This window comes from Achromobacter sp. JCM 18799 (genome assembly GCF_055395645.1).
On the sequence record NZ_AP043866.1, the window covers coordinates 1,563,414 to 1,618,457 of the forward strand.

The 55,044-nt window shown below is 64.1% G+C and carries 56 protein-coding genes and 1 pseudogene (2 of these 57 running past the window's edge); 29 read left to right on the forward strand and 28 right to left on the reverse strand.

The genetic code is table 11. From position 1 onward, the window contains the following. Positions 1-454: the 5' portion of an SDR family NAD(P)-dependent oxidoreductase gene (locus ACZ5YA_RS07455; RefSeq protein ID WP_464092283.1), read on the reverse strand. Its footprint begins 347 nt before the window's first position; only the first 454 of its 801 coding nucleotides appear in the window; the start codon lies at positions 452-454; its stop codon lies off the left edge, out of view. A gap of 136 nt (positions 455-590) precedes the next feature. Here ACZ5YA_RS07455 and ACZ5YA_RS07460 point away from each other — a divergent pair, with 136 nt between their 5' ends. The 3 genes from ACZ5YA_RS07460 (at position 591) to ACZ5YA_RS07470 (ending at position 4,329) form a co-directional block, all read left to right on the forward strand. After that, entirely contained in the window at positions 591-1,544 is a 954-nt protein-coding gene (locus ACZ5YA_RS07460) for a GlxA family transcriptional regulator (protein WP_464092284.1), read from the forward strand. 89 nt (positions 1,545-1,633) lie between these two features. After that, complete coding sequence (locus tag ACZ5YA_RS07465) at positions 1,634-3,247, forward strand: NAD(P)/FAD-dependent oxidoreductase (RefSeq protein WP_059373186.1); 1,614 nt, start codon at positions 1,634-1,636, stop codon at positions 3,245-3,247. A 155-nt stretch (positions 3,248-3,402) separates the two neighbouring features. Continuing rightward, positions 3,403-4,329 carry a hypothetical protein gene (locus tag ACZ5YA_RS07470; protein ID WP_464092285.1) on the forward strand — a complete coding sequence of 309 codons (927 nt, stop codon included), beginning with the start codon at positions 3,403-3,405 and terminating at the stop codon, positions 4,327-4,329. A gap of 66 nt (positions 4,330-4,395) precedes the next feature. On the opposite strand, the gene ACZ5YA_RS07475 is transcribed toward ACZ5YA_RS07470, so the two are convergent. The 6 genes from ACZ5YA_RS07475 to ACZ5YA_RS07500 form a co-directional block, all read right to left on the reverse strand. Further along, entirely contained in the window at positions 4,396-4,632 is a 237-nt protein-coding gene (locus tag ACZ5YA_RS07475; protein WP_047351050.1) for a tautomerase family protein, read from the reverse strand. Positions 4,633-4,684: 52 nt separating this feature from the next. Next, positions 4,685-5,032 (reverse strand): hypothetical protein, encoded by a 348-nt coding sequence (locus tag ACZ5YA_RS07480; protein WP_052952275.1) that lies wholly within the window; start codon positions 5,030-5,032, stop codon positions 4,685-4,687. 84 nt (positions 5,033-5,116) lie between these two features. After that, positions 5,117-5,533, reverse strand: coding sequence for a VOC family protein (locus tag ACZ5YA_RS07485; protein ID WP_047351049.1), 417 nt, complete (start codon positions 5,531-5,533; stop codon positions 5,117-5,119). A gap of 85 nt (positions 5,534-5,618) precedes the next feature. Further along, on the reverse strand, positions 5,619-6,827 hold the full coding sequence (locus tag ACZ5YA_RS07490) for a hypothetical protein (protein ID WP_464092286.1): 1,209 nt from the start codon (positions 6,825-6,827) through the stop codon (positions 5,619-5,621). Between the two features lie 59 nt (positions 6,828-6,886). Continuing rightward, a complete protein-coding gene (locus ACZ5YA_RS07495; protein ID WP_464092287.1) occupies positions 6,887-7,894 on the reverse strand; it encodes a hypothetical protein in 1,008 nt (335 codons plus the stop codon). A gap of 23 nt (positions 7,895-7,917) precedes the next feature. Next, positions 7,918-8,529 (reverse strand): hypothetical protein, encoded by a 612-nt coding sequence (locus ACZ5YA_RS07500; RefSeq protein ID WP_464092288.1) that lies wholly within the window; start codon positions 8,527-8,529, stop codon positions 7,918-7,920. 136 nt (positions 8,530-8,665) lie between these two features. On the opposite strand from ACZ5YA_RS07500, the gene ACZ5YA_RS07505 reads away from it, so the two are divergent. Continuing rightward, a complete protein-coding gene (locus ACZ5YA_RS07505) occupies positions 8,666-9,463 on the forward strand; it encodes an aminoglycoside adenylyltransferase family protein (protein WP_118932193.1) in 798 nt (265 codons plus the stop codon). A gap of 60 nt (positions 9,464-9,523) precedes the next feature. Here the strand turns inward: ACZ5YA_RS07505 and ACZ5YA_RS07510 are convergent, their stop codons facing one another. The 5 genes from ACZ5YA_RS07510 to ACZ5YA_RS07530 are packed head-to-tail and all read right to left on the reverse strand — an operon-like array spanning position 9,524 to position 14,591. Continuing rightward, positions 9,524-10,243 carry a GntR family transcriptional regulator gene (locus ACZ5YA_RS07510; RefSeq protein WP_118932169.1) on the reverse strand — a complete coding sequence of 240 codons (720 nt, stop codon included), beginning with the start codon at positions 10,241-10,243 and terminating at the stop codon, positions 9,524-9,526. Next, a complete protein-coding gene (locus ACZ5YA_RS07515; RefSeq protein ID WP_464092289.1) occupies positions 10,240-11,907 on the reverse strand; it encodes a GMC family oxidoreductase in 1,668 nt (555 codons plus the stop codon). Before ACZ5YA_RS07515 ends, ACZ5YA_RS07510 begins: the two co-directional genes overlap by 4 nt. Then, a complete protein-coding gene (locus ACZ5YA_RS07520; RefSeq protein ID WP_464092290.1) occupies positions 11,904-12,902 on the reverse strand; it encodes an ABC transporter substrate-binding protein in 999 nt (332 codons plus the stop codon). Before ACZ5YA_RS07520 ends, ACZ5YA_RS07515 begins: the two co-directional genes overlap by 4 nt. Positions 12,903-12,936: 34 nt before the next feature. After that, the gene (locus tag ACZ5YA_RS07525; RefSeq protein WP_464092291.1) at positions 12,937-13,794 is read right to left on the reverse strand and encodes an ABC transporter ATP-binding protein; all 858 of its coding nucleotides are present in this window, start codon (positions 13,792-13,794) and stop codon (positions 12,937-12,939) included. Positions 13,795-13,823: 29 nt separating this feature from the next. Next, the gene (locus ACZ5YA_RS07530) at positions 13,824-14,591 is read right to left on the reverse strand and encodes an ABC transporter permease (RefSeq protein ID WP_059373204.1); all 768 of its coding nucleotides are present in this window, start codon (positions 14,589-14,591) and stop codon (positions 13,824-13,826) included. Positions 14,592-14,789: 198 nt separating this feature from the next. Between ACZ5YA_RS07530 and ACZ5YA_RS07535 the strand changes: the two genes are divergently transcribed. Next, positions 14,790-15,839 carry a mandelate racemase/muconate lactonizing enzyme family protein gene (locus tag ACZ5YA_RS07535; RefSeq protein WP_464092292.1) on the forward strand — a complete coding sequence of 350 codons (1,050 nt, stop codon included), beginning with the start codon at positions 14,790-14,792 and terminating at the stop codon, positions 15,837-15,839. A gap of 57 nt (positions 15,840-15,896) precedes the next feature. Here the strand turns inward: ACZ5YA_RS07535 and ACZ5YA_RS07540 are convergent, their stop codons facing one another. After that, complete coding sequence (locus ACZ5YA_RS07540) at positions 15,897-16,811, reverse strand: LysR family transcriptional regulator (RefSeq protein WP_118932191.1); 915 nt, start codon at positions 16,809-16,811, stop codon at positions 15,897-15,899. A 226-nt stretch (positions 16,812-17,037) separates the two neighbouring features. On the opposite strand from ACZ5YA_RS07540, the gene ACZ5YA_RS07545 reads away from it, so the two are divergent. Further along, the gene (locus ACZ5YA_RS07545; protein WP_464092293.1) at positions 17,038-18,252 is read left to right on the forward strand and encodes an MFS transporter; all 1,215 of its coding nucleotides are present in this window, start codon (positions 17,038-17,040) and stop codon (positions 18,250-18,252) included. 233 nt (positions 18,253-18,485) lie between these two features. On the opposite strand, the gene ACZ5YA_RS07550 is transcribed toward ACZ5YA_RS07545, so the two are convergent. Then, positions 18,486-20,771 carry an nSTAND3 domain-containing NTPase gene (locus ACZ5YA_RS07550; protein ID WP_464092294.1) on the reverse strand — a complete coding sequence of 762 codons (2,286 nt, stop codon included), beginning with the start codon at positions 20,769-20,771 and terminating at the stop codon, positions 18,486-18,488. After that, positions 20,768-23,020, reverse strand: coding sequence for an AAA family ATPase (locus ACZ5YA_RS07555; RefSeq protein WP_464092295.1), 2,253 nt, complete (start codon positions 23,018-23,020; stop codon positions 20,768-20,770). Before ACZ5YA_RS07555 ends, ACZ5YA_RS07550 begins: the two co-directional genes overlap by 4 nt. Positions 23,021-23,257: 237 nt before the next feature. Here ACZ5YA_RS07555 and ACZ5YA_RS07560 point away from each other — a divergent pair, with 237 nt between their 5' ends. Further along, a complete protein-coding gene (locus ACZ5YA_RS07560) occupies positions 23,258-23,464 on the forward strand; it encodes an aminoglycoside adenylyltransferase domain-containing protein (RefSeq protein ID WP_464092296.1) in 207 nt (68 codons plus the stop codon). A 3-nt stretch (positions 23,465-23,467) separates the two neighbouring features. Beyond that, on the forward strand, positions 23,468-23,620 hold the full coding sequence (locus ACZ5YA_RS07565; protein ID WP_464092297.1) for a hypothetical protein: 153 nt from the start codon (positions 23,468-23,470) through the stop codon (positions 23,618-23,620). 61 nt (positions 23,621-23,681) lie between these two features. On the opposite strand, the gene ACZ5YA_RS07570 is transcribed toward ACZ5YA_RS07565, so the two are convergent. From ACZ5YA_RS07570 to guaB, 5 genes are all read right to left on the reverse strand, one after another. Further along, the gene (locus ACZ5YA_RS07570; protein WP_119451347.1) at positions 23,682-24,230 is read right to left on the reverse strand and encodes an AAA family ATPase; all 549 of its coding nucleotides are present in this window, start codon (positions 24,228-24,230) and stop codon (positions 23,682-23,684) included. Between the two features lie 104 nt (positions 24,231-24,334). Beyond that, positions 24,335-25,273, reverse strand: coding sequence for a hypothetical protein (locus ACZ5YA_RS07575; RefSeq protein WP_464092298.1), 939 nt, complete (start codon positions 25,271-25,273; stop codon positions 24,335-24,337). Between the two features lie 9 nt (positions 25,274-25,282). Next, positions 25,283-26,362, reverse strand: a complete 1,080-nt coding sequence (locus tag ACZ5YA_RS07580) for an IS630 family transposase (RefSeq protein WP_005801445.1) — start codon at positions 26,360-26,362, stop codon at positions 25,283-25,285. A gap of 458 nt (positions 26,363-26,820) precedes the next feature. Further along, on the reverse strand, positions 26,821-28,413 hold the full coding sequence (gene guaA, locus ACZ5YA_RS07585) for a glutamine-hydrolyzing GMP synthase (protein ID WP_059373213.1): 1,593 nt from the start codon (positions 28,411-28,413) through the stop codon (positions 26,821-26,823). Positions 28,414-28,531: 118 nt separating this feature from the next. Then, the gene (gene guaB / locus ACZ5YA_RS07590; RefSeq protein ID WP_059373216.1) at positions 28,532-29,992 is read right to left on the reverse strand and encodes an IMP dehydrogenase; all 1,461 of its coding nucleotides are present in this window, start codon (positions 29,990-29,992) and stop codon (positions 28,532-28,534) included. 190 nt (positions 29,993-30,182) lie between these two features. Here guaB and ACZ5YA_RS07595 point away from each other — a divergent pair, with 190 nt between their 5' ends. Then, on the forward strand, positions 30,183-30,824 hold the full coding sequence (locus ACZ5YA_RS07595) for a DUF2239 family protein (RefSeq protein ID WP_464092299.1): 642 nt from the start codon (positions 30,183-30,185) through the stop codon (positions 30,822-30,824). Positions 30,825-30,918: 94 nt separating this feature from the next. On the opposite strand, the gene ACZ5YA_RS07600 is transcribed toward ACZ5YA_RS07595, so the two are convergent. After that, on the reverse strand, positions 30,919-31,512 hold the full coding sequence (locus ACZ5YA_RS07600) for a LysE family translocator (RefSeq protein WP_464092300.1): 594 nt from the start codon (positions 31,510-31,512) through the stop codon (positions 30,919-30,921). A gap of 118 nt (positions 31,513-31,630) precedes the next feature. Here ACZ5YA_RS07600 and ACZ5YA_RS07605 point away from each other — a divergent pair, with 118 nt between their 5' ends. Together ACZ5YA_RS07605 and ACZ5YA_RS07610 are read left to right on the forward strand one after the other, a co-directional pair. Further along, the gene (locus ACZ5YA_RS07605; protein ID WP_251879708.1) at positions 31,631-32,581 is read left to right on the forward strand and encodes a GlxA family transcriptional regulator; all 951 of its coding nucleotides are present in this window, start codon (positions 31,631-31,633) and stop codon (positions 32,579-32,581) included. 108 nt (positions 32,582-32,689) lie between these two features. Further along, positions 32,690-33,070, forward strand: coding sequence for a DCC1-like thiol-disulfide oxidoreductase family protein (locus ACZ5YA_RS07610; protein ID WP_118932162.1), 381 nt, complete (start codon positions 32,690-32,692; stop codon positions 33,068-33,070). Between the two features lie 58 nt (positions 33,071-33,128). On the opposite strand, the gene ACZ5YA_RS07615 is transcribed toward ACZ5YA_RS07610, so the two are convergent. Further along, positions 33,129-33,398: a hypothetical protein gene (locus tag ACZ5YA_RS07615; RefSeq protein ID WP_059373226.1), complete on the reverse strand. Its 270-nt coding sequence runs from the start codon at positions 33,396-33,398 to the stop codon at positions 33,129-33,131. Between the two features lie 122 nt (positions 33,399-33,520). Continuing rightward, a complete protein-coding gene (locus ACZ5YA_RS07620; protein ID WP_280016248.1) occupies positions 33,521-34,240 on the reverse strand; it encodes a carbonic anhydrase in 720 nt (239 codons plus the stop codon). A gap of 193 nt (positions 34,241-34,433) precedes the next feature. Here ACZ5YA_RS07620 and ACZ5YA_RS07625 point away from each other — a divergent pair, with 193 nt between their 5' ends. The 15 genes from ACZ5YA_RS07625 to ACZ5YA_RS07695 all read left to right on the forward strand — a co-directional run bounded on the left by ACZ5YA_RS07625 (position 34,434) and on the right by ACZ5YA_RS07695 (position 47,881). Beyond that, a complete protein-coding gene (locus ACZ5YA_RS07625; protein WP_059373231.1) occupies positions 34,434-34,619 on the forward strand; it encodes a hypothetical protein in 186 nt (61 codons plus the stop codon). Between the two features lie 155 nt (positions 34,620-34,774). After that, the gene (locus tag ACZ5YA_RS07630) at positions 34,775-35,275 is read left to right on the forward strand and encodes a hypothetical protein (RefSeq protein ID WP_280016250.1); all 501 of its coding nucleotides are present in this window, start codon (positions 34,775-34,777) and stop codon (positions 35,273-35,275) included. Positions 35,276-35,277: 2 nt separating this feature from the next. Next, positions 35,278-35,877, forward strand: coding sequence for an OmpA family protein (locus ACZ5YA_RS07635; RefSeq protein WP_464092301.1), 600 nt, complete (start codon positions 35,278-35,280; stop codon positions 35,875-35,877). A gap of 130 nt (positions 35,878-36,007) precedes the next feature. Continuing rightward, a complete protein-coding gene (locus tag ACZ5YA_RS07640) occupies positions 36,008-36,334 on the forward strand; it encodes a hypothetical protein (RefSeq protein ID WP_251879704.1) in 327 nt (108 codons plus the stop codon). Between the two features lie 306 nt (positions 36,335-36,640). After that, positions 36,641-36,871: a hypothetical protein gene (locus ACZ5YA_RS07645; protein WP_054456318.1), complete on the forward strand. Its 231-nt coding sequence runs from the start codon at positions 36,641-36,643 to the stop codon at positions 36,869-36,871. 75 nt (positions 36,872-36,946) lie between these two features. Next, positions 36,947-37,204, forward strand: coding sequence for a hypothetical protein (locus ACZ5YA_RS07650; RefSeq protein ID WP_059373237.1), 258 nt, complete (start codon positions 36,947-36,949; stop codon positions 37,202-37,204). A gap of 216 nt (positions 37,205-37,420) precedes the next feature. Further along, the gene (locus tag ACZ5YA_RS07655) at positions 37,421-38,398 is read left to right on the forward strand and encodes a LysR family transcriptional regulator (protein WP_059373239.1); all 978 of its coding nucleotides are present in this window, start codon (positions 37,421-37,423) and stop codon (positions 38,396-38,398) included. Next, positions 38,395-39,858 carry an NAD(P)-binding domain-containing protein gene (locus ACZ5YA_RS07660; protein WP_059373241.1) on the forward strand — a complete coding sequence of 488 codons (1,464 nt, stop codon included), beginning with the start codon at positions 38,395-38,397 and terminating at the stop codon, positions 39,856-39,858. The genes ACZ5YA_RS07655 and ACZ5YA_RS07660 overlap by 4 nt, the downstream gene beginning before the upstream one ends. Further along, entirely contained in the window at positions 39,855-40,829 is a 975-nt protein-coding gene (locus tag ACZ5YA_RS07665; RefSeq protein WP_054456315.1) for an ABC transporter permease, read from the forward strand. Before ACZ5YA_RS07660 ends, ACZ5YA_RS07665 begins: the two co-directional genes overlap by 4 nt. After that, a complete protein-coding gene (locus tag ACZ5YA_RS07670; protein WP_059373243.1) occupies positions 40,826-41,743 on the forward strand; it encodes an ABC transporter permease in 918 nt (305 codons plus the stop codon). Before ACZ5YA_RS07665 ends, ACZ5YA_RS07670 begins: the two co-directional genes overlap by 4 nt. Then, positions 41,740-42,747, forward strand: a complete 1,008-nt coding sequence (locus ACZ5YA_RS07675) for an ABC transporter ATP-binding protein (RefSeq protein ID WP_054456313.1) — start codon at positions 41,740-41,742, stop codon at positions 42,745-42,747. The genes ACZ5YA_RS07670 and ACZ5YA_RS07675 overlap by 4 nt, the downstream gene beginning before the upstream one ends. Next, a complete protein-coding gene (locus ACZ5YA_RS07680; protein ID WP_464092302.1) occupies positions 42,744-43,757 on the forward strand; it encodes an ABC transporter ATP-binding protein in 1,014 nt (337 codons plus the stop codon). Before ACZ5YA_RS07675 ends, ACZ5YA_RS07680 begins: the two co-directional genes overlap by 4 nt. A 65-nt stretch (positions 43,758-43,822) precedes the next feature. After that, complete coding sequence (locus tag ACZ5YA_RS07685) at positions 43,823-45,394, forward strand: ABC transporter substrate-binding protein (protein WP_175161502.1); 1,572 nt, start codon at positions 43,823-43,825, stop codon at positions 45,392-45,394. Between the two features lie 3 nt (positions 45,395-45,397). Beyond that, positions 45,398-46,693 (forward strand): acyl-CoA thioesterase/bile acid-CoA:amino acid N-acyltransferase family protein, encoded by a 1,296-nt coding sequence (locus ACZ5YA_RS07690; RefSeq protein WP_464092303.1) that lies wholly within the window; start codon positions 45,398-45,400, stop codon positions 46,691-46,693. 18 nt (positions 46,694-46,711) lie between these two features. Further along, the gene (locus ACZ5YA_RS07695; RefSeq protein WP_464092304.1) at positions 46,712-47,881 is read left to right on the forward strand and encodes a CMD domain protein; all 1,170 of its coding nucleotides are present in this window, start codon (positions 46,712-46,714) and stop codon (positions 47,879-47,881) included. A gap of 30 nt (positions 47,882-47,911) precedes the next feature. On the opposite strand, the gene ACZ5YA_RS07700 is transcribed toward ACZ5YA_RS07695, so the two are convergent. Then, positions 47,912-48,685: an autotransporter outer membrane beta-barrel domain-containing protein gene (locus ACZ5YA_RS07700; protein WP_464092305.1), complete on the reverse strand. Its 774-nt coding sequence runs from the start codon at positions 48,683-48,685 to the stop codon at positions 47,912-47,914. Between the two features lie 880 nt (positions 48,686-49,565). Beyond that, positions 49,566-50,570, reverse strand: a pseudogene (locus tag ACZ5YA_RS07705) (autotransporter-associated beta strand repeat-containing protein); the annotation flags it as partial. Between the two features lie 327 nt (positions 50,571-50,897). Between ACZ5YA_RS07705 and ACZ5YA_RS07710 the strand changes: the two are divergent. After that, the gene (locus ACZ5YA_RS07710; protein ID WP_464092306.1) at positions 50,898-51,578 is read left to right on the forward strand and encodes a hypothetical protein; all 681 of its coding nucleotides are present in this window, start codon (positions 50,898-50,900) and stop codon (positions 51,576-51,578) included. A gap of 860 nt (positions 51,579-52,438) precedes the next feature. On the opposite strand, the gene ACZ5YA_RS07715 is transcribed toward ACZ5YA_RS07710, so the two are convergent. The 3 genes from ACZ5YA_RS07715 to ACZ5YA_RS07725 are packed head-to-tail and all read right to left on the reverse strand — an operon-like array spanning position 52,439 to position 53,646. Further along, positions 52,439-52,561: a hypothetical protein gene (locus tag ACZ5YA_RS07715; RefSeq protein ID WP_464092307.1), complete on the reverse strand. Its 123-nt coding sequence runs from the start codon at positions 52,559-52,561 to the stop codon at positions 52,439-52,441. A gap of 14 nt (positions 52,562-52,575) precedes the next feature. After that, a complete protein-coding gene (locus tag ACZ5YA_RS07720) occupies positions 52,576-53,205 on the reverse strand; it encodes a LysE family translocator (protein WP_280016256.1) in 630 nt (209 codons plus the stop codon). A 36-nt stretch (positions 53,206-53,241) separates the two neighbouring features. Further along, positions 53,242-53,646, reverse strand: coding sequence for a VOC family protein (locus ACZ5YA_RS07725; RefSeq protein ID WP_464092308.1), 405 nt, complete (start codon positions 53,644-53,646; stop codon positions 53,242-53,244). A 220-nt stretch (positions 53,647-53,866) separates the two neighbouring features. Here ACZ5YA_RS07725 and ACZ5YA_RS07730 point away from each other — a divergent pair, with 220 nt between their 5' ends. Next, complete coding sequence (locus ACZ5YA_RS07730; protein ID WP_175208035.1) at positions 53,867-54,727, forward strand: class I SAM-dependent methyltransferase; 861 nt, start codon at positions 53,867-53,869, stop codon at positions 54,725-54,727. A 110-nt stretch (positions 54,728-54,837) separates the two neighbouring features. Beyond that, on the forward strand, positions 54,838-55,044 hold the 5' portion of the coding sequence (locus tag ACZ5YA_RS07735; protein ID WP_464092309.1) for a hypothetical protein. It continues 369 nt past the right edge of the window; 207 of the gene's 576 nt are visible here — the first part of the coding sequence; its start codon is at positions 54,838-54,840; its stop codon lies beyond the right edge, outside the window.

Here is a 55,044-nt window from a genome sequence, read left to right on the forward strand (position 1 = left end):
TCAGGACTTCGGGCGCAAGCGCCACGATGGAAGCGATATTGATGATGGCGCCCCGGCCTCGCGCGACGAAGCCCGGCACCGCCGCATAGGTCAGCCGCATCGGCGCGGTGACGTTCAGATCGACCATGCGCGTCATCTGCTCCACGTCGCTTTGCAGCAGCGGCGTATGCGTGCCGATGCCGGCGTTGTTCACCAGCAAGGCAATGCTGGCGTCCTGGCGCAGCTGGTCTTCGACGCGGGCCAGCGACGCGCGGTCGCCCAGGTCCGCCGCCAATACCTCCACCGCGCGGCCGCTGCGGGTGCTGATGTCGCTGGCCAGCGTGTTCAAACGCTCGCGGTTGCGGGCGACCAGGATCAGGTCGTAGCCCTGCTGCGCCAATTTTTCCGCGTACAGCGCGCCGATGCCGCTGGATGCGCCCGTGACGAGGGCGGTGCCGGGTTGGGTTTGTGCCATGTTGGGACTCACAAAGAGGGGTTGCGATGGGAGCCATGTTGCGGCTTGCAGCGCATGGCGTAAATGACGTATATAGTCGTAAATAAGGACATCAACGCTGGACATATGCGGGGCCAGAACCCGCCAGGACGCCCCCATGCACCGCATCGGTTACATACTTCCCGAAGGCTTCCAAATCATCGGCCTGGGCACGCAGGCCGTATTCGAACTCGCCAACGCGGTGGCGCGCGAGCCCTTCTACGCCGTGGAAAGCTACGCCCTGGACGGCGCGGTGCGCGCCTCGGCGGGCCTGACGGTGCAGGCCCGTCCGCTCACCGCCCGCAGCCAGGCCGACACCTGGCTGGTGGCCGGCGTGCTTTCGCCCCTGTCCAGGCCCGTCTCGCCCGAACTCCCCCGGCTGCTGGAGAAACTCGCGCCACGCTCGCGCCGCGTCGCCGGCCTGTGCACCGGCGCATTCTTGCTGGCCGAAGCGGGCTTGCTGGACGACCGGCGCGCCACCACGCACTGGTACTGGGCCGACGCCTTGCAGCAGCGCCACCCCCGCGCGCAGGTCGAGGCCGACCGCATCTACGTCGCCGACGGGGCGGTCTGGACCTCCGCCGGCATGACGGCGGAAATGGACCTGGCCTTGGCGCTGGTGGAGAAAGACCTGGGCGCGGAACTCGCGCGCGCGGTGGCGCACCGGCTGGTGATGCATCAGCGCCGCTCGGGCGGACAGTCGCAGCATTCGGAAATGCTCAGGCTCGCGCCCAAGTCCGACCGCATCCAGCAGGCGCTGGAACATGCCCGGCGCAACCTCGCCCAGCCGCTGAGCGTGGAGGATCTGGCCCAGGCCGCCAGCCTGAGCCCGCGCCAGTTCAGCCGTGTATTCACGGCCGAAACCGGCCAGTCGCCCGCCAAGGCCATCGAGGGGCTGCGACTGGAAGCCGCCCGGCTGATGATAGAAAGCAGCCGGCATCCGCTGGAAGTGGTGGCCAGGGAAACCGGTTTTCGCGACCGCCGCCACTTGCGCGAGGCTTTTCTGCGCGGCTTCGGCATGCCACCGCAGGCGGTGCGGCGCGATGCGCGCACCAGCCCTCCCGGCCCCTGATCGGCGCCGGATACGCCGCGGCCCCGGCCTGCGGTCCAGTACAATTCGCGTTTGGCGACGTTGTGCTCGCCCATTTATCTGGACCAAAGATGTTGCGACTGTCTGAAATCAAGCTGCCGTTGAATCACACGCCCGAAGAATTGCCTGCCGCGATTCTCAAGAAACTGGGTGTAGCGGCCAGCGATCTGCGCGGCTACACCGTTGCCTCCCGCAGCTATGACGCGCGCAAGAAGCACAACATCCTGCTGATCTACACGCTGGACGTCGACGTCGAAAACGAAGCGGCGCTGCTCAAGCGCTATCACGACGACCGCAACGTCAAGCCCACTCCCGACACCGAATACAAGTTCGTCGCCCAGGCGCCCGCCAACCTGAGCAAGCGCCCCATCGTCATCGGCACCGGCCCCTGTGGGCTGTTCGCCGGGCTGGTCCTGGCGCAGATGGGCTTCAAGCCCATCATCCTGGAACGCGGCAAGGCCGTGCGCGAACGGACCAAGGACACCTGGGGCCTGTGGCGCAAGCGCATCCTGAACCCCGATTCGAACGTGCAATTCGGCGAAGGCGGCGCCGGCACCTTCTCCGACGGCAAGCTGTACAGCCAGATCAAGGACCCCAAGCACTACGGCGAAAAAGTGCTCAAGGAATTCGTCCTGGCCGGCGCGCCCGAAGAAATCCTGTACGTGAGCAAGCCGCACATCGGCACGTTCCGTCTGGTCGGCATGGTGGAAGTCATGCGCGACACCATCACCAAGCTGGGCGGCGAAGTCCGCTTCTCCAGCAGGGTCGAAACGCTGCATCGGGAAAACGGCCGCGTCACCGGCGTGACCCTGGCCGGCGGCGAGCACATCGAGGCCGACCACGTCGTGCTGGCCATCGGCCACAGCGCGCGCGACACCTTCCAGATGCTGCACGACCAGGGCGTGTTCATGGAAGCCAAGCCCTTCTCGATCGGCTTCCGGATCGAACATCCGCAGTCGCTGATCGACCGCGCCCGCTTCGGCCCCAACGCCGGCCACCCCATCCTGGGCGCGGCGGATTACAAGCTGGTGCATCATGCCAGCAACGGACGCTCGGTCTACAGCTTCTGCATGTGCCCGGGTGGCACCGTGGTGGCTGCCACGTCCGAACCCGACCGTGTCGTCACCAACGGCATGAGCCAGTACTCGCGCAACGAGCGCAACGCCAACGCGGGCATCGTGGTCGGGATTTCGCCCGAGGTCGATTACCCCGAACATGTGCTGGCGGGCGTGGATTTCCAGCGCAAATGGGAATCCCAGGCGTTCGAGCTGGGCGGCCGCAATTACAGCGCACCAGGCCAACTGGTCGGCGATTTCATCGCCGGCCGGGCCTCGACCGAATTCGGCTCCGTGCAGCCCTCATATACGCCGGGCGTGCACCTGACCGACCTGGCCGCCGCGCTGCCCGAATTCGCGATCAGCGCCATCCGCGAAGCGCTCCCCGTCTTCGACAAGACCATCAAGGGTTTCGGCATGCACGACGCCGTGCTCACCGGCGTCGAAACCCGCACCTCGTCGCCCATCCGCATCAAGCGCGACAACGAGACCTTGCAAAGCCTCAATACCCAAGGCCTGTTCCCGGCTGGCGAAGGCGCGGGCTATGCCGGCGGCATCCTCTCGGCGGGCGTGGACGGCATCAAGATCGCCGAGGCGGTGGCCTTGAGCATCATGAGCCAGCAGGGGTAAGCGTGCCGGGCCCGGCACGGGCCCGCGAAATGCGCCTGCTGAACCCCGCCGCTTGACCTTCCCATCGTGTCAAGCTTGAAACTGACGCCATCGTATTGCCCCGACTGCCTCGTGTACCGCAGCGGGCCAGGCGCATTTTCGAAAAGGGTTCCGCCATGCAGCAAGCAACGCTCACGCCTCGCCAGGCACGCCTGTCGTATTTCTGCGCCTTCGCGTTCATCGCTGCAATGGTCGCGGCCGCCGCCGTCTGGAACGATCGCGAGATCGTGCTGCCCGAGATCGCCGCCATGGCAATCGCCTTGTGGGTCTACCGCGAGCCCGGTTGGATGCGCCATCCCGAGAAGATCTTTCTTTGGCCCACGGCAACGGCCTTGATGGGCTTCGGCATCAACCTGCTGGCCATACCCTATACCGCCAAACTGGCGCTCGTCCTGGCGGCGATGCTGCTGTTCTTCCTGCTGCTGCGCTACAGCTTGGCGCCTGCGCTGGCCACGGGCTTTTTGCCGGTGGTGACCAACGCCACCGAGCCGTCATTCATTGCCGCCATTGTGGTCAGCACCCTGCTACTGATGCTGGGCGTGATGCTGGGACGGCTGCGCGCCAGCACGGATCGCACCGCTTCCGTCCAGCCCAGGCTGATGGCCGCCTATGCCGCGATCATCCTGGCCGGAATCGGCCTCGCCGCGCTCGCCGGCAATACGCACCTGGCCGTACTGCCGCCAGTGGCCGTGGTGGTGTACGAGTCCCTGCACATGAAGATGTACTCGTGGCGCATGCTGTTCAAGCAGACTGCGGTGCTGACCCTGTCGGCCGCTGTCGGCGTGGCGCTGTATCTGATGGTCGAGGACTGGATGACGGTGGTCCTGCTGGACCTGGCGCTGATGTGGCTGCTGCTGCGCCTGTTCGAGATGCGCATGCCCGCCGTGTACGCGTTTCCGCTGTTGGCCTATGTCTTCCCGCGGGACGCGCTGCCGCAACTGCCCGCGGCGGCGCTGCTGGTTTCCTTGTTTTCCCTGACCTTGGTTATGGCCTATCGCAAGCTGCAAAAGCCGGCCATGGCGCTGGAGCGTCAGCCCCAATAGCGCCAAAGCCCTTGCGGCTCACAGGCCTGGGGCATGGCCCAGGCCTGGCACGGCGGGTAGTTGTCCCTAGCCGCCACTTTGCGGCTTGGCGCCCGGCGTCGGCACCCTGCCCGCCCGCATCTCGGTCGTCGTCACACCGCCGAAACCCCAGTTGTCCGTGTCGATTTCCTCGATCACGACGTGCGTCCACTCCGGCGGCTTGTGCAGCACGCGTTCGAGCGTCTCGGTGACTTCGCGGATGACTTGCGCTTTCTGCTCGGCGGTAACGCCATCGCGGGTAATGCGGATACTGACGAACGGCATGACTTTCTCCTGGTTGAAGTGCCTGTGCCCGTCGCCACGCCGGAGGTCGTTCTCAATCCAGCTTGGGATCAGGAAACGGCAGCTTATCCTGGGAAACGCTGGGCTGCGCTTTCCACTTGCCGTCCTGCTTGTAGAAATCCATCTGGTTCTCGCTGACCGCAGCCCCCAGGGTCACCGCGACCGTGCAGGCGACCTGGCCCGGATAGGTGGCGTCCACCGCAGGGATGCAGGTTCCCAGCTTGACCTTGGACGGCCGCGGCATGCCCGTGTCCGCCAGCATGTCGACGATCGCATCCGTGGCTTCGGGAATGGAAGGCAGGACCAGATCCTGGGCCCGGGCCATGCCGCCCATTCCCAACAATGCAACCATCGATGCCACGGAAATCAAGGGCTTGAACATGCGCCAGCTCCATCAGAATTGAGACTCGCGGAGCTTAAAGGAAGCGGCCCTTTGTCACCGTAACAGAGCGCTACGCGACTATTCCTAAGGCAGCATCTGAGGGTTGTAGACCACTTCCCACAAATGCCCGTCCGGATCCATGAAGTAGCCCGCGTAGCCGCCATAGAAGGTATCGCCTGCGGCTTTGACCACGGTGGCGCCCGCGCCATTAGCCTGCAGCATGACCGCGTCCACCTCGGTTTTGGAACGCACGTTGTGTCCCAAGGTGAATTCAAGAGAGCCGCCCGGCCGCAACGCAATGCCCGTGTCGGCAGCCATGCTCGCGCGCGGCCACACGGCCAGTTTCACGCCATTCTGCAAGTCGAAGAACGCGACCGCGCCGTGTTCGAACTCCTTGCCGATGATGCCCTCGGTCGACAGCCCCAGCCCATCGCGATAGAAAGCCACCGATTTTTCCAGATCATCGACGCCCAGCGTGATGACCGTGATTCTTGGTTCCATGAGCTGCTCCGAAAGTGAGTCCGACTGCCAGAATAGCGCGCGCGGGAATGCGCGGGCCGCAACGCCGGGCGGGAAGCAACGCCTCTCAGTAATCCCTCGCCTCGTCGAACCAGCGCTGCGCCTGCTCTTCGCTTACGCCCAACCGTTCGACCAGGGCAAGCTGGCTGAACTGCCACACCGCCTCGCCGATGTCTTCGCGCTCCATGGTCTCGATGCCCTTCATGCCATTGAAGTGGCTGGCGAAGGCAGAGATTGCGACTTGGACCTCGGCGGGATTGCCGGCGCTTTCCAGCGCCGCCTGCGCCTTGTCATAGGCGGTGTTCGCCGACTTCGCCATGCGGCTGCTCCAGCCCGAGAATGGCCGGCCGTATTCGCTCTGCCACCACTCCTGCTTGCGCAGCTTGGAGACGGAGCTGTAGCCGCCCCAAGCGCGGACCTTCGCCCTCGCCGTCATCTGTGCCTTCAATCGCTTGCCCGCCGCTTCGTCGACGTTGAAGGCGATGAACCTGTCCAGCAGAGGCCAGCTGGCCAGTTCCGGCAACCCGGCCAGATCGGGCATGTAGCGGATCTCCAGACTCGTCAGGCGCGACAACCGGGCCAGCGCCCCGCAGTCGCTGAAGCTGCCCCAAAGCGACAGGCTCTCCAACTGCGGAAAGCGCTCGATCCCTTGCAGTGATATGGCTTGTCCCAGCGGCGCGCCGTGCAACGTCAGCGCAGTCACGTTCTGCAGCGGGCCGAGGTCGGGCAAGGCATAGGGAGCTCCGACGGCCCGGCGTCCCAGCGCAGGCTGCAGCGACAGCATGTCGGGCAGCGGCCCCGCCACGGTAATGCGCGTCGGGTCGCCAAACAGCCCCAGGTTGCGGACCTGGGGCAGTCTGGCGGCTAGATGCCCTGACACCGCGTCCAGCCGGATATGCAGCGTCTGGATTCTTGCCTCGCCGGCGTCGATGGCGCGCCTGTCCGAAAATGCCGGCGCCCAGCTGAACTGCTCGATCTCGCGGCCTTGCGACCAGCCGAAGAAGCCGCTGTCGTTGCCGTAATAATCGATGTGGCGCGGCCATGCCGAGCCGGCAGGCGTGGAGAATGGATCGAACACCGCCCAGTTGATGGCGTCTTCGCCAGCCACGTGCAGATCGGCCTTCTCGCCCATGCAGGCCGGACCGATGATCAGGTTGCCGCGGCCTGCTTCCCTCGCGAAGACATGGCTGCCCGGCGCGATCAGACTCACCTGATACTGCCCTGCTTCGCTCACCGAGCCCGCCGGCTCGCCGGACACGTCTGTGGGTACGGACACGCTACTCTCCTTTTGCTCGGCGGGATCCGCTTGTCGCCATCCCGTCCATTCATTGACGTCTACGCAGGCTCGCCATCCACCCGGAAGAACAGCGCAGTCTGCCCGTTCAGGCCCGCATCCAGGAACTCGAACTCGACGCGCCTGCCGGGTTCGACCACGTCGCCCAGGTATTCGACCCGATACATCACGCCGCCGATGCGGTAATTGTGGACCAGCGAGACAATCGAGGAGTTGGGGCTGCGCAGCCGGTAGACCACGGCCTCTTCGACCACGCCCCGCACGCCGTGCTTGTAGAGTCCCCGCTGCAGCTTGCGGCTGCGCATGCCGAACAGCATCCCCAGGATCGCAAAGATCGCCGCGACGAACAGCAGCGGCGGCAAAAACAGCCCTCCCACCAGCGGCACAAGGGCAAAGATCAGCATGAACTTGCGCGCATCCAACTCTTCCCTGCGCACGGCCGCACGGTCGGCATCGCTGATTTCCTCGACAGCGACCAGGGACTCCGCGCTCATGGGGTACTCCGCCCGCAACAGCACGGGAGGCGAGTCTGGCTGCAGGGTCAGCAGGTGCAGGCGCACGGGCAGATCCGTCAGGCCCACGGCCGTCGCGGGCCCGTGTCCGCTGCGAGTGTCGCTGGCGATCTCGTTCCAGAACGGCAAGGCGGCCTCCACGCGCTGCTCGCCGAATCCGTAGCACACGCCCGGCGTCGAGGAGCCCGGACCAAACGACGTCAGCCGGCCTGAAACGATCTGCTTGGCCAGCCGTCCCTTCAACGCCCGGTCGAGGCTGCGCCAGCCTCGCGGAATGCGCAGCAGCTTGCGCCCGAAAAACACCGCCAGCGCTCCCATCACCGCAATGCCCGCCAGCAGTACCGCGCCTCCGCCGACATCCAGCGCGCGCCACTCGGACAGACCGAGCACGACAAAGGTCAACACGGAAAGCGCCAGCAGCAGCACCACGAAGACGCCGAACACCGCCATCAACCGTCTGCCGCGCGAGCATCTGCGCAGCAGCAGAATGTCGTCCTCGGTGAGCGGAGCATCTTCTATTTGCAGGGTCTGCTTCATGCGTTGATCGCCGCCTCCCGGACTCAATAGGTTCCGATGGGAACCTCTATCTTCAGCGGCGCGCCGCCCTTGGCCGGACGCAGACTATACGTGTACACGCCGCCATCGCCATCAGCGAGCGCCGAATCCTTACGCTCCACGGCATAGCGCTGCCCGTCGATCTCCAGCGTGCGGACGGCGACGGCGACGGCGTCGGCATGGTCAGGCACCAGCAGCCCGCCCACACCGTCTCCCGCATCGGCGAACTCGTAGTCGCGCAACTCCCCATCAACCCGCAGCAACTGCACCCGCGGCCGGTAAGGCGCCGCGTCCAGGTTCCAGCCATTGGTCAGGTCGGTGACCCAGGGGCCCGGAATGTCATAGACGCTGCCCAGTTGCTCTTCCGACACCTCGGACCCTACCACGACCAGGCAGCACACCACCTTCCCTGCGCGGGAGTCGTACACCGCCCAGTTGCTGCCGATGGCCGCGACGCCGGGCAGCATCGAAAAATGGAATTGCCGGTTGAACTGGCTGTCCGACACCTGGCGCCAGCCTCCAATATTGGGCGCTGGCGCAGGCGATTGCGCCTGGCTGGCCATTGCCATCAGGACGCCTGCGGCCAGGGCGCCGGCTCGGAGCAATAAACGTATCATCTCGGTGCCTGTCGTGGGCTTGTGGGGATCATCGGACTGGAGCCTTGCGCCGGCATAGTACCAGTGCCGGCGTTGCCGCCATGGCATGCGCGCCGCCGGCCTGCCGGCCGCGCGCGAACTTCGCTACTATCGACGCATGGCTCATCTCGTTCCTCCCTCAATCGCCCCCCAGGTCGCAGCGGCCAGCAGCCTCATCGAACGACATCTGGGCGCGGGCCTCGTCGCCATCCACCTGTTCGGTTCCGCCGTGGACGGCGGGCTGCAACCCCATAGCGATATCGACCTGCTCGTCACCGTGACCCAGCCGCCGGACGAAACCGTGCTGCGCGCGCTGGCCACGGCGCTATTGGCGATCTCCGCCCCGCCCGGTTCATCGCCCGACTTGCGCGCGCTCGAAGTCACCGTGCTGGCGCTGGAACACGTCGTGCCTTGGCGCCACCCAGCCAGGCGCGAACTCCAGTTCGGCGAATGGCTGCGAACCGATCTGATGACGGGCGTCGTGGAACCGCCCATGATGGACCACGATCTGGCCATCCTGCTCACCAAGGTCCGTGGCCACAGCACCCCTATCGTCGGCCCTGAGGCCGCCCAGTTGCTCCAGGCCGTCCCTCGCGCAGACCTGAGGCGGGCACTGCTGGACACCGTCGCGCAGTGGAACACGCCCGAGGACTGGGCGGGCGACGAAAAGCACATCATCCTCGCGCTGGCGCGCATCTGGTACACGGCCGTCTCCGGGGGCATCGCCTCCAAGGACCAGGCGGCTGCGTGGCTGCTGGAGAGGTTGGAAGCGCCCTACCGCCCCGTCCTGAGCAAGGCGCGCGCGATCTATCTGGGACTAGAGGAAGACGATCTGGCGCAACGGCACGCTGCCGAAACCGCGGCATTCATTGCCCACGCCCGCGCCGCTATTGAAGGACTGGCCGGCAGCCGATAGCCCTGGAACACATGAACGGCCTGCTTGCCAGCGCGGATGCGGCGGGCAGCCTTTCAGGCATCACGGCTTCAGGTCGATTTCCATGCGCACGAAATCGCCGCGATACGTCACTTCGCCCAGGTAGATGACGCGGCGGTCCGGTCCGGTGAACACGCGCCGGACTTCCGCCACCGGCGCATTCACATTGATGCCCAAATGCCGCGCCACCTCGACATCGGCGGTCGAAATGGTCAGCACCTGGCGGGCAGAGACGATATCCACCGAGGACATCCCCATCAGAATGGGGATGACGGTTTCCTTGCGAAAGCGCGCAGGGTGCTTGGCAAAGATGGCGGCGTCCAGGTAGATGTTGATGACGCAGTACGGCTGCCCATTGCGGGCGTGAATGCGCCGCATGAAGACATACTTGTCCGCCGCGACGCCGTCCGAATCGTTCAGCAATGGCGTGCGCGTGGACTCATCGATATTGAGGATGGTCGGGTGCGTATCCCGATAGACGCTGGACAGGTTCTCGAGCGTGGTCTCGACACGGAACCAGCGGTTGTCCTGGGGCGCGCCCGTCACGAAGGTGCCGCGCCCCCGCTGCGGTGAAAGCAGTCCGTCGCGGGTGAGCCTTTCGATCGCCTGGCGCACCGTGACCTTGGCCACGTGGAACTCCTCGGCCAGCGCGTCCAGCGAGGGCAATTTCTCGCCGTTCTTCCACACACCCTTCAGGATCCGCTGCCGGAACAGATCCGAAAGTTGAACGTAGAGAGGGGCTTGGGCAGTGTCGAGAATCATGGCGTCAAAGTGTCCGCGACTATATCACGCGCCTGCGGCCGGGCCGCGCCGCGCGCGTCTTCCAGGATCAGCGCGGCGCCCTTCTCGCCGATCAGGATCGCGGCGGCGTTTGTGTTTGTCGACACCATGCGGGGCATGACCGAAGCATCGACGACGCGCAAGCGCTCGATCCCGCGCACGCGCAAGCGCGCATCGACCACAGCCCCGTCATCCCCGCCCATGCGGCAGGTGCCGGCGGGATGGAACACGGTGCCGCCCTTGTTGCGCGCGAATTGCTCCAATGCGGCGGCGGTCGTGACATCGTTGCCCGGCAGGTACTCCACGCCGGTCACCAGATCGCGGAACGACGGCTGGGCATAGATGTCGCGCAACATGCGCAAGCCCGCGACCAGGACCTTCGCATCGCGCGGCTCGGTCAGATAGTTCGAGACGATGCGCGGCGATGCCAATGGATCCGTGCCCACGATCTCCACGGTGCCGCGCGAATCGGGCCGGCATTGCGTCGCCGACGCGGAGAAACCGGAAAACCGGTGCAACGGGTCGCCGGGCTTGTCGACCGACAGCGGCATGACATTGAAGAGAATGTCCGCCCGGCCGCCGACCGCGTGCTCGGTCGCCGCCAGTCCCCCCACCTGGCCCGCGCCCACCGTGAGCGGTCCCCTGCCCTTGAAGAGCCACTGCGCTCCCATGCCCGCAAGGCTGAGCGGATTGCGCACCGCGTCGTTGAGCGACATGCGCCGCTTCAGCTTGACGATCACGCGCGCCTGGTAATGGTCCTGCAGGTTGCGGCCGACTTCCGGCGCGTGCGCCGCAACCGCGATGCCGTGCCTGGCAAGCAGCGCCGCATCGCCCACGCCCGAAAGCTGCAGCACCTGGGGCGATTGCAGCGCGCCCGCCGCAAGCACCACCTCGGCATCCGCCATCGCACGCTTCAATTGGCCCTCTTGCACCCACTCCACGCCCAGCGCCCGGCCGCCTTCGATCAGGATGCGCGTGACATGGGCGCCGGTTTCGATCACCAGATTCGGACGCGACCGGACCGGATACAGGAAGGCGGTCGCGGCGTCGCAGCGCCAACGGCTGCCGAGGGTCAACTGGTAAGGTCCCACCCCTTCCGATTCGGCGCCGTTGAAATCGTCATTTCGCCGGCAGCCGGCCTCGACTGCCGCTTCCACCCACGCAGCCGTGTAGGGATGTTCATTGCGCAGATTGGAGACGCGGAGTTCGCCGGCCCCCCCGTGGTACTCGGACTCGCCCCCGTCGTAGCGCTCGGATTTCTTGAAATACGGCAGCACGTCCCGATAGGCCCAGCCGGTCGCGCCGAGATCGGCCCAGTCGTCGTAGTCCTCATGTTGCCCGCGGATATACAACAAGCCGTTGATCACGCTAGACCCGCCCAGCGCCTTGCCGCGCGGCCACAGGATGGTGCGATCGCCGGTCTCGGCCTGGGCTTCGACCGGGAACAGCCGGGAGAACCGCGGATCGTAGATGGTCTTGAAGTAGCCCACCGGCAGCTTGAGCCAGAAATTGTGCGCGGCCGCTCCCGCCTCCAGCAGCAGCACGCGCACCGCAGGATCGCGGCTGAGCCGATTGGCCAGCACGCATCCGGCGGAGCCGCCGCCAATGACGATGTAGTCAAAGCCCGTCCCAGCCGGAATGCTCATGCCTTGATCGCCTCCAGATAGGCTGAAGGATCGAAGTAGCGCGACGCCGGAACCGGATTCGGAATGTTCCCGACCTGCGCGAAGAAGTCGGTCACCTGCTGCAGCCAGCGGGTCACTGAACCGTCTTCGTACTTGGTGCGCCATTCGGCCGTGGAGAAATACTTGGCCTGCTTGAACTGCGCCTTGAACTCGGCCAGCGGCACGTCCTTGTACTGTGTCTTCTGCAGCGTCTCCACCGCGGCATCCGGGGTTTTCACGATGGCGTCGTTGGCCTCGCCCCAGGCGGCGATGAGGCTGCGGATGGCCGGCTTCTGGGCTTCGTAGAAATCGTTCCTGGCCGCCCATCCGCCCATGATCGCCGCCTCCGGATAGAACGCGGAAGCGTCGATCAGCATGCGCGCATTGGACACCTTGGACCGGACGATCGTGTCGAACGGCACCCACAGCGCGACCGCGCTGACCGCGCCGGAGACGAACGAAGTCACGGCGTCGGCCATGCGCTGGTTGACGATCTGCACGTCCTTGCCCGGGTCCAGCTTGGCCGCGCGCAAGGCCCGGTCCAGGAACACATGGGCGGTCGTGCCCGTGGTCGTGGAGATCTGCTTGCCCTTCAGGTCGGCCACGGTCTTGATCGACTCGTCGCGGACCCAGAGTTGGGCAGTGCCGTACTCGATGTCGTTCACGAGAAAGACCTTGCCCTGGCCTCGGGCTGGAAAGTTCGACACAACCGCGCCGGTGGCCAGCACATCAAGGCTGCCGCCTATCATGGCCTGGAAGATTTCCAACCCCGTGGTGAAGACGATGGGCTCCAGTTCCAAACCATGCTTGGCGTAGCTGCCCATCTGCAAGCCCAGCCACAAGTGGCCGTCGACGGCGGGCGTATGCAGGTAGCCTACGCGCAGTTTCTTGCGCGCCTGGCCTATGGCGGGCGCCGCGATCGCTGCGATGGAAGCGGCCATGCCGGCCTTGAGTAAGGTTCTGCGGTCGAGCTTCATGGTGTCTCCTTGTGGTGGGGCTGCTGACGCAGTCTCAATCGGTCGGCCGGACGGATTGGCGGGCCTGGGCTTCGTACTCGAACATGACCAGCTCCCGGATCTCGCGGCTCAGCTCGACGAAGCGCGGGTCCTCGTGGACCCGCTCCGATCGGGGGTAGCCGAAAGGCACCTCTATCACCTTGCGTACCTTGGAAGGCCTCGCCGTGACCACGACGATCTTCGACGACAGGTAGATGGCCTCTTCCACCGAGTGGGTGATCAGCATCACCGTCTTGCCCTCGGTCTGCAGCACTTCGAGCAGCAGGTCCTGCATCGCGGTCCGGGTCTGCGCATCCAGCGCGCCAAAGGGCTCGTCCATCAACAGGAACTGGGGCTTGACGGCGTAGGCTCGCGCGATTGCCAGCCGCTGCCGCATACCGCCGGACAGGTGCTTCGGGAAGTGATCGGCGAAATCGCTCAGGCCCATCAGCTTCATGTAGCGCTGGCAGATCTCGGCGCGCTCCCGCGGGCTCGTCTTGTTGGCCGCGAGCTTCATGCCGAACTCGATGTTGCCGCGCACCGTCAGCCACGGGAAGACGCCATATTCCTGGAAGATCACGCCGCGGTCGGGTCCGGGCGCCGTGACAGGCTGCCCATCCAGCGTCACGGAGCCGGAGGTGGGTTGCACGAAGCCGCCGACGATGTTCATCAAGGTCGTCTTGCCGCAACCCGAGGGGCCGATGATCGACACGAACTCGCCATCCCGGATGTCCAGCGTCACGCCATCCACCACCCTCATGGGGCCTGTGGCCGTGGGAAAGTCCACCGTAACGTTGTCGAACTTGATCCTGACTTCCGGTTCCTGGGAAGGCTTCGGCGTAGCGGTATCCACGCTGCGCAGTTGAGTGCTCATGGTCATGGTCTTGAATGTCCGGGATGGTCTCAGGCGATACGGTCTTGCCACGCGACCAGGCGCCGGCTTGCGGCCCTCAGCGCCAGGTCCATCAGCATGGCGATGAGGCCGATGCAGATGATCCCGACGTAGATCACGTCCAGCTGGAAGAACGAGGAGGCATTCTGGATCAGCGCCCCCAGCCCCTGCTGGGCCGCTATGAGTTCGGACGCCACCAGCGTGGCCCAGGCCACGCCCAGCGCCACCCGGATGGCGGTCAGGATGTGCGGCACGGTCAACGGGACGATGACCTTGATGAAGATCTCCACATCATTGGCGCCCAGCGTCCGTGCGACGCGCACGAAGATCGGGCTGATCTGGGCGATGCCCTCGTACATCACGATGACGCCGGCAAAGAACGAGGCATAGAACAGGATGACGGTCTTGGCCGATTCGCCGATGCCGAAGTAGACGATCACCAGCGGAATCAGCGCGATCGGCGGGAGCGCGCGGAAGAAATTGATGACGGGATCGATGAAGACCCGCAGCCCGCGATACCAGCCCAGGCAAAAACCAACAGGCACTGCCACCAGGATGCCTAGCGCGACTCCGGTGAAAACGCGGCGGGCCGACATCCAGATGTCCAGCCACAGCCGGTCCTTGGAGAGCTCTATGAACTTTTCGACGACCGCGGCGGGCGAAGGCACGAGCGCGGGGCTGACCAGCCCGCTGGCGCGCACCGCCAGCCACAGCAAGAGGATGCATAGCCATGGCGCCGCGATGAGCAGCGGGCGCGAGATAAAGGACGGAAGGCGCATGGTGTGTATAGAGGGTTAGACCTGAGTTGCAATCCGTAAGTGCTGAACATACTATAGACCAGCACTTAATATCTTCATGCCATGACAAACCCTAATACGAATCAAGCCTGGGCCATCGAACCATTCACGCTTGCGCGTATCCAGGCCTACGTCCTGCGATGGCCGGTCAAGCGTCCGGTACAAACCTCGTTCGGCACCATGCATGACCGCCCCGCCCTGCTCGTGCGGGTAGAAGATGCGGACGGCGCGGTCGGCTGGGGAGAGGTCTGGTGCAACTTTCCCGGCTGCGGCGCCGAACACCGCGCCCGCCTGCTTGAAACCGTGGTCGCGCCGCTGGTCGTCGGCCAGTCCTACGCCTCGGCCGAAGCCGCGTTTGCCCACATGAGCGCGCGCACCGCGGTACTCGCCATCCAGTCCGGCGAACCTGGCCCCATCGCGCAAGTGATCGCCGGCATCGACCTGGCCTTGTGGGACATGCTGTCGCGCCGGGCCGGCGCGCCGCTATGGCAATTCCTGGGCGGCGCCTCGGACGTGATCCGCGTCTATGCAAGCGGCATCAACCCTGACCGCCCCGAAGATACGGTGCTCGCAAAACACGCGGAGGGCTATCGTGCCTTCAAGCTCAAGGTGGGCTTTGGCGAGGAGCGGGACCTCGCCAATGTCAGAACGGTGCGCGCCCGGCTGCCCTCGGGCAGCGAGCTCATGCTGGACGCCAATCAGGCCTGGGATCTGCCGGGCGCTCTACACATGAGCAGCCGCTTCAGCGAGTTCGCGCCGCGCTGGCTGGAAGAGCCGCTGCGCGCCGATCGCCCGCTATCGGACTGGGCGCAGTTGGCAGAAAAAACGGATATCCCCCTCGCAGCCGGAGAGAACCTCATCGGTCCAGACGCCTTCGAGGCCATGATCAACAGCAGGACGCTCAAGGTCGTGCAGCCGGACCTGGCCAAATGGGGCGGCATATCCGGCTGCCTGCCCGTGATCGACAGGATTCACGAGGCCGGACTGCGCTATTGCCCGCATTTCCTTGGCGCGGGTGTCGGCCAGCTTGCGTCGGCGCACATTCTGGCGGCGCGGGGACGAGCCGGCGGCATGCTTGAAATCGATGCCAACGAGAACCCGCTGCGCGCGGCTCTCAGCCCGGCATTGGGTGCGATCGTTGAAGGAGAGGCCCAGCTCGGAAACGCGGCGGGGCTGGGCGTGCAGCCGGATATCGCGCAATTGCGCGATATCTGCGGTGTGCGTTCATAACATCCCGAAAAGAAGGCCTGCAATTGTCCGGGCCGCGGGGTTCAACAGGGCCTGACGTCAGCCGGCCGTGCTCCTCGCAAGACGCATCTGGAGAAAGTCGAGAAATACCTGGACCTTTTTGGAGTGCCTGCGATTCGGTAGATACGCCGCATGGACGCACACACTCTGTTCTTGAGGATTGACCTCGTAGTCCTCGAAGAACCGGCGCAGCCGCCCGGCCCGCACGTCCTCCCGGATCAGCCATTCCGCCAGCAACGCGATGCCCTGCCCATCCAGCACAGCTTCGCGCAGCATGTCCGAGTTGTTGGCGGCCAAACGCCCCTGCACCTCCACGTGCCGCACCTCGTCATCGCCGCGAAGGAACGACCAGCGTTGCGGCCCGGCCTGGTGGGCGAATCGCAGACAGTCGTGCTGTGTCAACTCCTCAGGCGCAGTGGGCGTGCCGTGCCGCTCCAGGTACTCGTGGCTGGCCACCACATAGCGCCGGTGCTCGGCCAATTTGCGCACGATCAATTGAGGCTGCAAGTCCGGTGTGCCGATGCGGACGGCGACATCGATCCGCTCCGCCACCAGGTCCACATACGCATCGGATAGCACCAGATCCAGTGACACGCGCGGATTCTCGCGCAGGAAACCCGAGATATAGGGTCCCAGGCACAAGCGCGCGAAGGTCACTGGCAAGGAAACCCGCAAGGGTCCGACCGCGACCGCGCCAACGTCCGACACGCTGCCGTCGGCCTCCTCCAGATCCGACACAACCCTGGACACCTGCTCCAGGTAAGTCGCTCCTGCGTCGGTCAACGTTACCCGGCGCGTCGACCGGGTCAGCAGCGCGGTACCGAGAGACGCCTCCAGGGTATCGATCAGCCGCGTGACGGAAGACGTGGCGACCCCCAGGCGCCGCGCGGTTTTGGAGAATCCTCCTGACTCGGCCACGTCCAGGAAGACGCGCAAGGCTTGCAGTTTGTCCATGGTTATCTTTGCGAAATACGCAATCCTACGTTGCGATATAGACCGATTCATTGATTTTTACGCAAAGACTAATCTGGCGTTCCTCTCAACGCAAGGAGCCACGCCGTGAAATCCCTGCGCATCGGCGATTCTCTCGTCAGCGGTGCGCAACCGCCCGCGGCGTTCCTGCAAGCCCTTCAACAGGCCGCCGTGGCGGCCGCCAACTGAGCCCCTGGAACACACCAACATGCCTTCCACGCAAATTACCGCCGCCGCCAAGGATCAGGATTCAGCCGCCTCCTCGGGGCTGCCACTACGCTTGACCTTCATGCTGGCCGGCAGCGCCGGCCTGTCGGTCGCATCCCTGTACTACAGCCAGCCCATGCTGGGAGTGCTGGCCCCGGACATCGGCGCCTCTCCCCAGTCGGTCGGACTGCTGCCAACACTGACCCAGTTGGGCTATGCCCTGGGCATCCTCTTCCTGGCGCCGCTGGGTGACCGGCATGACCGGCGCAGGATCATCCTCACCAAGGCCGCCATCCTGTTCGCCGCGCTGCTGCTCGCGGCTCTGTCGCCCTCTTTGCCGACGCTGCTGGCCGCCAGCCTGGCCGTCGGCGTGTCCGCAACGATGGCACAGGACATCGTTCCGGCAGCCGCAACATTGGCGCCAGCCGCGCATCGCGGCAAAATCGTCGGCACGGTGATGACAGGCCTGCTGCTGGGCATCCTGCTGTCCCGGGTAGTCAGCGGCTTCGTTGCCGAGAACTGGGGTTGGCGCGCCATGTTCGCGGCCGCCGCCGCCAGCATCGCGCTCGTAGGCCTGGCCGCAAAGCGCCAGCTCCCGCGCTTCGAAGCCAGCACGCAACTGCCTTACTTCGCGCTGCTGCGATCGCTGGCCGCGCTATGGCGGCAACATCCCGCACTGCGCCGCGCCACTTGGGCCCAAGGCCTGCTGTCTATCGGCTTCAGCGCCTTCTGGTCCACCCTGGCCATCATGCTGCATGACGAGCCCTTCCACCTGGGCGCGGCCGCCGCCGGCGCCTTCGGACTGGCCGGCGCGGCAGGAGCCATGGCCGCTCCCATCGCCGGACGCATCGCCGACCGCCACGGCGCCCCGCTGGTCACCCGTCTGGGTGCAGGCCTGGTCGTCGCGTCCTTCGCCGCCATGGGAGTGGCCCCGTTCATGGCACCCGGCGCGCAGCTAGGGCTGCTGGTCGCCAGCGCCATCGGATTCGACCTGGGCATACAGGCCGCACTGATCGCGCACCAAACCATCATCTACGGCATCGACGCCAATGCCCGCAGCCGGCTCAACGCGGTACTGTTCACCGGCATGTTCATCGGCATGGCCGTCGGGTCGGCGTTGGCAGCCTTGCTGTATGCACAGTTCGGATGGATGGCGGTGACGGTGCTGGCGACGGTCACGGCGCTGGGAGCATTATTGGTGCGATTGAGGGGCTGACGGCAGCGCTCTCATCTCCCGACTCAAAGAGAAAGAGGCGCCGAAGCGCCTCTTTCATTCACCGCAAGACAACAGCGGGATCACTCCCACTCAATTATATTTTTATAATTAATTTACATTAAAATCAGATGGTTAGAAAAAAGCCTATCGACAATGCCATAATAAATACCATGTCAGGAAGATGGTCCCATTTCTGAATGGAACGGCCTAAACGGCAATAACTTTACATTAGACTACCGATCCAAGAGAGGAGTGAAAAGGTCTCGAAGAGCTCTATCGTCAAACTTCTCCCGCTCTCTCTCGTTCGACGGTGGGAAACTCGGGGAGGGAGCGGGACTGCTCCAGTCTTCAATCTCGCCGATTCGGTCCTCGATGGCTGAGACGGCGCTACTCAAAACATCTTCCGGCACACCGAAACGGGGCGCGAACTTTTTGAGGGCATCGATACGATCCGATAAGGAGGACTCGCTATCATCCTCGCTGATGCGACTGGTATTCTCCTCGAACTCTTCCAGCACAGCGGCCTGCAAGGCATGGTTGATGCTGGGCGGCAGCCCTTGCGCTGCATCCACTGCATCCACGAGCGTGGAGAGCATGTCACTCGAACACCAGCGTATAGTGTCCGTGATGGCCTTCTCAAGGAGCTCCAATAATTCGGTTTCGTATATGAATGGCCGCCCATATGCCTTGTCACCTAGCCGACAAAATATGTCGATCAAGGCCTCTCCATCTGACCATGCACCAAAGCCCTGCTGTGGATTGCGGGCAATCGCCATGATGCTGTCAGCAAATGCCCGCTCGTTCGTGAGCCGCCACCAGTCCATCAACATCCCCAGCCGTTTGGAGTTTGCGGCATCGTTGTATTCAAGCGACCGCGCGTCGCCAGCTCGCGGGCGCCAGTGCGGACGCGTTTCGATCATATCCAGCATGCCAGCGCAGGCTAGGGCGATCTTTGTTTGATCGTCTTCGCTAAGACCGCGCGGATACACAAAATCCCACAAACTCGACAACCAGTCTATGGAGACGGCTGTAGGGACAAGACGAATTAATAGCTCTGTGTCCAACAGATAGGATGAGAGATAATCCTTGAGCGAAGGATTGAGAAAAGAAACCCTTGGTCCGCTGATGTTGACAATGTTGACGAAGCTACCTTCTAGGATGCGAAGGGCTTCTTCGAAGTCCTTAGGCCCGTGCGGTAGGCCATAGGCTGTGCTCATCGCTGTATGTAAGGGCTCGAAAGACGAGCGAAGCGTGCCAAGGGGCACCCCATACTCCGTGAGAAAAAACATCGCCATCAAGAGGTGTCTGCACCGATGATCGATGTGTGTCCGGAATGCGGTATCCCAAATCTGGCTAGGGTTATTCAGAGCACCGATAAAGGCCACAGCATAGTCTGCGGGTTCGATATCACCAATGCGAAATGCATCGGTCATAGCCTCGATGACACGCGGGTTATAGTTCTTGTGATCAACAATTTCCGCAAGCTTCTTGCTTTCCAATAGCGCACGGATATGCGACTGCGGTGTCTCTGACACGAGTAGATGATTGTAAAGAATCCTCGCCTTAATCCGGCGAGTATAAACACCAACATCGAGAACGTACTTCGTTACATCGAGGCGCTGGTCGCCAAGATGTTCGGAAACCCTCCGGGCTTCTTCAAAGATGTACCCCCGCGTCGTCAGGATAAAACGAGCATTTGGGGAGCGACGTACTCGGCTCATGAACCGCGCTAAATCAGAATCCTTGTGCGCCAGAGCTTGCCGGTCGAGGGCAACCTTTCCTAGGAAGTCGTCGAAAAGGAACACCTGCTTTTTGCTGTCGCTAATGGCCGCGAAGCCGTCCTCTAGACTACGGATGGGAACGAGCTCCCACTCCTCACTCAGGAAGGTGTAACACAGCATCTCGGCCAGTGTCGTTTTACCAACACCCGGGGGCCCTGAGATGATAAGAAGCCGATGCTTCTCCAGCGTAGCCAGTGATTCATCGAAGCTCGGGTTTGATGCGTAGACACGGACCTTCTGTTCAATATCTTCTTGCGTGAACGCTGCAAAGGTATGGGCCGCCGCGCGTACGACTCGGTCCAGAACACCCGCACCTGAAAGCCACAGTTTGATGTGCGACTTGAGAATATCTGGGTACTTCCGGAGAAGACCGTTGAGGTCCTCCGGACCAAAAATATCCGCTTCCGACCTCAGGCTGGGCCCTATAAGCGGAGCGAGCTTACCCTTTCCAAGTGGGGTGAACTTACAGGAAGTCGCTAAAATGTAGCGAATCGGAGCGAGCTTATCGATTGAAAATCGCTCACGCTTCATAGTGGCTATCAACTTACCGAACGGCGAACCTTCATAATGCTTCGCCTGTAGAATGACGTTACCATTAGCCTGCGCGTGCCGGCCATCAATGCCGCCATCCGGCCCTGCGCAGAATGCTTCGAAGCGAAGTGTTTCTTCTCGTCCTATGAGGTCTCGAACAAGATCCTCAAAGTCGGCCGATGATAGATTTTTGAAATCGTAACTCATGCTGCCGTTTCGTCCACTGCGTCGGTGGCTGTGTTCTCATTCGCAAGTGCTAGAGTAGCTAGCGCTTGTGGTCCCATCATCATCTCATAATGCGCGAGGTGATTTGTGACTTCGAAGATTCTGCGAAAAATATCGAGATAACGGGTGACCATCGCTTCATCGACAGAAATGTACAGATCATCGTTGAAACTGTGCGATCCATCATTCACCCAAGTAAATAGCGAACCACATATTTGCTGGTCGCGACCCTCGAATCTCGCGCAGATGTCATCCTTATCGAGGTTTCCGAGAATCTTGAAGTAGTTCTCGAGGATGCGTCTTAGCGTGTTTTGGATCGCGATATTTGATCGGTTCGGCGATCTGACCTCAGCCCAAAGGAGCTCATAAGAAGTACTGATAGGGTTGTGATTGTAGCTGGTGATTACGGATACATCGTTCACTTTCCGCACGATCCAAAACGTCTCATGTGCTCGGCATTCTGTGCCGCGCTTGGGATCGAAAGATACTTCCTTATGGAAGTAGATGTTGTGCGTCAATAGAAAGACCTGCTTAATAAGCCCAGTCCCTCGGCAAGCCTCATCGAGCACACGTTTGATCAGAGCACTGACGATAAAGAGCACATCGCTGTCAAGGCTAGAGACAGGATCATCGAACACGACGACTCGCTCCGCGTTTATCCCGCTTGCGTTCATACTGCCTCTAATGAGGTGGTAAAAGTAGAGGAAAGTGATGAAGGTGCGCTCTCCCTCGCTAAGGGTGGTAGCAGCTTCGCTCCCATCTCCTCTTACAATTTCATAGAGGTTTTGATGTTGGCCAGCGGTCGCGAGGCGGAAACCCGTAAAGCCGAACGATCTTAGAATGGCGTTAATTTCCGTAACGGTTGGTTGAACACTCGTTACTTCGCGTTCCAACGCGGCAAGTTCGTTACTGGCCTCTGCAAGCGCCGCTCGCTTTGAAGCAAGACCGGCCGTCAGGCCAGTAACTGCACGATCAATCCCCCTTTTCGCGGTATCGTGGTCAGTGAATGCGAGCCTCGACTCCTCAAGTAAACATCTCCAGATTTGCGATATAAGAGTGGCCCGCTCGGTGGCCAGATTGTCAACTGTCGCATTGTGCTTACCTATCTCAGTATTCGCGTTGGAGATAGCATCTTGAAGGGAGGCGACGATTTCACCAACGGGCTCAAGCGTGACTTGCGAACTTGCCTCGTTCCGTTTGCGGTCGATTTGCCGAAGATTCAACTCTAACCGTGCCGAGAGTCGATCGATATCGGCGCGAAACGCTACCAGATCAAGATGCTTGCTTCCCGCACTGTGGATCAACGCGAGCCGAGACAAAAGGGTTTTGGAGTGAGCATCATATGCGTCCCTTATGCGATCGATTGCTGCGATATCAGCAAGATAGGTTTCGTCAAAGTAGTCATTCAGTTTTGTTTTTAGAGAGTCGTTCATCTCCTGCTGGCAGAATGGGCACTGCGGGCCCGCTTCGTCTACATAACCAAGGCCTTGCCGCACCCAGTCGCTGTTGCCGAGGCGACGTATAAGTGCAGCGATGTCGATGTCTTCTTTCCCTACGATTTTTTTCGAGAGAACTGCCGAGCCTTCAAGGACCACAAGGTCGTTGGCGTCAAACACTACGATGGGTGTAAGACGTTCGAGCCCTTCCTCAAAAATTGTCAGCGCACGTTGTTTGAGCTCGTCAAGCGGGACAATCTCAGCAGAGTTCTGCGCCCACTCCATCAGGATCTTGTCGCAAAAGTTAGCCTTTGAACTTCGGAAGCCAGTGAATGCCTCTTGAAAATGAGGATCGTGGACTGTCTTGATCTCCCAGCATTTCTGTTCTATGCCAGTCCTTAAAGTCTGGAGTTCCCCGAGCTTGCCGGAGCTTACGTCGCCCAAGGTATTTTGGAGTTGAGCAATGTCTCGGGTCAGGGATTGCACTTGGGCGTTCGCCGCTTCGATCTTGGCAAGCGTTTCAGCCTCCGCCTGCCCTAGCGTGAAAATGCCAGGCATCTGTTGAGCGAAATTCCGAGAGCAGAAGTCACTATTGTAGACAAGACGCTCCAGTGGCTGACCGGTCCACGTAACAGCGCAGGCGGGTTTTGAAGCGGGGTCTGCAATGACACGCGAGATAGTCGTTTTACCCGATCCATTGGTACCGAAAATAAAATTGATTGAGCGAAGTCCTGCCAGACGTTGCGTATTTGCCCCGTAACTAGCTTCGTTTGTTATAGAAATATCAGATAGCATCTTATCCCCTTTCGCGCCGATTGCGAGTCCCCCCGAACGCGAGAATTAGCGAAACGGACTTAAGCATACGCACTACGAAGCCACCTTGCGCCCAGCGTCGCAAAGGATATTCACTCGTTTTTGAGGAAACCGCATCCAGCTTGGGCCGTCACGGCCAACGCAGCTTGGTCTCATTGTTTCGCTGCGGATCCCGAACATGTACAGTCGGGAAATGGAGTCAGACTGCATTTTCTCATCATGGGGCCGCAAGCCGATCAGGTTTTCGAGCCCGTGCCCCGTGAGGACCTGAGGCGCGCGCTGCTCGACACCGTCGCGCAGTGGAACGCGCCCGACGACTGGGCGGGCGACGAAAAGCACATCGTCCTCGCCCTGGCCCGCATCTGGTACACGGCCGCCCCTGGCGGCATCGCCTCCAAGGAGCTGGCGGCGACACGGTTGCAGTAAAGATTGCCCCCCCACCGAGCCGTGCTGAGCAAGGCGCGGGCGATCTACCAGGGGCACGAGGAAGATGATCTGGCACAACGGCATCAGGCCGAAACCGCGGCGTTCATCATCCATGCGCGCGCCGGCATTGAACGGACTTTCGCCACCGCCCGCTAGCTGAGGATTGCAGGGTGCCGCACGCTTCCGCGGCACGCGATGCCCCCATGCTCTACCGGCCCTAATGTAGCGAATGCGGCAAGACGCAGGCGCCGGCGTCGACCGCATCAATCAAACGCTCAAGCAGTTGAGCCGGACTGTCGTCCCCGATCGTGAGTACGTGCCGCTCTAGCGCCCCCAGCGAACCGAACTGCCCATGCAGCGAAGCAATGGCAGCGGGATCGACCAGCGTATCCCCGCCGCGTTGCTGGCACCTCGTGATGACCACGCTCAAGGGCGGCCTCAGGACGACGTAATGGACGGTAAGGGCCAGCCCCTCGAATACGGGCAGAAACCACGGACCGATGATGCCGTCGAGAACCACGAAGTAGCCGCCTTCGGCATACGCGGACACGGTCCGGCAAAGCGCATCCATCACCACCGTATTTTGTGCATGGGATTCAGGCAAATACGGCGCGATGGCGCCATGCTTGATGAAAGCCCAAAAATCGTCCGAATGGAGATGAACCTTCGGCGAACCAGCCATCTGTGCGAGGGCCACGGCCGCCGTGGTCTTGCCCGAACCCGGCGGGCCCGTGAGGATCAGGATTTCCTTGCCGTGATTGAACATGGTGCGATGAAAGTCTCCGCGAGTGCGTTGAGCCAATATCCGTACGGTGGATCGATAAGGCCGATACAAGGCTGGACATTGACGTTCAGTGCAGTTATGACGGGTTAAACATCGTGGTCCACATAGGCTCCGAGCTCTCGCCCGACGTCACGCAACCGCTTCACGTCGAACAAAGGGATACCGTACAAAAAACTTGGACTTACTTCATCTCGCTTTCTGCCTGGAGAGGAATGCTGATGAATCGGAAAGAACTTTAGATCAGGATGATCTGGCGCAGAGTCGGCACGATACCTCTCTTTTTTTACTCCAGGCTCGTAGAGCATGTATGCGTAGTCACTCAGCGAACCTACGCGAAGAAGCCATTTCCATCCGGTTTCTAGTTCAATCCAAAGATGCCAACCTCTGTCCCGCTTGTCCGAACTGCCCACGCGCCCCTCAAGCTCATCGGCCATCGTCGCATGAATGGCTGGGATCAAATCATCGGGAATATAGGTGGAAAGTTCATAGTCAGTCTCGGCCGACAGATGAAATAGCGACGCAAAAAAAGAAAAAATACTTGGATGTTCCCTGGCCTCTCTAAGGTGCTCTTGACAAACCGGCAACTGAATCAGCAACGCATAGGCTGGATCACCAAAGGTTGTTGCGGCGTAGCAGCTTGCAACAGCACCGCAAACCACACATCCATCCCCCCGGCTAAAAATCATGGCACGTTCGACACTCGTGTTGGCCAGCCTGCCAGAAACCAGCTCGGTAGGCAGCTCTGTGGCCTTGGTCTTTGCTTTATGCCATTCGTCAAAAACGTGATGCGCCGCAGGCGTATCCACCAATTCGTATAGCGCCTCGGAGTTCGGCAGAAGCAGAATGTTCCTACAGTATTGCTGTGGTGATGCGGCAAGATTTCGTGGTTGGAATCGGTAACTTCTCATGTAGCCACAGTCAATCGTCGCAGGAAATACAAGCACCCACTCCCTTTCAGCTTTCAGGAAATATGCCGCCGCGCAGATTTCGGCCAGCTTTATCCAAAAGCTAGTGTGGTGTCTCAAAAGTAATCATCAAATAATGGTACTCGCTGCCCGCGCCACAGATGCCAAGATGGTGTCCGCACTTTTATGCCACACGAACGGCTTGGGATCCTCGTTGTGACGATCAATGTATTCCCGTATGGATTGCTCCAGCTGAGCAACGCTGGTGTGGGCGCTGCGCTTGATCCACTGCTCGCTGATCTGGCTAAAGAAACGCTCGACCAGATTGAGCCAGGACGCTGAGGTGGGCGTGAAGTGAACGTGGTAGCGAGGATGGGCTGCTAGCCAGGCCCGCACTGCCTGCGTCTTGTGCGTGCCGTAGTTGTCCATGATCAGGTGGATGTCTTGTTCGCCAGGCACCGCTGCATCGATGGCTTTGAGGAACTGCAGGAATTCCACACTGCGGTGACGGCGCTTGAGCTGTCCTATGACTTTGCCAGTGGCCACATCCAGCGCTGCAAACAGCGACGTTGTGCCATGGCGCTTGTAATCGTGCGTGCGCGTGCTGGGTTTGCCAAACGTCAGTGGTAACCCTGGTTGGGTGCGATCCAGAGCCTGGATCTGGCTCTTCTCGTCCACGCACAGCACCAAGGCGCGATCGGGTGGTGCCATATACAGCCCCACCACATCCCGTACCTTGTCCACGAAATGGGGATCCGTCGATAGCTTGAAGGTTTCTTGCAGGTGCGGCTTCAGCCCAAAGGCATGCCAGATGCGCTGCACCGTCGCGGGCGATACGCCAGCGTGCCGACTCATCTGGCGCACGCTCCAGTGCGTGGCGTTGTCAGGCTTGCTCTGGCGAACCTTGTCCACAATGAGCTGAACCTGCTCGTCGCCCACACTGCGCGGGCGGCCAGCGCGCGGGGCATCGGTCAAACCCGCCAGACGATACGCCCGGTAGCGCCGCCGCCACTTGGAGACAGTTTGCACCGTCGTGCCCAAGCGTTGGGCAATCATGGTGCCCGACTCCCCATCTGCGCAGCCCAGCACGATTCGCATGCGCAGCTTCTCGTCCTCGGGCGCTTTGCGTACGCGCAGTCGCGCATGCAGCTCTGCGCGCTCGGCATCGGTGATCTGCAGCTTCGTGGCGGGGCGTCCAGGGTGGGCCATCAGCGTAGTCTCCTATAAGGAAGCTGATTCGACCAACACCGGTCAAAATAGTTCTATCTATTTTTGAGACACCACACTAGGTTCATGCGTACAAAACTCCAACATGAAGCGGAGGCGCTTCTCGACAGAGTCGAAGTTCTTGAAGGCTAGTGACGATATCCGCGCTTCAATGATTTCGGCTGTCACGTCAGCCTTCGGCAGAGCATTCAGTGCGGAGTCGATATTGATGAGACAGATGTTAGGTCTAGACATGGATGTTCTTCGAATTCCTTTCGACATAGATGACCGGCACGGTCCTCCGCCTGCGGCAACATTCCCTGCCATGGCGCTAGCGACATGTACTTTCCGCGATGTGGGCCCCGCCTTTTTGGCTAATTTGCATCATCCAGGAAAGAAAAAGCCCGCAGTTACGCGGGCCAAACCTCTTTTTTATTTTAGTCGCATAGCTCCCGCCCGACTCACTCCCACTCGATCGTCGCCGGCGGCTTGCTCGACACGTCGTAAACAACACGATTGATGCCGCGCACTTCATTGATGATGCGCGACGACACCCGAGCCAGCAACGGATGCGGCAGCGGCGCCCAATCGGCGGTCATGAAGTCAAACGTCTGCACCGCACGCAGCGCCACGACGTATTCGTAGGTACGCCCATCGCCCATCACCCCCACCGACTTCACCGGCAGGAACACGGCAAACGCTTGCGAGGTCAGCTCGTACCAGGTCAGGCCGCTGGCCTCGTCCTTGGTGTTGCGCAGCTCTTCGATGAAGATCGCGTCGGCGCGGCGCAGCAGTTCGGCGTACTCGTGCTTGACTTCGCCCAGGATGCGCACGCCCAGGCCGGGGCCGGGGAACGGGTGGCGGTAGACCATCTGCGGCGGCAGGCCCAGGGCCACGCCGAGTTCGCGGACTTCGTCCTTGAACAGTTCGCGCAGCGGCTCCAGCAGTTGCAGGTTCAGCGTGTCCGGCAGGCCGCCCACGTTGTGGTGCGACTTGATGGAGGTGGCCTTGCCCGTCTTGGCGCCGGCGGATTCGATGACGTCGGGGTAGATCGTGCCCTGGGCCAGCCACTTGGCGCTCTGCTGCTTGCCGGCTTGTTCCTGGAACACTTCGACGAATTCGCGGCCGATGATCTTGCGCTTGGCTTCGGGGTCGGCCACGCCGGCCAGCTTGCCCATGAACTGGGCGGTGGCGTCGACGTGGATGATCTTCACGCCCATGTTTTCGGCGAAGGTCTGCATGACCTGCTTGCCTTCGTCCAGGCGCAGCAGGCCGTGGTCGACGAACACGCAGGTGAGCTGGTCGCCGATGGCCTTGTGGATCAGCGCCGCGGCAACCGACGAATCCACGCCGCCGGACAGGCCCAGGATGACTTCGTCCGTGCCGACCTGCTCGCGGATGCGGGCAACGGCTTCGGCCACGTAGTCGGGCATGTTCCAGTCGCCTTCGCAGCCGCAGATCTCGTTCACGAAGCGGGCCAGCATGGCCTTGCCCTGGACGGTGTGCGTGACTTCGGGGTGGAACTGGACGGCGTAGAACTTGCGGTCTTCGTCGGCCATGCCGGCGATGGGGCAGGACGGCGTGGAAGCCATCAGCTTGAAGCCCGGGGGCAGCTCGGTGACCTTGTCGCCGTGGCTCATCCAGACCTTCAGCATGCCGTGGCCTTCGGCGGTGGAAAAGTCTTCCAGGCCTTCCAGCAGCTTGGTGTGGCCGTGGGCGCGAACTTCGGCGTAGCCGAATTCGCGGTGGTCGGAGAAGCTGACCACGCCGCCCAATTGCTGCGCCATGGACTGCATGCCGTAGCAGATGCCCAGGACGGGCACGCCCAGTTCGAACACCGCATGCGGCACGCGCATGGAGCCTTCTTCGTAGGCGGAAGCGTGGCTGCCGGACAGGATGATGCCCTTCAGGCCTTGCGCCATCTGGTCGCGCACGAAGGCGTCGTCGACGTCGCCGGGGTGCACTTCGGAGTAGACGCCGGCTTCGCGGACGCGGCGGGCGATCAGCTGGGTGACTTGCGAACCGTAGTCGAGAATGAGGATGCGCTGGTGCATGGAGACTCTACCGGTAAAGAATAAAACCGCAGTAAATAAAACCGCACCGGCAGAACCGCTGATTCATGTTGCGGTTCTGCCGGTGCGCGATGCATGACATTGTAGTTGACTGTACGGATCAGTCGGCGCGGTAGTTGGGCGCTTCCTTGGTGATCTGTACGTCGTGCACGTGGGACTCGCGCACGCCCGCGGAGGTGATCTCCACGAATTCGGTCTTGGTGCGCATGTCGTCGATGGTGGCGCAGCCGCAGTAGCCCATAGAGGCGCGGATGCCGCCGACCAGTTGGTAAATGATGGCCAGGACGCTGCCCTTGTAGGGGACGCGGCCTTCGATGCCTTCGGGAACCAGCTTGTCGGCGTTGTTGGACGGATCCTGGAAGTAACGGTCGGCGGAGCCGTCCGTCATGGCGCCCAGGCTGCCCATGCCGCGGTAGGACTTGTACGAACGGCCCTGGAACAGCACGACTTCGCCGGGGGCTTCTTCCGTGCCGGCGAACATGCCGCCCATCATGCAGGCGAACGCGCCGGCCGCCAGGGCCTTGGCGACGTCGCCCGAGTAACGGATGCCGCCGTCGGCGATCAGGGGCACGCCCGTGCCTTCCAGCGCCTTGGCGACTTCGGAGATCGCATGGATCTGCGGCACGCCCACGCCCGCGACGATGCGGGTGGTGCAGATGGAGCCGGGGCCGATGCCGACCTTGACGCCGTCGGCGCCGTACTCGACCAGCGCGCGCGCGGCGGCGGCGGTGGCGATGTTGCCGCCGATGACTTCAACCTTGGGGTAGTTCTGCTTGACCCAGCGCACGCCTTCCAGCACGCCCTTGGAATGGCCGTGGGCGGTGTCGACGATGAGGACGTCGACGCCGGCCGCAACCAGCTTTTCCACGCGTTCTTCAGTGCCGGCGCCCACGCCGACCGCCGCGCCCACGCGCAACTGGCCCTGGGCATCCTTGCTGGCCATCGGGTGTTCGGTGTTCTTGACGATGTCCTTGACGGTGGCCAGGCCACGCAGTTCAAAGCCGTCGTTGACGATCAGCACGCGCTCCAGGCGGTGCTTGTGCATCAGGGACTGCGCCTCTTCCAGCGTGGCGCCTTCCTTCATGGTGACCAGGCGTTCCTGCGGCGTCATGATGTTGCGCAGGGGCTGGTCCAGGTTCTCTTCGAAACGCAGGTCGCGGTTGGTGACGATGCCGACCAGCTTGCGCCCTTCGACCACCGGCAGGCCCGAGATGCCATGCTGGCGCTGCAACGCGATGGCGTCGCGCACCTTCATCTGGGGGGTGACGGTGACCGGATCGATCACGATGCCGAATTCGTGGCGCTTGACGCGGGCGACTTCACGCGCCTGGGCGTCAGCGGACAGATTCTTGTGGATGATCCCGATGCCGCCCTCTTGCGCCATGGCGATGGCCAGGCGCGATTCGGTCACGGTGTCCATGGCGGCGGACACGAGCGGGATATTCAGGGTGATGTTGCGAGTGAGGCGCGTAGCCAGGGAAGTGTCGCGAGGCAGGACCTCGGAATACGCAGGCACCAGCAACACATCGTCGAAGGTGAGCGCTTTTTGTACGAGACGCATGGGTAACTCCGGGCGCAAAGCAAGATTATACGCCGCTTGGGTGTTTTGCCTAGGTGTTGACCCTAGGTTCTCGGGGATATTTCTGTACCTCAGGGTGGTGCTTTTTCCGCATCGCTATTTTTACCCGGGTGTATTGACATCTATTTTTACCCGGATCATAATTCATTCACGAATTTCACCCGGATAAAATATGAGCAACTCAATCACACCCCTCCCCGCCGATCCGCACACCGCCTTCGCCGGTCATCGCATTCTTGCCGCCGGCGCCCTCTCCGACGTGGCGCTCGCGGTCAGGCAGGCGATGGACGAAGGCCGCGACGCCACCATCCTCGTGTTCGACGACCTATCCGGCAAACAGGTCGATCTGGACCTCAGCGGAAGCCATGCCGCCATCGCGGATCGCCACCGCGTCCGCATTGACCCGGCCGCCCCAGCTCCCGAAGCGCCCGCCGGCGCGGCCGATGACGCGCAACCGCGCGGCCGGGGCCGCCCCAAGCTCGGCGTGGTGGCGCGCGAAGTGACTCTGCTGCCGCGCCATTGGGACTGGCTGGGCGCGCAGCCCGGCGGCGCTTCGGTCGTCCTGCGCAAGTTGGTGGAACAGGCGCGCCGCGACAACGAGGCGCAGGACCGCCTGCGCGAGCGCCAGGAGGCGGCGTACCGGTTCATGTCCAGCATGGCCGGCAACCTGCCCGGTTTCGAGGAAGCCACGCGGGCGCTGTATGCCAGCGACCGCGAGCGTTTTACGCAGCAGATCGCCGCATGGCCCGAGGATGTGCGCGGCTACGCCATGGGTCTGGCATGGGGCGCGCCCGCTGAAGCCGCCGCGGACTGAGCCGTGTCGGGGCGCGGCCTGCGCAGGCCGCCCCCCCCAAAAGCGGCCACGGGAGTCCTCGCCGCACTTTCTCCAGTGCTGCCGCTGGCTTGCCTCACCGCAGCATCGGCCACAACGTCAGCGCCAGCAGCGATCCCATGCCGATGTTGAACCACTTCAGACGCCCCGGCTGCGCCAGGAATCCGCGCAGCGCCACGCCGAAGCCCGCCCACAGCGAAACGCTGGGCACGTTCACCACCGCGAACACCGGGCACATCCACGCCAGCGACGCCCAGGGCGCCGCGGCATCCACATAAACCGCAACCGCGGCCAGCGCGACGATCCAGGCCTTGGGATTGATCCATTGGAACAAGGCCGACTCCATGAACGTGAGCGGCCTGGCAGACGCCTGCCCCGCACCGATGGAACGCGATAGGGCTATGCGCCATGCCAGGTAAAGCAGATAGGCCGCGCCCCCTACCTTCAGGCCTGCCGACAGGGCCGGCCAGGCGTGAAACAGCGCGCCCAGGCCCAGACCTACCCCAAGCAGCAGCGTAGTGAAGCCAACGGTGATGCCCAGCACCTGGGGCAACGTCCGGCCGAAGCCGAAGTTGGCGCCCGAGGTCATCAACATGACGTTGCTGGGTCCCGGCGAAACCGAGGTCACGAAGGCGAATACCGCCAGGGCAAACAGATTTTCAAAAGACAAGATACGGCTCCGGCAAGGCGCGGCGCACGTTTGCGCTCGCGATCAGACAGCCGCATTGTGAGTCCGGGCCGGCCTGATTAATATTGGCGGTTTTGACATCTTTGATAGCGTTCTTGCCATGAAGATCCAGATCCTGGCCCTGGAGGGCGTGTTCGATACCGGCCTGTCGGCCATCCTGGACGTGTTCACCACGGCCAACGAGCTGGCGCCGCTGCTGCCCGAACCGGTCCAGCCGTTCGACGCGCGCATCGTCGGCATGCGCCGCAAGGTGCGCAGCGCACAGGGATTCGGCGTGCCCGTCTCGGGCAGCCCGGACCCGTCGGACCCCGACTGGCTCGTGATCCCGGCCATCGCCTGCAAGATGCCTGAAACCCTGTTGCCCGCGCTGGACCGCCCCGACGTGCGCGACGCCGGCCGCATGCTGCGACAGCGCGCGCCCGGCGCGAACACCGCGGCAGCCTGCATCGGCACCTTCGTGCTGGCGGAATCGGGCTTGCTGGACGGCCACAAGGCGACTACCACCTGGTGGCTGGCGCCGCTGTTCAGGCAGCGCTATCCGGCGGTGGACCTGGAGGACCAACGCATGCTGGTGCGCTCGTCGTCGCTGCTGACCGCGGGCGCGGCGCTCAGCCACATGGACATGGCGCTGTGGCTGGTGCGACAGGCCAGTCCGGAACTGGCCGCGCTGGTGGCGCGCTATCTGATCGTGGACCAGCGGCCCTCGCAGTCGGCCTATGTCATCACCGACCACCTGACGCATGCCGAGCCGCTGGTGCAGGCCTTCGAGCGCTGGGCCCGGGCGCATCTTGCGCAGGGATTCTCGCTGGACGCCGCGGCGCAGGCGCTGGGCGCCAGCAAGCGCACGCTGGCGCGCCGCATGCAGGAGGTCCTGGGCAAGAGCCCGCTGTCGTTTTTCCAGGATCTGCGCGTGGAGCGCGCGGCCCATTTGCTGAAGACCAGCAACCAGTCGCTGGAGCAGATCGCGGCGCAAGTCGGCTATGCCGATGGCGTCACGCTGCGCAACCTGCTGCGCCGGCGCCTGGGGCACGGCGTGCGCCAGATGCGCTGATTTCCGCGCCTACGACGCGGGCGGTGGGCGCTTGCCGCGATATGCGTTTTAATCGGAAGCAAGAGGCAGGCGCGCCTTTCGCGCCCGCGCATTTCCACACGGTGCATCATGGCCATCGCAAAGAACTTCCTGCTCTACGACGGAGACTGCCCTTTCTGCTCGAACTACGTGCGGATGCTGCAACTGCAGAAGGCCGTCGGCCCCATCGATCTGCTGAACATGCGCGACCACCCTGACCTGGCGGTGGCCTACAAGGCGCAAGGCTACGATCTGAACCAGGGCATGCTGCTGCACCTGGACGGCCAGGACTACTGGGGCGCCGACTGCATCAACCGGCTGGCGCTGCTCAGCACGGGCAACGACCTGTTCAACAGCGTCAACGCGGCCGTGTTCCGCAATCCCTGCCTGTCGACGGCGCTCTATCCCTTCATGCGCACCGGCCGCAGCCTGGCGCTGACGCTATTGGGCAAGAAGAAGATGCAGATGTAGCCGCGCCGGCCGCTGAGCCGACGCGGGAACGGGATCTGATTAAAGACGGCGCGCCGCGCTACGCGGCACCGACGGCTCTCGCCAAAGGCGCTGCGGCCGTTTCCGTGTGCACGCCCGCATCGGAACGGCGCCACCCCGAAGCCGGATCGCGCTTGTCGTGGAGATAATCCCAATCCGTGCCGCACACCGCACAGGTGTACGCTTCGTGCTGCACGCCGCGTTGCTGCTGCCCCGTCGACCGCACCACGCCCAGGCTGATCAGGTTGTCATGACCGGGCGCATCGCGCCGGTCCGTGACGATAGCCTCGCATTTTTCACACGCCCCCATGCCCCTTCCCCTTTCAGTATCCTTTCATCGGATATTACGAAGGGAAAAACGCTTAAAGCTCAGCAATTCTCACCATTGCGGGGCCGGCCGGCGCTGGAGTTCAGCCGCCCCCTGCGCTGGCGTCAAACCAATGTCACCTTGCCCGTGGCCAGGCTGTACACGCCGCCGACCACTCCCAACTTTTTCTGCTGCACCATCTCCTGCAAGAGAGGCTGCGCCGTTTTCAGGCGTTCGACCGTCAGTCGCACATTGGCCTGGACCGCCGCGGCCACCAGGTCTTTCGCGCCCGACTTGTCCGCAAGCTCGACGGCGGGCTTGAGCGCATTCACCAGCGCGGGTAGATGGCCCGGCAGTTCGGTCTTGTCCCTCCATGCCTTCACCGTCGCGTCCACCGCGCCGCAGTTGTCGTGGCCCAGCACCAGAATCAGCGGCGCGCGCAGGACCAGGGCGCCGTACTCCAGGCTGGCCAGACCGTCTTCGTTCACGAAGTTGCCGGCCACGCGCACGATGAAGAGGTCGCCCGGCCCTTGGTCGAAAGCCAGTTCCGGCGCCACCCGCGAGTCCGAACAGCCCAGGATGGCGGCGATGGGCTTTTGCTTCACGGCGCGGGCGGCGCGTCCCGCGGAATAGTCCCGCATGTTCGGCTTGTTGGCGGCGTAGCGGGCATTGCCCGCCATCAGGCGCTTCAAGGCCTCGTCGGGGCCGATATCGTTTGACGGCACGGCGGCTTGGGCATCGCCCAGCCAGCCTGAAGAGCCGACCGCGGCGATCGCTGCGGCGCCGAACAGCAAGCGGCGGCGGTTGAACTGCGGGGAATTGGCGAAAGAAGAACAGTCGCACATGAAGCTCTCCTCAAAGAAGAACATCCGGGAAACCAGCGCAGGACCATTGTGCTGCCGCGGCCTCTTCAAATGCTCAAACATCGCGCCGCCAGGATCAAAAAAAGCGCCGTAACCGCCGCTTGAGAAACACGGATGAGGGGCGTAATGTGGAAAAGCGGCATATGCCGCGTCACCTGCTTAATAGGTACGCACCATGACGCCCAACACTCCCCACCCCAATCCCTCCCACGCCGCGCCAGACGCGCAGGCCGACAAGGAACGCGCCCGCGCGGATCACCAGCATGAGGAAGCCCGGCGCAAGGCCCTGGTCGGCTCGCAGCACAAGGAAAACGTCCGCAGCGTCGCCGCGCCGCGCTACCACGGGCACCGCGGCGGATGAGGCCCGCGTCGGCTAGATTCCGTAACGTCTTGGAAAAACATCGAACTGAAATAAGCGCCTGAAAGTTGGACCATCTTGCGTTGGACTTTGGACGGGACCGAAAGGATGAGTCCCGGTCCGCACGCCCTGCCCTGAATGGTTTTCAACGACAAAGGATGCTTATCGTGATTCCGATCAGAAAGACAGCCGCCGCCTGTGCCCTGGGTTTGGGCATGATGGTGGCGGCAGCCGGCCAGACCGTTTTTGCCCAAGCCCAGGCCGATGCTCCCGCGCCGCTGGCCACCGGCCTGACCGACTCCGGCAGCGCCGAGGGCCAGGTCATCGAAGCGGTGCGCAGCGGCGACATCCTGTCCATCAAGGTACGGTTCAAGCCCGTCGTCATGGGCAAGACGGAGATGCTCTATCCGCAGATCAGCAAGAGCGACTATGAAAACAGCTTCTACGTGGTCGCCGGCAACAAGAAGCATCTGCTGCTGAGAGACAGCAACGACAAGCCGCTGACCAATCCCAAACTGATGATCCGGACCGAGAAGGACGCCCCGATCGCCGGCTCCTGGCAGGGGAAGTTCCCCGCCCCGCCCAAAGAGATCAAAGAGGTCTCGTTGACGATACCTGGCGTCGAGACCTTCGACGCCATCAAGATCACCGACCGCTAGCCATGGCCGGCTACCCGGGCACGTCCACTCTGCTGGCCGCGGCGTTGCTCGCCGCCGCCAGCGGCTCCATGGCGCAGGAGCCACCCTACAAGGCCGAGATCCTGGATCTGCAGGCCACCATCCTGGACCTGAAGGGGCTGCCTTCCGATGCCAGCGGCGGCATATCGGACCTGAACGCGCAGATAGACGGACTGGCCGCGCGCCACGACGGCCTGTCGGTGCGGCAGGACAAGAACGCCGTGACCGTCGCCATGCTGGGCGACGTGCTGTTCGATTTCGACAAGACCGCCATACGCCCGGCCGCCGAACCTACGCTGCGGGACATCGCCAGCCTGATCCAATCCAGTTCGGGCGGCACCGTCGGCATCGAAGGCCACACCGACTCCAAAGGCTCGGCCTCCTACAACAAGGATCTGTCATTGCGCCGCGCGCAGGCGGTGGCGCAATGGCTGGCGAATCATGGCGTGGACAAGTCGCGGCTGACCGTCAAGGGATACGGCGATACCCAGCCGATCCAATCGAACAAGCTGGCCAATGGCGCGGACAATCCGCAAGGACGGGCGCAGAACCGGAGGGTGGAGTTCGTGCTGCCCAAGCACTGAGCGCAAGGGGCGAGGTTGCCGCATAGGTGGCCGCATCATTGCGCCACAGACCTCGCACGGCCTGCGGTACTATGCGCGCGTCATTGTCCCCATGTCGCCGACGCGTGCCGGCGTTGCAGAAAGTACTCCCATGCGCCTCATCCACCGAGCCGTCCTTGCTTGCGCCCTGCTGGCTGCTCCATTTGCCGCCGTGGCCGGCGAGCTGAACAAGGCCAACTGCACCTACAAAGGTGTCCCGCTATATGGCAAGGTGAAGATCGTCACCGCGTTCCCCGACATCAAGGTCAAGGTGGTCAGCGCGTTTGCCGACCTGTCGGTGAAGAAGGTCGACGCTTTCGCCGACAGTTGCGGCGAATGGAAAATCGTCGACAGCTTCCCGGACTTCAAGATCCAGTTGGTGGATGCCTTTCCCGACGTGACGATCACCTGGGTGAATGCGTTTCCGGGCGTCCGGTGAGCATGATTGCGCGTATCGGCTAGGGCAGCCGGACTACTCCTCTTCGCCGTAGCCAAAAGGCCAACGGCGCTTGTTCGGCTCGGGCGCGGGTTGCTGACTGTGCATGACGGGCTCCTGAGGTTCGATGGACGAATACTACCGGCATCCGCCAAATCGAACTGCAAAGGTTCGCAAAGATCGCGGCAATCATGCCGCAAGAGCCCCATCCACGTTTCTAACACAAGGCAGGCGCGGCCCGCATCGGGGCTAGAACGTATGCCATTTCCCGGACCGGCGCGTAGGATTGAAGCCGTACGGGAGAGCGCCATGCCAGATTCCAGCTGGATTTGCGGCAGCGAGCCGCCGGGTCGCCAGGGATTCTTCGAGACGGAATTCAATACTGGCCAGACCGAAGTCACGATGTACTCCGTATTGGGCTGGATGCCGCCTGCGCATCGCGGCTACGTGGTCCGGTGGCGCTCGCTGGAACCGGCGGTGGAACAGGCGGAAATCGAACGCTATCTGTACTACCGGCGCGAGGGGCGCGGGCATTCTTGAACTTCTGATCGTTGGCAGGCGCAAGGGCCTGGTGCTAGCCTTGAAATGGCCTGCCGCCGTCATTGGAGACCTCTCATGCCCGAGTTCATTGAAGCGAACCTTGACACTCTGTTCACGCTTGCCCAAAGCCGTACCGAAAGCTATCTGCGGGCAGCCGAAACCCAGATCGATGCGGTTTTCGGTGGGGGCTACGCCCGAGAGCATCCAGAATTGATCGCGGCGTTCATGAAGACCGCGTCCGATGAATTCACGCGCACGGCCACGGCCAAAGTCCTGCAGAACCTGGGGTACTCCCTGGACTCGGTTGCAGACGCACTGCGCACCCGGGCCTGATCAGGATCTCCGCGCCCGCGGGTTCTCCGCGCGCACCCGCATGCCGCCAGCCCGATACGGGCTGCTGAGCCGCTTGCGCTCTAAATCCTTGAAATAACTAGCAGTTATGAAATTCCCTGAGGAAAACCCCGTCAGGGAATTTACTTATGCGCTTTAATTATTTGCAAAGCGCATACTTGCCGGGCAAGAATTCGTCCTTGGCATAAATCAATTCAGATGGAACTTCGTCAACTCGAGGCCTTCGCGGCCGTCATGTCCACGGGCAGCGTCACTGCTGCCGGCCGGCTGTTGGGACGCTCCCAGCCGGCGATCAGCCGGTTGTTGCAGGAACTGGAAGCCGAGATCGGCTATCCCTTGTTTGCGCGCAGCGGCCCTCGCGTGACGCCCACCGAGCAGGGCTTCCTGCTGTATGACGACGTCGAGCGCGCGTTGGCGGGCATGCAGCAGATCCGCAGCCGCGCCGATGAAATCGCCCGCGGCCAGGCCCAGCCGCTGCTGATGGCCGCCACCTCCGCCCTGGCGGCGGGCCTGGTGCCCGACGCGCTCAAGCGCATCGAGGACCGGATCGGCGCCGCGCGCATCCAGTTGCGCAGCGCCTCGCCCGAGCGCGTGGTGCATGCCGTGCTGTCGGGCGCCGCGCAACTGGGCGCGACCAGCCTGCCGCTGGAGCATCGCGGCCTGACGGTGCACTGGATCGGGCAAGCGCCCTGTGTGGTCGCGCTGCCGGAAAACGATCCGCTGGCGCAACAAGCCGTGGTGCCCGTCGCCGCGCTGGCTGGACGCCGCATGATCACGATGGCCAATCCCTACCGCCTGCGCCGCCGCCTGGACGCCGCGCTGGCGCAGAACGCCCAGACGCTGGGCACCATGGAAACCAATTCGTCCGTCAACGCCCTGGCCGCCGTGCGCGCCGGACTGGGCGTGTCGGTGCTGGAACCGATCACCGCCTACGGCGCCCCCATGCCGGGCGTGGCGATCCGGCCCATCGACCTGGACATTCCCTTTTTCTTCGGGGTCATCACCCCGCAGTCGCAAACGCCGACGCCAGCCTGCCAGGCCATGGTCGACGCGCTGGCCCAAGCCGCCGCAGCCCTGCTGCCCGGCTTCGCCCTGCACGACGCCGCCGAACATTCGGCGCTGCTGCAGTCGATCTATGGCGACGACGCCCCTCTTACGGAATCCCCTGCTATATGAATCAGCCTGTAGCCACCCCGCCGCAAGGCCTAGCCGCGCTGGAAGCGCGCCTGCGGCAAGACCTGTCCTGGCTGGAGATCCCCGCCAAGAACTGGGTCACGCCGCGCCTCGTCGACGGCCAGCCCGTGCTGGACGTGGCCGTCGTCGGCGGCGGCATGGCCGGCCTGGCCGCGGCCGCCTCGCTCAAGCACCTGGGCATCAACGCCCCGATCTTCGACCAGGCGCCCGAAGGCTATGAAGGTCCCTGGGCCACCACCGCCCGCATGGAAACCCTGCGTTCGCCCAAGCAGCTGACCGGCCCCGCGCTGGGCCTGCCGGCGCTGACCTTCCGCGCCTGGTTCGAAGCCCAGTTCGGTTCCGAGGCCTGGGAAGCGCTGGACAAGATCCCGCGCCTGCAATGGATGGATTACCTGCGCTGGTACCGCCGCGCGCTGGAACTGGATGTGCGCAACGAGCACCGCATCCTGGCCGTGCTGCCGCGCGCCGACCAGCTGGTGCAGCTGGACATCGAATCCCCCGCCGGACGCAGCACGGTGCTGGCGCGCCGGGTGGTGCTGGCCACCGGCCGCGACGGCCTGGGCGGCGCCTATGTGCCTGATTTTTCGAAGAAGCTGCCGCGCAACCGCTGGGCGCATTCGTCCGACGTGATGGACTACAACACCCTGGCCGGCAAGCGCGTGGGCGTGGTGGGCGCGGGCGCGTCGGCCATGGACAGCGCGGGCACCGCGCTGGAAGCCGGCGCCGCCAGCGTAGACCTGCTGATCCGCCGCAACGACATTCCGCGCATCAACAAGGGCAAGGGCGCGGGTAACCCCGGCCTGACCCACGGCCACCTGACCCTGCCCGACGAATGGAAGTGGAAGATCCGCCACTACATCAACGCCGCCCAGGTGCCGCCGCCGCGCGGCAGCACGCTGCGCGTCTCGCGCCACCCCAACGCCCGCTTTAATCTGGGCTGCGGCGTGCAGGACCTGGCGCTGGTCGGCGACGAGATCCACGTCACCACGCCCAAGGGCGTGTTCGTGCTGGACTTCCTGATCTTCTCCACGGGTTTCCGCATCGACTGGACCGTGCGTCCGGAGTTCGCCGCGCTGGCGCCGCACGTGCGCGCCTGGGGCGACCGCTACGTGCCGCCGGCCGGCGAAGAAGACCAGGAACTGCATGACTCGCCCGACCTGGGCGCGGTGTTCGAATTGCAGGAAAAGACCCCGGGCGCCTGTCCCGGCCTGGACCGCGTGCATTGCTTCTCCTACCCGGCAGCGCTGACGCAGGGCACGATCTCGGGCGACATCCCGGCCATCAGCGAAGGCGCCAAGCGCCTGGCGCAAGGCATCGCCGGCCTGTTCTACCGCGAGGACGTGGAGACGCACTACGCCAATATGGAAGCGTTCTCCGAACCCGAGGTGTTCGGTGACGAATGGACGCCGGCCCCGGCCCCGCAAGCGGAGACCGCGCAATGACGGGCTGGTTGCTGCGCCGCATCGCGCAAGCCGCGGTGGTGGTCTTCCTGATGACGCTGATCGTCTTCGTGGGCCTGCATGCCATCGGCAATCCGGTGGACATCCTGATCGGCCAGGACGTGGACCAGGTGGACCGCGCCCGCATCATCGCCGAACTCGGCCTGGACAAGCCGCTGTGGGAACAGTATCTAGCGTTCCTGAACGGCGCCCTGCACGGCAATCTGGGCAACAGCTTCGTCTACAACATCCCTGCCGTCGAACTGGTGATCCAGCGCCTGCCGGCGACGTTCGAGCTGGCCATCGCCGCAATGATGTTGGCCGTGGTGGTGGGTCTGCCTCTGGGCCTGTACGCCGGTCTGTATCCGGATAGCCGTTTCGCCAAGATGATCATGGCGGGCAGCATCGTCGGCTTCTCGCTGCCGACGTTCTGGATCGCGCTGATGCTGATCATGACCTTCAGCGTGTCGCTGGGCTGGCTGCCGGCCAGCGGCCGCGGCGAAACCGTGGAGTTCCTGGGCTTCCAGTGGTCGTGGCTGACGGCCGACGGCTGGCGCCACCTGATCCTGCCGGCGTTCAACCTGTCGCTGTTCAAGATTTCGCTGGTGATCCGCCTGACCCGCGCCGGCGTGCGCGACGTGCTGCCGCTGGACTTCGTGAAGTTCGCGCGCGCCAAAGGCCTGTCGCCCATGCGCGTGGTCTGTGTGCACGTGCTGCGCAACACCATGATTCCGCTGGTGACGGTGCTGGGCCTGGAGCTGGGCTCCACCATCGCCTTCGCCGTGGTCACGGAAAGCATCTTCGCCTGGCCCGGCGCCGGCAAGCTGATCCTGGACAGCCTGAACGCGCTGGACCGCCCCGTCATCGTGGCCTACCTGATCGTGGTGGTGTGCCTGTTCGTGACCCTGAACCTGATCGTGGACATTCTTTATAAAGTGCTGGACCCGCGGGTGCGGCTGGAGGCCTCGGCATGAGCGCCGTATCTACCCCGAACCCTACCCCCGCGCTGCGCCGCGAATCGCCGTGGCGGCGCAACCTGGCCGAGTTCATGTCGTCCAAGACGGCAGTGCTGGGCCTGGCTGTCGCCACGCTGCTGATCCTGGCCGCCATCCTGGCGCCCTGGATCGCGCCGCAGAACCCTTATGACCTGCTGCAGATCGACGTGCTGGACGCGCGCCTGCCGCCGGGCAGCATGAACGGCCTGGACACCTTCCACTACTGGCTGGGTACCGACGGCCAGGGCCGCGACCTGCTCTCGGGCATTCTGTACGGCCTGCGCATCAGCCTGGTGGTGGGCGTGGGCTCGGCCCTCATCGCCGGCATCGTCGGCACGCTGCTGGGCCTCTTGGCCGCCTACGCCGGCGGCAAGGTCGACGCCCTGATCATGCGCCTGGTCGACCTGATCCTGTCGTTCCCGTCCATCCTGGTCGCCATGATGATCCTGGCCTACCTGGGCAAGGGCGTGGGCAACGTGGTGCTGACGCTGGTGATCCTGGAATGGGCCTACTACGCCCGCACCGCGCGCGGCCAGGCCCTGGTCGAGCGCCGCCGCGAATACGTGGAAGCCGCCCGCTGCCTGGACATCCCCAACTGGCGCATCATGTTGAAGCACATCCTGCCCAACTGCCTGCCGCCGCTGATCGTCATCGGCACTTTGCAGATCGCGCGCGCCATCACGCTGGAAGCTACCTTGAGCTTCCTGGGCCTGGGCGTGCCCGTGACCGAACCGTCGCTGGGGCTGCTGATCTCCAACGGCTTCCAGACCATGCTGTCCGGCGAATACTGGATCAGCTTCTACCCCGGCATCGCGCTCCTGATCACCATCGTGGCGATCAACCTGGTGGGCGACCGCCTGCGCGACGTGCTGAACCCGAGGACCCACAAATGAGCGCCGACCGCCATACTGCCGGCGCGCCGACGCTGGAGGTGCGCAACCTGCGCACCCACTTCCATACCCGCGCGGGCGTGCTGCCCGCCGTGGACGACGTTTCCTTCACGCTGGAACGCGGCAAGATCCTGGGCCTGGTCGGCGAGTCCGGCTCGGGCAAGTCCGTCACGGGCTTCTCCATCATGGGCCTGGTCGACGCGCCGGGCCGCATCGTCGGCGGCGAGGTGCTGTTCCAGGGCCGCGACCTGACCAAGCTGGCGCCACGCGAGCTGCGCAAGCTGCAGGGCAACCGCATCGCCATGATCTTCCAGGATCCGATGATGACGCTGAACCCCGTGCTGCGGGTGGACGCGCAAATGATCGAGACCGTGCGCGCCCACAACAAGATGAGCGCGGCCCAGGCCCGCGCCCTGTCGCGCGACACGCTGGGCATGATGGGCATCCCCAGCCCCGAGGAACGGCTGCTGGCCTACCCGCATCAGCTGTCCGGCGGCATGCGCCAACGCGTGGCCATTGCGATTGCCATGCTGCACCGGCCCGACCTGATCATCGCCGACGAGCCCACCACCGCGCTGGACGTCACCATCCAGGCGCAGATCCTGTCCGAAGTGCAGAAGCTCGCGCAACAGCACGGCACCAGCCTGATCTGGATCACCCACGACCTGTCGGTGGTGGCCGGCCTGGCCGACGACGTGGCGGTGATGTACGCCGGCCGCATCGTCGAGCACGGCACCGTCGACGACGTGCTGGACCGTCCGCAGCACCCCTACACCGTGGGCCTGATCGACAGCCTGCCCAGCAACAACCGGCGCGGCCAACGCCTGCGCCAGATTCCCGGCATGACGCCCAACCTGCTCAACCTGCCCGCGGGCTGTGCCTTCGCGGCGCGCTGCTCGCGCGCCACCGCCGCCTGCGGCCAGCAGCCCGGCATCACCCAGGCCCTGCCCGAACACAAAGTGCGCTGCTTCCACCCCACGATCCAGACCAGCGAGGTAATGGCATGAGCACGACCGCCCCTACCCCGCTGATTGATCTCAGCCAAGTCAGCAAGCGTTTCGGCGAACGCCCCACCGGCCCCGCGACGCGCGCCATGCAGCGCCTGGGCCTGTCCAAGCCGCCCGCCGTGACCCGCGCCGTCGACAACGTGGACCTGATCGTCAACCCCGGCGAAGTGGTCGGCCTGGTCGGCGAGTCCGGCTGCGGCAAGTCCACGCTGGGCCGCATCGCGGCCGGCCTCTTGACGCCCTCCGGTGGCGAGATCCGCATCAACGGCGTGCGCCCGGCCGACATGAACTCGGCCCAGGCCCATGCCGCGCGCCTGCAAGTGCAGATGATCTTCCAGGACCCCTACGCCAGCCTCAACCCGCGCCTGCGCGTGGACGAGATCGTGGGCGAAGCGGCCCGCATCCACGGCCTGGTCGGCAACGGCGACTTCGACGACTACGTCAGCGCCCAGCTGGAACGCGCCGGCCTGGACCCCGCGCTGCGCCAGCGCTATCCGCACCAGTTCAGCGGCGGCCAGCGCCAGCGCATCGGCATCGCCCGCGCCCTGGCCGTGCAGCCCACCATGCTGGTGTGCGACGAGGCCGTGGCCGCGCTGGACGTGTCGATCCAGGCGCAGATCCTGAACCTTTTCATGGACCTGCGCGAAGACCTGGGGCTGACCTATCTCTTCATCAGCCATGACCTGGGCGTGGTCGAGCACCTGTCCGACCGCGTCGTGATCATGTACCTGGGCCGCGTGGTGGAAACGGCCTCGGTGGAAGAAGTCTTCCGCCACCCCAACCACCCGTACACGCAGGCCCTGCTGGCCGAGATCCCCAGCCTGAAGTCGCGCCACAAGACCTTTACCGCGATCAAGGGCGAGATCCCCAGCCCGCTGAATCCGCCGGGAGGCTGCCATTTCCATCCGCGCTGCCCGTATGCGATGCCGCGCTGCAAGACCGAGGTTCCCACCTTGAAGGGAATCGCCATCAACCACCTGAGCGCCTGTCACCTGAACGACATGGCGTGAACCCAGCCGCCGCGCCGCGGCGCCCGAATTAACCGCTAGTTCCCCCTATACCAAGGACTCCGAACATGAAACGCCTGATTCTCACCACCCTGACCGCCGCCATCCTCGGCGCTTCCGCCGCAGCAAGCGCCGACGACCTGTCCATCGGCTTCGCCGACCCGCTGTCGTCCCTGGACCCGCAGCTGAACAACCACGCCGGCGACCGCTCGGTGGCCCTGCACTTCTGGGACCTGCTGATCGAGAACAAGTGGAACAAGCTGCAGCCCGGCCTGGCCGTCAGCTGGAAGCCGCTGGACGACAAGACCTGGGAATTCAAGCTGCGCGAAGGCGTCAAGTGGCAGGACGGCACGCCCTTCACCGCCGACGACCTGATCTACTCCTACACCCGTGCGCGCGCCGTGCCGGGCAGCGTGGCCACCTATGCCGGCTACCTGCGCACCATCGACACGATGACCGCCAAGGACCCGCTGACGCTCATCGTCAAGACCAAGGCCCCCAACCCCGACCTGCCGCTGAACCTGGCGTCGGTGCACGTGGTCAGCAAGCACGTCGGTGAAAAGTCCACCACCGAGGACTACAACTCGGGCAAGGCCATGGTCGGCACCGGCCCCTACAAGTTCGTGTCCTACACCCCCGGCGACCGCGTCATCATGGAACGCAACGACGCCTACTGGGGCGACAAGCAGATCTGGGACAAGGTCAACTACCGCTACATCAACAACGCCGCCGCCCGCACCGCCGCGCTCTTGGCCGGCGACGTGGACGTGATCGACAAGGTCTCGGTGTCCGACCTGGCCAAGCTGCAAAAGGCCGCCAACGTGTCGGTCTACCCCTACGACGGCCTGCGCGTCATGCTGCTGCAGCCCAGCTTCAACCCCGCGCCCAACCAGTACATCACCGACAACAACGGCAAGCCGCTGGACAAGAACCCGCTGCTGGACGTGCGCGTGCGCCAGGCGCTGAACCTGGCCATCAACCGCAAGGCCATCGCCGACCGCATCCTGCAAGGCGCCGCCACCGAAGCCAACCAGTGGATGCCCAAGGGCACCATCGGCTACAACCCCGACGTCAAGGACATCCCCAACGACGTCGCGCAGGCCAAGAAGCTGCTGGCCGAAGCCGGCTACCCCGACGGCTTCAAGCTGACCATGCACGTGCCCAACGACCGCTACCCGCAAGGCCCGGAAACGGCCCAGGCCGTGGCGCAGTTCTGGACCCGCGCCGGCGTCAAGACCCAGGTGGAAGTGGTGCCATGGGCCGTGTACTCGGGCCGCGCCAACAAGAACGAATTCGCGGTCAGCATGCTGGCCTGGGGCAACGGCACCGGCGAAGGCAGCTACGCGCTGGTCAACATCCTGGCCACCGCCGACGCCAAGAAGGGCCTGGGCGCGTCCAACTGGGGCCGCTACAGCAACCCCAAGGTCGACGCCGCGCTGGAGCAATCCACCTCGGAATTCGACGTAGCCAAGCGTGAAGCCATCCTGCGCGACTCCGTCAAGATCGTGTACGACGACGTCGGCATCATCCCGCTGTTCCACTACAAGAACATCTGGGCCACCAAGAAGGGCCTGAAGGTCACCCCCATGACCAGCGACCGCACGGCCGCCATGATGGTGACGAAAGAATCGGGCAAGTAAGCCATGACGCCCACCCTAACCATCACCCCGGCCGTCGACCTGATCGACGTGCCGCGCCAGATCCGGGTCGAACACGTGGCGCCCGGCCAGACGGTGGAGATCACCGCCCTGACCCGCCGCAACGGCGTGCTCTGGCAAAGCCAGGCCGCCTTCGTGGCGGGCGCGGACGGCACGGTCGACCTGGGCCGCGACGCGCCCGTGTCCGGCGACTACGAAGGCGTGGCGCCCATGGGCCTGGTCTGGTCGCAGTCCCCCGTGGACTCGTCCAGCCGCGAACACTTCAACCACCCGGTGACCGAGGCCCTGGTCACCGACGTGGTGGCGCGCGCCGCCGGTGCGCAGGCCCAGGCCAGCTTCACCCAGCGCCTGGCGGCTGACGGCGTCACGCGCCAGGACGTGCGCGAAGAAGGCCTGGTCGGCACGCTGTACCTGCCGCCCGGCCCCGGCCCGTTCCCTGCCGTCATGATCCTGAACGGCTCCGGTGGCGGCATCAACGAACCGCGCGCGGCGCTGTATGCGTCGCGCGGCTACGCCGCCTTCGCGCTGGCCTACTTCAAGGCGCCCGGCCTGTCGGACTACATCTCCAACACCCCGCTGGAATACTTCCAGACCGGCCTGCGCTGGCTGCGCAAGAAGGTAAGCCCCAAGCACGACTTCGTCGCCATCAGCGGCCAGTCGCGCGGCGGCGAACTGGTGCTGCTGTTGGGCGCCACCTTCCCCGAGGAAGTCTCGGCCGTGGTCGCCTACGTGCCCGGCGCCGTGGTCCACAGCGGCCAGAACGCCTGCGATCCCAAGATCGGCCGCGAAGGCCCCACGTGGCTGCTGGGCGGCAAGCCCATTCCCCACGTCTGGGAAAACAACCGCACCGCCACCTGGGCGCCCTTCGACGAAGGCCCCTCGCCGCACCGCCACGAGAAAGCCATCCTCACCGCCCTGCAAGACCCCGACGCCGTGGCCCGCGCCCGCATCAAGGTCGAAGACATCCAGGGTCCCGTCATGCTGTTGTCCGGCACCGACGACGGCTCCTGGCCGTCCAGCATCTATTCCAAGATGGTGCAGGACAAGCTGGCCGAGGTGAACCATCCCTACCCGGTCGAGTGGCTGGACTACGAGAACGGCGGGCACTCCATCCTGTTCCCCTACGTGCCCACCACCCAGCTCGTCTACGCCCACCCCGTGTCCGGCAAGATCAGCACCAGCGGCGGCAACCCCAAGGACAACGCCCGCGCCGACCAGGAATCCTGGGAAGGCGTGAAGCAGTTCCTGGACGCGGCCGTCAAAGCCCGCGCCGCCAAGTAAAGCATCAAGGAGATCCGCATGGCTGAACCCATCGTCTACAACGTCACGGACGACCTCGTCGACCGCCTGATCGGCCTGGCCCCGGGCGCCAAGACCTACGAAGTGCGCCACTTCCGCGAGAAGGTCGCCGCCGCCACCCAAGGCAGCTACGACGCCCTGTTCGACCCCGCGCTGCCCGGCCTGTCCCTGGCCGAGCGCCTGCTGGTCGCGCTGTACGCCACCCGCATCACCCCGTCGCCGCTGCTGGCCGCGCACTACCGCGCGCGCCTGGCCGACGCCGGCGCCACGCCGGCCGACATCGCCGTCGCCGAATCCGGCAAGCCTACTGAGGCCGCCACCCCGCGCCTGGCCGCCATCCTGGAATTCACGCGCAAGCTGATCGAGAAGCCCGTCGAAGGCGACGAAGCCGCGCTCAAGACCCTGCCGGCCGCCGGCGTCTCCACGCCCGCCGTGGTCACGCTGTCCCAGCTGGTCGCCTTCCTGTCCTACCAGGTCCGCCTCGTCGCCGGCCTGGAAGCCATGAAGGCCCTGGAAGGCCAGCCCGAACGCGCCGCAGCCACCCCGCCCGCGCCCTTCCCCGCCAACACCGCCGCCACCGCGCCCGGCGCGGTGATCAAGGCCCACGGCTTCACCAACGAATCGCTGGAATGGAAGGCCTGGCTCGACGTCGTCAACGTCGAAACCGCCACGCCCGAACAAGTCGCCGTCCTGGAAGAAAGCCACCCCAAGGCCAAGGTCTCGGACTACTACCTGTTCCTGGTGCATCAGCCGGAAATCCTGCGCCAGCGCTCCACGGCGTTCAACGCCATCATGTACGCGCCGGGTGGACTGTCGCGTGCGGAGCGTGAACTGGGTTCGACCTACGTGTCGCGTATCAACGGCTGCGTCTACTGCGCGTCCGTGCATGCCCAGCGCTTTGAGCAGCTGGCCAAGCGGAATGAGGTCATCGCGCAGGTGTTCGAGGATCCCGCGACTGCCGGCACCACGGCGCGGGAACTGGCTATCGGCAAGTTCTCGATCCAGATCACCGAGGCGCCTGCCGCGGTGAATGCGGACAGCATCCAGGCTTTGAAGGATGCGGGTTTGAACGAAGGCGAGATCCTGGATCTGCTGCATTCGGATGCGATCTTTGCTTGGGCGAATCGCTTGATGCTGAACCTGGGCGAGCCGGTGTACGCGGCCGCCTGACCCGGCAAGGGCTGGCGCCTGAGCGCCAGCCTAGAAGCGCCACCCAGCGTTCAGCGTACCGGTATGTTGCCGGTTGCCTCCGCCGAATTCACCTGCGTAGCGCAAGCCCAGCGTCATCGCCCGAATCGACACCAGGTCCGCGCCCAGTTCCACACGCGCCGCATCGCGCGCGATGGGCGCGCCGGCCACGCTGAAGGCCGGGCCTTGGTCAAAGGCCAGCGTCGCCGTGGGCTGGACGTCGCCATAGGCGTGGCGCCAGCCCACCATGCCGCGCAAGGCAATGGCCGTGCCGCCCGGCTGCCATTGCGCGCGCAAGCCGGTCAGGCTGCTGGCCACATGCTGCTTCTGCGCTCTTCCCGACAACGCCGCCGCCCCGCCGCTCTCGTTGAAACCGCGCATACGCGTATCACTCCAGGCCAGGCCGACATATGGCTCTACCGTCACCGTACCGCTCAATGCCATGGCGTAGCCCGTCTCGGCAAATAGCTGTGTGGTGCTGGCGTGATAGCCAGCGTCCAGGTTCTGGTCCAGGCTGCCGTAGCGGACCTGCCGGCGCGTCTCGATGTCGTGCCAGGTGTAGGCCGCACCGGCCATGACGTTGAGCTGGCCGTCGCCCAGCGCATAGCCCTTGCCGCCGTATACCGTCGCGGTATAGCTGTCGATATTTGAACTCGCGCTTCGGTCCTGTCCGCTCAAGCGCGAGTCGGTGTATCCAAATGCGCCGCCCAGGCGCCATCCCCCCCCCCACGCCCACGTCGCCGCCGAATGCCAGGCTGGTGCTGCGCTGGCGTATGGCCGGCGCATTGCCGTCGCCCGCGTACTGGCGCCAGTCGCCGCCAAGCTGCGCCCACACCGGCGTGACGCCGGCACGCGGCAGCGCCGTCGCCAGGACCGGCGCGTCGCTGACGCCCGCGGCAGCCGTCGGCGCGCCCGGTATCTGCCGCGCGCCCAGATTGCCGCGCAAGGCGTCCAGCCCGCTCTGCGCCGCAGCCGTCAGGTTGGGCCATGACAGCACTGTGGCGACGCTTGCATAGGCGTCGCCGGAAAGCTGTTCAAAACCCTGGCGCACCTCATCCAGGTCGCTGCTCAGCGCGAACGCGCGCCAGACTTCCTGGTCCTGCGACAGCGCATCGATGGCCGCAGCCACCGCCGCCTGGTTGCGAGTCGCGGCCAGGCCAGCCAGGCTGCGTGCATTGCGGCGCAGCGTGAGCGTGACATCGTTGCCGTCGCCGCCCTGGGTGCTGACCAAGGCGTCCAGAAACAGCAAGGGATTGCGCACCTCGGCAAACGTGCCCTGCACCGCGCCCGGACTCAGCTTGCGGATCAGCGTGTAAGACCCTGACTGCGGCTGCCAGGCCTGCGCGTCGTTGGGGGACAGGCGCAGGTCCAGCGTGCTGCCGGCAATATCCACCCCGCCTGCAACGTCCACGCGGCTGCTCGCTTGCGGCGTCGCCTCGATGCGCAGCGTGCCGCGGTTGAGGTAGTCACCGGCGATGGTCTGTGCGCCGCCGGCAACGCCTGCGTTCCCCGGCGCATGCGTGGCGCCGGCATCGATAGCGGTTGAACCCAGCCGGCCGCCTCCGCTCAACGTCGTACCCGCAAGCGCCCGCACACTGCCGCCCAGGCTGGCGCTGTCGGCCAGCCACAAGCCGCCGCCCGCCAACGTCGTACTGCCCGAGTATGCGCCGCTGTCCGCGCCAAGCTTCAAGGTCCCGGCGCCTGTTTTGGTCAACACGCCGCTGCCCTGCAGCGCGCTGTCCAACCTGAAGTCATAGGGCAAGTCCAGCGTGCCGCCTTGGGCGCCGATGCTGACCGCGCGCGCTGTGGATGCGTATGCGGCATCACCAATACGCAAGACGCCGCCGTTCAGTCGCACGCCGCCAGCGGCCGCGCCCAGGCTGTCGTCGCTCGTCGCCTCCAGCGTGCCGGCGAGCACGTCCGTACCGCCGGTGTAACGGTTCTGGCCGGACAACACCAGCGTCCCCGCGCCAGCCTTGCTCAGCGTCCTGCCATCCCAGCCGGTCGCGGCGTTGGGCGCCTGGTCGACCAGCGGCGCGGCCACGGTGAACACATTGCCGGCATCGGCCAGCGTGTAGGTGCCATGGGCCAGGTTGTTGCCCGCCGTCCAGCTCAGATCGTAGCTCGCCACATAGTCCGTGCCCGACTTGCGGGCATGGACAGTCAAGTAGTCCACCGCCCCTTGAAAGCCACCTATCTTGACCGAGCCAAAGTCGGCGCTGATGCCGCTCGTAGTTCGGATCAACGTCTGGTTGGCGCCGTTCGGATCGGCAATGCCCGAGATGTTGAGCGACACGTTGCGCCCCACGGCCAGCTCGCTCGTCTCCAGCGCCGGTCCGGCCGAGCCTGCCGCCAGCGACAGTCGCGTGCCGTCGGCCAGCGCGACACCCCCATTCACGCGCAACGTCGACAGCGTCGCCGCCTCGAATTCGCCCGCATTGACCATGACGCGGCCAACCAACGTGGCCCCTCCTCCGTTCATGCGCAACACGCCGCCATCGACGACCGTATTGCCAATGTGGGCGACGGTTCCCGTCATGACCAGCGTGCCCGCGCCGGTCTTGGTAAGCGTACCCGCCCCATTCCACGCGCCCGCCATCACCAGCGTCTTGTCCGAGGCGACCTTCAATGCGGAAGCCGCGCCAAGGGTTACGTTCTGGCCGACGCGCATCGATTGCGTCGCGGCCAGCGTGCCGCCGGCCAGCGTCAACCTCCCCGACAAATCACCCAGCGCGCCCGCGTCGGCAATGGACAGCGTGCCTCGCCTGATGGTCCAGGGCGTGACCGCCGTCGTCGCACCCGTCAGGCTCCAGACGCCCTGGCCGGTTTTCTCAAAATTGGAGAAGTACCGGAACTGACTGGCATCGCCGATCCGCCCCGTATCAAGCACCGTGGCGCCCGGGCCCGATCCGAGGTCGGAGGCATCGCCGCCCAGCGTCAAGGTATTGTCGGCCGCCGCCCCGGTAGCGCCGACGACATTGCCCAACAATGACCAGCCTTGACGCAGTTCCAGCTGATTGGAGCCAGCGGTGAACCTGATGGCGTCTGCATAGGCGCCGCCATCCCCGCCCCGACCGCCGGCAATCGGGCCGGAAGTCGTAATGGTCAACCGCGCGCCCTGAATACCCACACCGCCACTACCTGCCCGTCCCTCGCTGCCACCAGCAAAATTTCTGCCACGATTGCCACCAACGCCACCCTGAATCGTGCCCAGGTTGTTTATCACCAGATCATCGCCAAGAATTCCGCTGCCCGCGCCTGCCCCATAGCCGCCAGAAGTGCCAGGTCCAACGCCAGTGCTTCCATTGCCGCCATTTCCGCCCTGGATGACGCTGCCGTTCGTGATGATGAAACCCGAGCCCGCGATGCCCGCTCCGCCGCTGCCTCCGTCGACTCCGGTCGCGCCAGTCCCGCCGCTGCCACCCTTTCCGCCAACCACGGAAAACTGGAGCGTACCCAGGTTCTGGCCATTGCCGTACAGTATCGCGCCGGGTGCTCCCGCACCGCCCCCGCCTCCACCTCCGTAGGAAACATAGGTCACGCCATTGATGACCCGAGTCTCGGCGCCACCAGCTCCGCCGTCACCCCCATTGCCGCCCTTCACGGCCACTATCGGCAGGCTGCCCGCCCTATGGCCCGCCGCACCGCCGCCGCCGCCGGCGGCGAAGAGCTCGCCTGACCGCCCATCCTCGCCGCGTGCGCCATCCGCTCCAGCCGTGTTGCCGCCTGCGCCGCCAGCAGATTTCGATCCCGAGTTATAGCTGTGGCCATCTCCCCCTTTGCCGCCAACAATACCGGCGCCACCACCGCCGCCCCCTAGCATGTTGCAGCCTCCACCAGCTGTCTTGCCATCACCGCCAGCAGTCGTCAGAGAATCCGCACCGCCAGCGCCCCCGCATGCAGCGCCAATAGTCCTGCTCCCACCGTTTCCGCCGTCGGCCGCTGCCGCCATCGGCGCCGATATCAAGACCGCCCATAGCGTCACAGCCGGCTTGACTCTCCTTCCTGGGGTATCAATACCTGCTTGTTTGAATATGCGAGCCATGCTGTTCCTCTGTCATGCCCTATGCCATTGCCGGCCCGTCACGGTCCGCCGCAGCAAGCACGGTCCCGAATCCAAACGCGCACACACAAGGCCGCACGTCCCGTCGCGGCGGCCTGCTTGCGTGCAGTACAAGAGAATCCAGTGGGTCCGGCCAGCGCGAGGGCCATACGCGCCATTGCGCTCCGCTCGCGTTGCGCGGCGGAATCTTGGGCGCAGCGTAACGGCAGCCTGTCGCCGGCACATCGGACTTTAGTCGTAGAGACTGGCGGTTTTCCGTGCGGCGTCGGGGTCCAGAGGCAGCCCCTGGCAGGCGCGTTCGTCAAACGGGCATGGCCCGCCTACTGATGCGCCTCGCCCATCGCGGGGCGCATTGCCTTACCCCGTATCCAGATCAACGAAGCGCCACCTGCCGTGAATGCCGACAGCATCCAGGGATTGAAAGATGCGGACTTGAAGGAAGGCGAGATCCTGGATCTGCTGCGTTTGGATGCGATCTACGCACGCGCGTAGCGCTTGATGTTGAACCAGGGCGAGCCGGCTTCGCCGAAGTGGCGTCCGGCCGCTTGCGTGCCGGACGCTTGGCCCAGGGTTTGCCGTCGCCGGCACGGGTCGGCCATGACAAGCCGCCCCATCAACGCTGCCAGGTCAGCAGCTTGACGCCCGCAACGGCAAACACCACGGCCACCGTCCCTTCGATCCAACGCCGCAGCCTGGCGTACAGCGCAATCATCGGCGCGGTCGAGAACGCGATGGCATAGCCGCCGAACACCATGACGCCCAGCAACGCGCAACCGCCGATGATCGCCGGCAAGGTGCCGTCCGACGCGCTCTCCCCCAGCCCCAAGGACATGATCGCCATCCAGGCCAGCACCGCCTTCGGATTGCCGATGTGCATCAGCACGCCCTGGCGGTAGAGCACCCGATAGCGCGGCGTCGCACGGCCCGTTTTCACATTCACAAAGGCCGCGCCCGGCCTCAGCGCCGACCTGCCGGTGCGGAACGCCAGATAGAGCAGGTAGACACCGCCCACCATCTTCATGATGTAAAGCGCCTGCGCGGACGCCGCTAGCACGGCGGAAATGCCCGTCGCCGCCAGCGTGGCCCAGAATAGCGAGCCGGTAATCACGCCCGCCGCCAGCGCAAGCGCCGGCACACGGCCGTCACGCATCGCCGTTGCCATGATCGCCATATTGCTGGGGCCGGGACTGGCGGTGGCAATCAGATAGGTGCCGTACACAAGAGCAAGCTGACTCACGAGCATTTGCGTTTCTCCAGGGATGCCAGGTCATATCCCGCGTTACAGCAGGAGGTCCCCGCGATGGACGATATGGACCTTGTTCCCATCGGGATCGCGCAGATACGCGCCGAAGTAGCCGTCACCGTAATGAGGACGCGCGCCCGGCGCGCCTTCGTCCGTCCCGCCCTGCGCCAGACCGCCCGCATGGGCCGTGCTCACGGCTTCCTGCGAAGGAGCCAGAAAAGCGACCATGCTGCCATTGCCCACCGTCGCCGGCTCGCCGTCGTAGGGCATGTAGACGTAAAAGCGCGGCAGCAGCGCCTGACCGGTCACCCAGCAAAGCGCCAAGGGCCCGCCATCCGGCGTGACAACGCGACGCTTCAGTCCAAGCGGAAGCAGCACCGCGTCATAAAAACGGCCCGCGCGTTCAAGATCACGCGTCCCGACAGTGATGTGGCTGAACATTTGATGACTCTCCATGCGCCCGCCCTGGCGGTGGGCGCTTTCAGAAATGCATGACCTGCTCCAATCGCATCGGGCATGTTACTCGCATGCCAAATCATGCGAATCACTAGAAGAGGCACAGTCCGCGCCCGTTCCGCCAGGGCCGGCCGCGTTTTCGTTAAACTGACGCTTTCCGCCTTCTTATGCGCCCCGCCCATCGCGGGGCGCATTGCCTTACCCCATGTCCGACAAAACCCACGACATCCGCCCCGGCCAGTCGATCGAACTGCTCAAGGCCCTGCACATCCTGACCCGCGACGGCAAGATGAACCAGGACAGCCGCCGCAAGCTGAAACAGGTCTACCACCTGTTCCAGTTCATCGAACCGCTGCTCAAAGACGTCCAACAACAACGCGGCGCCGTCACCCTCGCCGACCACGGCGCGGGCAAGTCGTACCTGGGCTTCATCCTCTATGACCTGTTCTTCAAGGAACAGCCCGAGGCGCTGAAGAACGGCTCCCACATCTACGGCATCGAAACCCGCGAAGAACTGGTGAAGTCGTCGGAAGAACTGGCCAAGCGGCTGGGTTTTGGCGGCATGTCGTTCCTGAACCTGTCGGTGGCCGATTCCATCACGTCGGACAAACTGCCCGCCACCATCGACGTCGTCACCGCCCTGCACGCCTGCAACACCGCCACCGACGACGCGATCCACTTCGCCTTGGAGAAGAAGGCCAAGTACATCGTCGTCGTGCCCTGCTGCCAGGCGGAAGTGGCTTCGGTGCTGCGCAAGAACAAGGCGAAGGCGCTGGCTGATCCGCTGGCTGAGATCTGGCGGCATCCGCTGCATACGCGGGAGTTCGGGAGCCAGATCACGAATGTGCTGCGGTGCTTGCAGCTGGAAGCGCATGGGTATCAGGTCAGCGTGACTGAGCTGGTGGGGTGGGAGCATTCGATGAAGAATGAGCTCATCATCGCGCAGTACAAGGATTTGCCGCGCAGGAAGGCGGCTGAGCGGCTGACGGAAATGCTGGATAGGATTGGGCTGCAGGAGTTGAAGGATCGGTTCTTTGTACCGAAACCGGCAGAGGCGGCGGCGTAAACGCCTGTCGTGCTTCGTGCCGCAGCGTCAGCATCCGTGGTGCGTGCCGTCGTCTGCTGCCGGAAGCACCGCATGACGCGGTGAACGCCATTCGAGCCGCATTCCCCCACATGCCCTCTCGCCCGCGCAAGGCCGCCCCAGAGCAGACGGCGCAGCTAACAGCAGCCTTCCCCGCGCGGCTGCGAGCCGAAGTGGCACATATCGCCGAGGAGATCTGCCCCTCGATCATGAGCGGCCGCGGATTGTCCGTCATCGTGCAGGACGAGTCATTGACGCTGCCCTATCGCGTTCAGCATGGGGGCAGCGATTCCTTGTCC

What these genes read in the sequence shown, in the direction of transcription:
- ACZ5YA_RS07460 (WP_464092284.1), top strand. Translation starts at nt 591, where the DNA reads ATGCACCGCATCGGTTACATACTTCCCGAAGGCTTCCAAATCATCGGC.
- ACZ5YA_RS07465 (WP_059373186.1), top strand. Translation starts at nt 1,634, where the DNA reads ATGTTGCGACTGTCTGAAATCAAGCTGCCGTTGAATCACACGCCCGAA.
- ACZ5YA_RS07470 (WP_464092285.1), top strand. Translation starts at nt 3,403, where the DNA reads ATGCAGCAAGCAACGCTCACGCCTCGCCAGGCACGCCTGTCGTATTTC.
- ACZ5YA_RS07475 (WP_047351050.1), bottom strand. Translation starts at nt 4,632, where the DNA reads ATGCCGTTCGTCAGTATCCGCATTACCCGCGATGGCGTTACCGCCGAG.
- ACZ5YA_RS07480 (WP_052952275.1), bottom strand. Translation starts at nt 5,032, where the DNA reads ATGTTCAAGCCCTTGATTTCCGTGGCATCGATGGTTGCATTGTTGGGA.
- ACZ5YA_RS07485 (WP_047351049.1), bottom strand. Translation starts at nt 5,533, where the DNA reads ATGGAACCAAGAATCACGGTCATCACGCTGGGCGTCGATGATCTGGAA.
- ACZ5YA_RS07495 (WP_464092287.1), bottom strand. Translation starts at nt 7,894, where the DNA reads ATGAAGCAGACCCTGCAAATAGAAGATGCTCCGCTCACCGAGGACGAC.
- ACZ5YA_RS07500 (WP_464092288.1), bottom strand. Translation starts at nt 8,529, where the DNA reads ATGATACGTTTATTGCTCCGAGCCGGCGCCCTGGCCGCAGGCGTCCTG.
- ACZ5YA_RS07505 (WP_118932193.1), top strand. Translation starts at nt 8,666, where the DNA reads ATGGCTCATCTCGTTCCTCCCTCAATCGCCCCCCAGGTCGCAGCGGCC.
- ACZ5YA_RS07510 (WP_118932169.1), bottom strand. Translation starts at nt 10,243, where the DNA reads ATGATTCTCGACACTGCCCAAGCCCCTCTCTACGTTCAACTTTCGGAT.
- ACZ5YA_RS07515 (WP_464092289.1), bottom strand. Translation starts at nt 11,907, where the DNA reads ATGAGCATTCCGGCTGGGACGGGCTTTGACTACATCGTCATTGGCGGC.
- ACZ5YA_RS07520 (WP_464092290.1), bottom strand. Translation starts at nt 12,902, where the DNA reads ATGAAGCTCGACCGCAGAACCTTACTCAAGGCCGGCATGGCCGCTTCC.
- ACZ5YA_RS07525 (WP_464092291.1), bottom strand. Translation starts at nt 13,794, where the DNA reads ATGAGCACTCAACTGCGCAGCGTGGATACCGCTACGCCGAAGCCTTCC.
- ACZ5YA_RS07530 (WP_059373204.1), bottom strand. Translation starts at nt 14,591, where the DNA reads ATGCGCCTTCCGTCCTTTATCTCGCGCCCGCTGCTCATCGCGGCGCCA.
- ACZ5YA_RS07535 (WP_464092292.1), top strand. Translation starts at nt 14,790, where the DNA reads ATGCATGACCGCCCCGCCCTGCTCGTGCGGGTAGAAGATGCGGACGGC.
- ACZ5YA_RS07540 (WP_118932191.1), bottom strand. Translation starts at nt 16,811, where the DNA reads ATGGACAAACTGCAAGCCTTGCGCGTCTTCCTGGACGTGGCCGAGTCA.
- ACZ5YA_RS07545 (WP_464092293.1), top strand. Translation starts at nt 17,038, where the DNA reads ATGCCTTCCACGCAAATTACCGCCGCCGCCAAGGATCAGGATTCAGCC.
- ACZ5YA_RS07550 (WP_464092294.1), bottom strand. Translation starts at nt 20,771, where the DNA reads ATGAGTTACGATTTCAAAAATCTATCATCGGCCGACTTTGAGGATCTT.
- ACZ5YA_RS07555 (WP_464092295.1), bottom strand. Translation starts at nt 23,020, where the DNA reads ATGCTATCTGATATTTCTATAACAAACGAAGCTAGTTACGGGGCAAAT.
- ACZ5YA_RS07560 (WP_464092296.1), top strand. Translation starts at nt 23,258, where the DNA reads ATGGGGCCGCAAGCCGATCAGGTTTTCGAGCCCGTGCCCCGTGAGGAC.
- ACZ5YA_RS07570 (WP_119451347.1), bottom strand. Translation starts at nt 24,230, where the DNA reads ATGTTCAATCACGGCAAGGAAATCCTGATCCTCACGGGCCCGCCGGGT.
- ACZ5YA_RS07580 (WP_005801445.1), bottom strand. Translation starts at nt 26,362, where the DNA reads ATGGCCCACCCTGGACGCCCCGCCACGAAGCTGCAGATCACCGATGCC.
- guaA (WP_059373213.1), bottom strand. Translation starts at nt 28,413, where the DNA reads ATGCACCAGCGCATCCTCATTCTCGACTACGGTTCGCAAGTCACCCAG.
- guaB (WP_059373216.1), bottom strand. Translation starts at nt 29,992, where the DNA reads ATGCGTCTCGTACAAAAAGCGCTCACCTTCGACGATGTGTTGCTGGTG.
- ACZ5YA_RS07595 (WP_464092299.1), top strand. Translation starts at nt 30,183, where the DNA reads ATGAGCAACTCAATCACACCCCTCCCCGCCGATCCGCACACCGCCTTC.
- ACZ5YA_RS07605 (WP_251879708.1), top strand. Translation starts at nt 31,631, where the DNA reads ATGAAGATCCAGATCCTGGCCCTGGAGGGCGTGTTCGATACCGGCCTG.
- ACZ5YA_RS07610 (WP_118932162.1), top strand. Translation starts at nt 32,690, where the DNA reads ATGGCCATCGCAAAGAACTTCCTGCTCTACGACGGAGACTGCCCTTTC.
- ACZ5YA_RS07615 (WP_059373226.1), bottom strand. Translation starts at nt 33,398, where the DNA reads ATGGGGGCGTGTGAAAAATGCGAGGCTATCGTCACGGACCGGCGCGAT.
- ACZ5YA_RS07620 (WP_280016248.1), bottom strand. Translation starts at nt 34,240, where the DNA reads ATGTGCGACTGTTCTTCTTTCGCCAATTCCCCGCAGTTCAACCGCCGC.
- ACZ5YA_RS07625 (WP_059373231.1), top strand. Translation starts at nt 34,434, where the DNA reads ATGACGCCCAACACTCCCCACCCCAATCCCTCCCACGCCGCGCCAGAC.
- ACZ5YA_RS07630 (WP_280016250.1), top strand. Translation starts at nt 34,775, where the DNA reads ATGCTTATCGTGATTCCGATCAGAAAGACAGCCGCCGCCTGTGCCCTG.
- ACZ5YA_RS07635 (WP_464092301.1), top strand. Translation starts at nt 35,278, where the DNA reads ATGGCCGGCTACCCGGGCACGTCCACTCTGCTGGCCGCGGCGTTGCTC.
- ACZ5YA_RS07640 (WP_251879704.1), top strand. Translation starts at nt 36,008, where the DNA reads ATGCGCCTCATCCACCGAGCCGTCCTTGCTTGCGCCCTGCTGGCTGCT.
- ACZ5YA_RS07645 (WP_054456318.1), top strand. Translation starts at nt 36,641, where the DNA reads ATGCCAGATTCCAGCTGGATTTGCGGCAGCGAGCCGCCGGGTCGCCAG.
- ACZ5YA_RS07650 (WP_059373237.1), top strand. Translation starts at nt 36,947, where the DNA reads ATGCCCGAGTTCATTGAAGCGAACCTTGACACTCTGTTCACGCTTGCC.
- ACZ5YA_RS07655 (WP_059373239.1), top strand. Translation starts at nt 37,421, where the DNA reads ATGGAACTTCGTCAACTCGAGGCCTTCGCGGCCGTCATGTCCACGGGC.
- ACZ5YA_RS07660 (WP_059373241.1), top strand. Translation starts at nt 38,395, where the DNA reads ATGAATCAGCCTGTAGCCACCCCGCCGCAAGGCCTAGCCGCGCTGGAA.
- ACZ5YA_RS07665 (WP_054456315.1), top strand. Translation starts at nt 39,855, where the DNA reads ATGACGGGCTGGTTGCTGCGCCGCATCGCGCAAGCCGCGGTGGTGGTC.
- ACZ5YA_RS07670 (WP_059373243.1), top strand. Translation starts at nt 40,826, where the DNA reads ATGAGCGCCGTATCTACCCCGAACCCTACCCCCGCGCTGCGCCGCGAA.
- ACZ5YA_RS07675 (WP_054456313.1), top strand. Translation starts at nt 41,740, where the DNA reads ATGAGCGCCGACCGCCATACTGCCGGCGCGCCGACGCTGGAGGTGCGC.
- ACZ5YA_RS07680 (WP_464092302.1), top strand. Translation starts at nt 42,744, where the DNA reads ATGAGCACGACCGCCCCTACCCCGCTGATTGATCTCAGCCAAGTCAGC.
- ACZ5YA_RS07685 (WP_175161502.1), top strand. Translation starts at nt 43,823, where the DNA reads ATGAAACGCCTGATTCTCACCACCCTGACCGCCGCCATCCTCGGCGCT.
- ACZ5YA_RS07690 (WP_464092303.1), top strand. Translation starts at nt 45,398, where the DNA reads ATGACGCCCACCCTAACCATCACCCCGGCCGTCGACCTGATCGACGTG.
- ACZ5YA_RS07695 (WP_464092304.1), top strand. Translation starts at nt 46,712, where the DNA reads ATGGCTGAACCCATCGTCTACAACGTCACGGACGACCTCGTCGACCGC.
- ACZ5YA_RS07700 (WP_464092305.1), bottom strand. Translation starts at nt 48,685, where the DNA reads ATGCGCCGGCCATACGCCAGCGCAGCACCAGCCTGGCATTCGGCGGCG.
- ACZ5YA_RS07715 (WP_464092307.1), bottom strand. Translation starts at nt 52,561, where the DNA reads ATGGCCGACCCGTGCCGGCGACGGCAAACCCTGGGCCAAGCGTCCGGC.
- ACZ5YA_RS07720 (WP_280016256.1), bottom strand. Translation starts at nt 53,205, where the DNA reads ATGCTCGTGAGTCAGCTTGCTCTTGTGTACGGCACCTATCTGATTGCC.
- ACZ5YA_RS07725 (WP_464092308.1), bottom strand. Translation starts at nt 53,646, where the DNA reads ATGTTCAGCCACATCACTGTCGGGACGCGTGATCTTGAACGCGCGGGC.
- ACZ5YA_RS07730 (WP_175208035.1), top strand. Translation starts at nt 53,867, where the DNA reads ATGTCCGACAAAACCCACGACATCCGCCCCGGCCAGTCGATCGAACTG.